General features: G+C 72.0%; 49 protein-coding genes, 1 tRNA gene and 1 pseudogene (2 of these 51 only partly in view). 15 read left to right on the top strand and 36 right to left on the bottom strand.

Annotated elements, in window-relative coordinates:
• From F6J85_RS03915 to F6J85_RS03900, 4 genes are all read right to left on the bottom strand, one after another.
• On the bottom strand, positions 1-178 hold the 5' end (the start) of the coding sequence (locus F6J85_RS03915) for a hypothetical protein (RefSeq protein WP_150923913.1). 635 nt of this gene lie to the left of the window's left edge; only the first 178 of its 813 coding nucleotides appear in the window; it begins with the start codon at positions 176-178; the stop codon falls past the left edge of the window.
• A 10-nt stretch (positions 179-188) separates the two neighbouring features.
• A complete protein-coding gene (locus F6J85_RS18140; protein WP_191906744.1) occupies positions 189-794 on the bottom strand; it encodes an FHA domain-containing protein in 606 nt (201 codons plus the stop codon).
• A gap of 101 nt (positions 795-895) precedes the next feature.
• On the bottom strand, positions 896-5,239 hold the full coding sequence (locus F6J85_RS03905) for an FtsK/SpoIIIE domain-containing protein (RefSeq protein WP_150923911.1): 4,344 nt from the start codon (positions 5,237-5,239) through the stop codon (positions 896-898).
• Positions 5,236-6,243, bottom strand: coding sequence for a hypothetical protein (locus tag F6J85_RS03900; RefSeq protein ID WP_150923910.1), 1,008 nt, complete (start codon positions 6,241-6,243; stop codon positions 5,236-5,238). Before F6J85_RS03900 ends, F6J85_RS03905 begins: the two co-directional genes overlap by 4 nt.
• A gap of 78 nt (positions 6,244-6,321) precedes the next feature.
• Between F6J85_RS03900 and F6J85_RS03895 the strand changes: the two genes are divergently transcribed.
• A complete protein-coding gene (locus tag F6J85_RS03895; protein ID WP_150923909.1) occupies positions 6,322-7,083 on the top strand; it encodes a hypothetical protein in 762 nt (253 codons plus the stop codon).
• The gene (locus tag F6J85_RS03890) at positions 7,076-7,774 is read left to right on the top strand and encodes a hypothetical protein (RefSeq protein ID WP_150923908.1); all 699 of its coding nucleotides are present in this window, start codon (positions 7,076-7,078) and stop codon (positions 7,772-7,774) included. The genes F6J85_RS03895 and F6J85_RS03890 overlap by 8 nt, the downstream gene beginning before the upstream one ends.
• A gap of 824 nt (positions 7,775-8,598) precedes the next feature.
• Here the strand turns inward: F6J85_RS03890 and F6J85_RS03885 are convergent.
• The 5 genes and pseudogenes from F6J85_RS03885 to F6J85_RS03865 form a co-directional block, all read right to left on the bottom strand.
• Positions 8,599-8,931, bottom strand: a complete 333-nt coding sequence (locus tag F6J85_RS03885; protein WP_150921711.1) for a hypothetical protein — start codon at positions 8,929-8,931, stop codon at positions 8,599-8,601.
• Between the two features lie 29 nt (positions 8,932-8,960).
• Positions 8,961-10,565: a bifunctional phosphoribosylaminoimidazolecarboxamide formyltransferase/IMP cyclohydrolase gene (gene purH, locus F6J85_RS03880; RefSeq protein ID WP_150923907.1), complete on the bottom strand. Its 1,605-nt coding sequence runs from the start codon at positions 10,563-10,565 to the stop codon at positions 8,961-8,963.
• Between the two features lie 220 nt (positions 10,566-10,785).
• A pseudogene (purN, locus tag F6J85_RS03875) lies at positions 10,786-11,370 on the bottom strand (phosphoribosylglycinamide formyltransferase); the annotation flags it as partial.
• A gap of 4 nt (positions 11,371-11,374) precedes the next feature.
• Entirely contained in the window at positions 11,375-12,892 is a 1,518-nt protein-coding gene (locus tag F6J85_RS03870; RefSeq protein ID WP_191906743.1) for a cell division protein PerM, read from the bottom strand.
• Between the two features lie 196 nt (positions 12,893-13,088).
• The gene (locus tag F6J85_RS03865; RefSeq protein ID WP_150923905.1) at positions 13,089-13,529 is read right to left on the bottom strand and encodes a nitroreductase family deazaflavin-dependent oxidoreductase; all 441 of its coding nucleotides are present in this window, start codon (positions 13,527-13,529) and stop codon (positions 13,089-13,091) included.
• A 55-nt stretch (positions 13,530-13,584) separates the two neighbouring features.
• Here F6J85_RS03865 and F6J85_RS03860 point away from each other — a divergent pair, with 55 nt between their 5' ends.
• On the top strand, positions 13,585-15,000 hold the full coding sequence (locus F6J85_RS03860) for an NCS2 family permease (protein WP_150923904.1): 1,416 nt from the start codon (positions 13,585-13,587) through the stop codon (positions 14,998-15,000).
• 177 nt (positions 15,001-15,177) lie between these two features.
• Here F6J85_RS03860 and sucD read toward each other — a convergent pair whose 3' ends face one another.
• From sucD to F6J85_RS03840, 4 genes are all read right to left on the bottom strand, one after another.
• Positions 15,178-16,077: a succinate--CoA ligase subunit alpha gene (sucD, locus tag F6J85_RS03855; RefSeq protein WP_150923903.1), complete on the bottom strand. Its 900-nt coding sequence runs from the start codon at positions 16,075-16,077 to the stop codon at positions 15,178-15,180.
• Positions 16,078-16,134: 57 nt separating this feature from the next.
• Positions 16,135-17,298 (bottom strand): ADP-forming succinate--CoA ligase subunit beta, encoded by a 1,164-nt coding sequence (gene sucC, locus F6J85_RS03850; protein WP_150923902.1) that lies wholly within the window; start codon positions 17,296-17,298, stop codon positions 16,135-16,137.
• A 113-nt stretch (positions 17,299-17,411) separates the two neighbouring features.
• The gene (locus tag F6J85_RS03845; RefSeq protein ID WP_150919979.1) at positions 17,412-18,014 is read right to left on the bottom strand and encodes a response regulator transcription factor; all 603 of its coding nucleotides are present in this window, start codon (positions 18,012-18,014) and stop codon (positions 17,412-17,414) included.
• Positions 18,011-19,231, bottom strand: a complete 1,221-nt coding sequence (locus tag F6J85_RS03840) for a sensor histidine kinase (RefSeq protein WP_150923901.1) — start codon at positions 19,229-19,231, stop codon at positions 18,011-18,013. The genes F6J85_RS03845 and F6J85_RS03840 overlap by 4 nt, the downstream gene beginning before the upstream one ends.
• A gap of 149 nt (positions 19,232-19,380) precedes the next feature.
• Here F6J85_RS03840 and F6J85_RS03835 point away from each other — a divergent pair, with 149 nt between their 5' ends.
• Entirely contained in the window at positions 19,381-19,884 is a 504-nt protein-coding gene (locus F6J85_RS03835) for a small multidrug efflux protein (protein ID WP_150923900.1), read from the top strand.
• 10 nt (positions 19,885-19,894) lie between these two features.
• Here the strand turns inward: F6J85_RS03835 and F6J85_RS03830 are convergent, their stop codons facing one another.
• Complete coding sequence (locus F6J85_RS03830) at positions 19,895-21,406, bottom strand: FAD-dependent oxidoreductase (protein ID WP_150923899.1); 1,512 nt, start codon at positions 21,404-21,406, stop codon at positions 19,895-19,897.
• Positions 21,407-21,497: 91 nt separating this feature from the next.
• On the opposite strand from F6J85_RS03830, the gene F6J85_RS03825 reads away from it, so the two are divergent.
• The 4 genes from F6J85_RS03825 to F6J85_RS03810 all read left to right on the top strand — a co-directional run bounded on the left by F6J85_RS03825 (position 21,498) and on the right by F6J85_RS03810 (position 26,306).
• Entirely contained in the window at positions 21,498-22,166 is a 669-nt protein-coding gene (locus tag F6J85_RS03825; protein ID WP_150923898.1) for a TetR family transcriptional regulator, read from the top strand.
• Positions 22,167-22,231: 65 nt separating this feature from the next.
• Positions 22,232-23,377: a carboxylate-amine ligase gene (locus tag F6J85_RS03820; RefSeq protein WP_150923897.1), complete on the top strand. Its 1,146-nt coding sequence runs from the start codon at positions 22,232-22,234 to the stop codon at positions 23,375-23,377.
• 498 nt (positions 23,378-23,875) lie between these two features.
• Positions 23,876-25,105 carry an acyl-CoA dehydrogenase family protein gene (locus tag F6J85_RS03815; RefSeq protein ID WP_150923896.1) on the top strand — a complete coding sequence of 410 codons (1,230 nt, stop codon included), beginning with the start codon at positions 23,876-23,878 and terminating at the stop codon, positions 25,103-25,105.
• A 49-nt stretch (positions 25,106-25,154) separates the two neighbouring features.
• Positions 25,155-26,306: an AI-2E family transporter gene (locus tag F6J85_RS03810; RefSeq protein ID WP_150923895.1), complete on the top strand. Its 1,152-nt coding sequence runs from the start codon at positions 25,155-25,157 to the stop codon at positions 26,304-26,306.
• A gap of 48 nt (positions 26,307-26,354) precedes the next feature.
• On the opposite strand, the gene F6J85_RS03805 is transcribed toward F6J85_RS03810, so the two are convergent.
• From F6J85_RS03805 to F6J85_RS03760, 10 genes are all read right to left on the bottom strand, one after another.
• Positions 26,355-26,792 carry a hypothetical protein gene (locus tag F6J85_RS03805; RefSeq protein ID WP_150923894.1) on the bottom strand — a complete coding sequence of 146 codons (438 nt, stop codon included), beginning with the start codon at positions 26,790-26,792 and terminating at the stop codon, positions 26,355-26,357.
• 124 nt (positions 26,793-26,916) lie between these two features.
• Positions 26,917-27,261: a TfoX/Sxy family protein gene (locus tag F6J85_RS03800; RefSeq protein ID WP_202980873.1), complete on the bottom strand. Its 345-nt coding sequence runs from the start codon at positions 27,259-27,261 to the stop codon at positions 26,917-26,919.
• Complete coding sequence (locus F6J85_RS03795; RefSeq protein ID WP_191906742.1) at positions 27,258-28,328, bottom strand: ATP-dependent DNA ligase; 1,071 nt, start codon at positions 28,326-28,328, stop codon at positions 27,258-27,260. The genes F6J85_RS03800 and F6J85_RS03795 overlap by 4 nt, the downstream gene beginning before the upstream one ends.
• 52 nt (positions 28,329-28,380) lie before the next feature.
• Positions 28,381-29,415: a non-homologous end-joining DNA ligase gene (ligD, locus tag F6J85_RS03790; RefSeq protein WP_150923893.1), complete on the bottom strand. Its 1,035-nt coding sequence runs from the start codon at positions 29,413-29,415 to the stop codon at positions 28,381-28,383.
• Between the two features lie 68 nt (positions 29,416-29,483).
• A complete protein-coding gene (locus F6J85_RS03785; RefSeq protein ID WP_150923892.1) occupies positions 29,484-30,647 on the bottom strand; it encodes an SseB family protein in 1,164 nt (387 codons plus the stop codon).
• A 33-nt stretch (positions 30,648-30,680) separates the two neighbouring features.
• The gene (locus tag F6J85_RS03780) at positions 30,681-33,116 is read right to left on the bottom strand and encodes an ATP-dependent helicase (RefSeq protein ID WP_150923891.1); all 2,436 of its coding nucleotides are present in this window, start codon (positions 33,114-33,116) and stop codon (positions 30,681-30,683) included.
• 80 nt (positions 33,117-33,196) lie between these two features.
• The gene (locus tag F6J85_RS03775; RefSeq protein WP_238707051.1) at positions 33,197-33,793 is read right to left on the bottom strand and encodes a general stress protein; all 597 of its coding nucleotides are present in this window, start codon (positions 33,791-33,793) and stop codon (positions 33,197-33,199) included.
• Positions 33,794-33,854: 61 nt separating this feature from the next.
• A complete protein-coding gene (locus F6J85_RS03770; protein ID WP_150923890.1) occupies positions 33,855-34,811 on the bottom strand; it encodes a hypothetical protein in 957 nt (318 codons plus the stop codon).
• Positions 34,812-34,874: 63 nt separating this feature from the next.
• Positions 34,875-35,663, bottom strand: a complete 789-nt coding sequence (locus tag F6J85_RS03765; protein WP_150923889.1) for an ABC transporter permease — start codon at positions 35,661-35,663, stop codon at positions 34,875-34,877.
• A complete protein-coding gene (locus F6J85_RS03760; protein ID WP_150923888.1) occupies positions 35,660-36,703 on the bottom strand; it encodes an ABC transporter ATP-binding protein in 1,044 nt (347 codons plus the stop codon). Before F6J85_RS03760 ends, F6J85_RS03765 begins: the two co-directional genes overlap by 4 nt.
• Positions 36,704-36,765: 62 nt before the next feature.
• Here F6J85_RS03760 and F6J85_RS03755 point away from each other — a divergent pair, with 62 nt between their 5' ends.
• Positions 36,766-37,755 carry a helix-turn-helix transcriptional regulator gene (locus F6J85_RS03755; RefSeq protein WP_150923887.1) on the top strand — a complete coding sequence of 330 codons (990 nt, stop codon included), beginning with the start codon at positions 36,766-36,768 and terminating at the stop codon, positions 37,753-37,755.
• A 78-nt stretch (positions 37,756-37,833) separates the two neighbouring features.
• A tRNA-Met gene (locus F6J85_RS03750) sits at positions 37,834-37,909 on the top strand.
• Positions 37,910-37,916: 7 nt separating this feature from the next.
• Here F6J85_RS03750 and F6J85_RS03745 read toward each other — a convergent pair.
• From F6J85_RS03745 to F6J85_RS03695, 11 genes are all read right to left on the bottom strand, one after another.
• A complete protein-coding gene (locus F6J85_RS03745; RefSeq protein ID WP_150923886.1) occupies positions 37,917-38,771 on the bottom strand; it encodes an HpcH/HpaI aldolase/citrate lyase family protein in 855 nt (284 codons plus the stop codon).
• Positions 38,768-39,955 carry a CaiB/BaiF CoA transferase family protein gene (locus F6J85_RS03740; protein WP_150923885.1) on the bottom strand — a complete coding sequence of 396 codons (1,188 nt, stop codon included), beginning with the start codon at positions 39,953-39,955 and terminating at the stop codon, positions 38,768-38,770. The genes F6J85_RS03745 and F6J85_RS03740 overlap by 4 nt, the downstream gene beginning before the upstream one ends.
• Positions 39,952-41,928 (bottom strand): SUMF1/EgtB/PvdO family nonheme iron enzyme, encoded by a 1,977-nt coding sequence (locus tag F6J85_RS03735; RefSeq protein ID WP_150923884.1) that lies wholly within the window; start codon positions 41,926-41,928, stop codon positions 39,952-39,954. The genes F6J85_RS03740 and F6J85_RS03735 overlap by 4 nt, the downstream gene beginning before the upstream one ends.
• On the bottom strand, positions 41,925-42,857 hold the full coding sequence (locus F6J85_RS03730; protein WP_238707050.1) for a PfkB family carbohydrate kinase: 933 nt from the start codon (positions 42,855-42,857) through the stop codon (positions 41,925-41,927). Before F6J85_RS03730 ends, F6J85_RS03735 begins: the two co-directional genes overlap by 4 nt.
• Entirely contained in the window at positions 42,854-44,221 is a 1,368-nt protein-coding gene (locus F6J85_RS03725; protein ID WP_150923883.1) for an ADP-ribosylglycohydrolase family protein, read from the bottom strand. The genes F6J85_RS03730 and F6J85_RS03725 overlap by 4 nt, the downstream gene beginning before the upstream one ends.
• Positions 44,218-45,387, bottom strand: a complete 1,170-nt coding sequence (locus tag F6J85_RS03720) for an ADP-ribosylglycohydrolase family protein (RefSeq protein WP_150923882.1) — start codon at positions 45,385-45,387, stop codon at positions 44,218-44,220. Before F6J85_RS03720 ends, F6J85_RS03725 begins: the two co-directional genes overlap by 4 nt.
• Positions 45,388-45,455: 68 nt before the next feature.
• Entirely contained in the window at positions 45,456-46,748 is a 1,293-nt protein-coding gene (locus F6J85_RS03715) for an ABC transporter substrate-binding protein (protein WP_150923881.1), read from the bottom strand.
• Positions 46,749-46,792: 44 nt separating this feature from the next.
• Positions 46,793-47,632 (bottom strand): carbohydrate ABC transporter permease, encoded by an 840-nt coding sequence (locus tag F6J85_RS03710; protein WP_150923880.1) that lies wholly within the window; start codon positions 47,630-47,632, stop codon positions 46,793-46,795.
• On the bottom strand, positions 47,629-48,570 hold the full coding sequence (locus F6J85_RS03705; protein ID WP_150923879.1) for a carbohydrate ABC transporter permease: 942 nt from the start codon (positions 48,568-48,570) through the stop codon (positions 47,629-47,631). The genes F6J85_RS03710 and F6J85_RS03705 overlap by 4 nt, the downstream gene beginning before the upstream one ends.
• On the bottom strand, positions 48,567-49,616 hold the full coding sequence (locus tag F6J85_RS03700) for a LacI family DNA-binding transcriptional regulator (RefSeq protein WP_150919778.1): 1,050 nt from the start codon (positions 49,614-49,616) through the stop codon (positions 48,567-48,569). Before F6J85_RS03700 ends, F6J85_RS03705 begins: the two co-directional genes overlap by 4 nt.
• A 90-nt stretch (positions 49,617-49,706) precedes the next feature.
• A complete protein-coding gene (locus F6J85_RS03695) occupies positions 49,707-50,300 on the bottom strand; it encodes a TetR/AcrR family transcriptional regulator (RefSeq protein WP_150923878.1) in 594 nt (197 codons plus the stop codon).
• A gap of 111 nt (positions 50,301-50,411) precedes the next feature.
• Between F6J85_RS03695 and F6J85_RS03690 the strand changes: the two genes are divergently transcribed.
• From F6J85_RS03690 to F6J85_RS03675, 4 genes are all read left to right on the top strand, one after another.
• Entirely contained in the window at positions 50,412-51,428 is a 1,017-nt protein-coding gene (locus tag F6J85_RS03690; RefSeq protein ID WP_150923877.1) for a zinc-dependent alcohol dehydrogenase, read from the top strand.
• Between the two features lie 179 nt (positions 51,429-51,607).
• A complete protein-coding gene (locus F6J85_RS03685; protein WP_202980872.1) occupies positions 51,608-51,868 on the top strand; it encodes a hypothetical protein in 261 nt (86 codons plus the stop codon).
• Positions 51,869-52,241: 373 nt separating this feature from the next.
• The gene (locus F6J85_RS03680; protein WP_150923876.1) at positions 52,242-53,336 is read left to right on the top strand and encodes a hypothetical protein; all 1,095 of its coding nucleotides are present in this window, start codon (positions 52,242-52,244) and stop codon (positions 53,334-53,336) included.
• A 142-nt stretch (positions 53,337-53,478) separates the two neighbouring features.
• A complete protein-coding gene (locus F6J85_RS03675; protein WP_150923875.1) occupies positions 53,479-54,945 on the top strand; it encodes an HNH endonuclease signature motif containing protein in 1,467 nt (488 codons plus the stop codon).
• A gap of 38 nt (positions 54,946-54,983) precedes the next feature.
• Here the strand turns inward: F6J85_RS03675 and F6J85_RS03670 are convergent, their stop codons facing one another.
• Entirely contained in the window at positions 54,984-55,559 is a 576-nt protein-coding gene (locus F6J85_RS03670) for a helix-turn-helix domain-containing protein (RefSeq protein WP_150923874.1), read from the bottom strand.
• 65 nt (positions 55,560-55,624) lie between these two features.
• On the opposite strand from F6J85_RS03670, the gene F6J85_RS03665 reads away from it, so the two are divergent.
• Positions 55,625-57,007, top strand: partial view of a bifunctional NAD(P)/FAD-dependent oxidoreductase/class I SAM-dependent methyltransferase gene (locus F6J85_RS03665; protein WP_150923873.1) — the 5' portion only. It continues 210 nt past the right edge of the window; the window shows 1,383 of its 1,593 coding nt (coding positions 1-1,383); the start codon lies at positions 55,625-55,627; its stop codon lies off the right edge, out of view.

The following is a 57,007-nucleotide window of genomic DNA, read 5'->3' as shown; positions in this document are numbered from 1 at the left end:
CGAGCCGCCCGAACTCAGTGACGGCGAGCGCGACGATGCCGGCCACCACGACCGCGGCAATCGCGAGGTACCCCGCGAGGTACCACGTGTTGCGACGCAAGGCGGCGTTCAGCTGCTCCCGGTCGGCGTCGAAGGCGACGGCTTCGGTCAGTCTCTCGGCGGGAGCGCTCTCCGTCATGGCGACGAACCTACCGCGCCGTCCCCACCTCGACCACGACGTCGCCGAGGATCAGGCGATCGCCGGCGTGGATCGCGACGGGGTCGCGCGGGCGCAGCGGATGCCGCGCACCGCCGCGCTCGAGGAGGGTTCCGTTACCCGATCCGGCGTCTTCTGCCGAGGCCTCGCCGGGGCCGGACGGCCGCACCACGAGGTGCACGCGCGACACCGAGCGCGTCGGGTCGGCCACCTCGATGGGCGCACCGCCGTGATCGGCCGCGCGGCCCGCGGGGTTGCGCCCCAGCACGAGCACCTGGTCGATCGCGACCTCGGCGCCCTGCGGCATCCGCAACGCCAGCGCGGCCGGTGCCACGGGTGCCGGCGGGGCCACCGAGGCCGGGCGGGCCGGCGGCTGCGCGAGGTCGGGCAGCGGGACGGGCGCCACCGGCTCGGGCGGCGCGACAGGTGCGGCGACGGCCTGCGGCTCGCGCGGGCCGCCCCCGGTCGTGCGGAACGGCGGTGGGAGGACGCTGGCGGCGACCGCGGGCGCATCCGCCACCACGATCTGACCGCACGACGGGCAGAACATCGTGTTCGGCCGGACAGCCGCACCACAGAACCGGCACTGCGTGCTCATGAAGCGCATCCTCGCATCGGAATGGTGCGGACCCCCGTCCGCACACAACCCCCCAGCTTACGCGCGAGCGGAGGAGCTTGCGGCCACCGGTCGCGACGTGCTCACGCGCGCAGATCGGGCACCTGCACCGCGCTGTATCCGCCCGCCGCGAAGAGCACGCCCGACCCGGGCGCTCCTCGACCGACGAACGGCCGCGGGATCTGCGTGCTGAACAGCTGCGTGCCGAGGATGGTCGACGTCGGGGAGAGCACCAGACCGGTGCGTCCGCGCTTCGCGTCGGTGACCACGCCGCTGATCGCGGTGCCGGCGGAGTCGGCGCCGAGGGAGATGATGAACCGCAGGCGGGTGCGCGCAGCCACGAGCGCACGCTCGAGCACCGAGTCGCGGATCGCTTCGGCGTCGTCGACGATCACGGTGACGACGCCCTCCCCCGCGATGGCCTGCTCGATCTGCTCTGCGGTGGCCGCCGAGGTCAGCACGGGCACGTTGTGGGCTGCGGCGACCTCCGCCAGCACGGAGCCGGCGGCGGCCACGACAGCCATCGGCGTGCCCGCCCAGCCGAGCTGGTGGGCGATGAGCGCCAGCGCGTCGGTCTTGCCGCTGCGGCGGTCACCCACGACGATGAACCCGCCCACCTCCGGCCAGTCGATCGTGAAGCGCGACAGCGTGTCGCCGCCGACGCCGACCACCGGGGTCTCCGCGGCATCCGGCTCGGCCAGCGGCAGCTTCGCGGCATCCGACAGCCCGATGTGCGAGGGCAGGGGGTCCACGCGCACCGCAGCGGGCAGCTCGGCCAGCTGCGGGAAGCGGGCGAAGTGCGCGGCGGCGTGCTCGACGGTGCCGCGCAGGTTCGCGGCCTGCGCCTCGCCGGAGGTGTCTGCCGACACGACGGCGATCTGGCCCTCCGCCCCGTCGGCGCCGAACAGGACGCGACCGGCCGGCATGTCGGGCGGAATCTCCCGCACCATGATGCCGGCGCCGCGGTAGTCGTTGACGTCGCGCATCGGCAGCGCGTACTGCGTGTCGATGAAGCTCGCGATGCGGTCGGACGGGATGCTGCGGTCGGCCGTGACGACCAGACGGATGCCGACGGCCGGGCCCTCACGCAGCAGCCGGAGCATCTGGTCGCGCACGCTCACCATCTCGTCGGGACTGAGGGAGGCCGACAGCCGCTCCCAGCCGTCGATCACGACGATCGCGTAGGCGAGCGCCTCGCGCGGATCGGCCGTGCGCCGCTGCTCGGCGATGCTGCCGACGGACGCCTGGGCGAGCACGCCCTGACGGCGCGACAGCTCGCCGGCGAGGCGTCCGAGCAGGCGCGGCAGCCGCTCGGCATCCTGCGGGGTGATGACCGCGCCGGTGTGCGGGGAACCCGCCAGCGGCAGGAGGGCACCGTTGCCCCAGTCCACGACGTACAGGTGCAGGTCGGCGGGAGTGAAGCGCAGCACGACCTGCGACAGCAGCGTGCGCAGCGCGGTCGTGCGGCCGGAGCGGCTGCCGCCGAACAGCAGCAGGTGGGAGTCGTCCAGGATGCTCCACACCAGCGGGCGCTGGGTCTGCTCGCTGGGGACGTCCTCCAGACCCAGAATCACCGCACCCTCGGGCACGGCTCCGTCGTCGAAGCGATCCAAGGGCAGCACGTCGGGCAGCGGCAAGAGCCACGGCGAGGGGCTCTTGGGCACGCCCAGCAGCTGCGCCGCCTGCCCGGCCAGCTGGACGAGGGCGCGCAGATCGGTGTCGTCCTGGTCGGGACGGTGCGTGGCCTGCTCGGTCGCGGAGGGGTAGCGCGGCGGGAGACCGAGCGTCTGCCATTCCACGCGCGCAGCGGGAGGGAGCACGCGCGCGGTGCGCTGGTGGCCCAGGCGCAGGGCGGCGACCCGTGCGGTCTGGAACGGGATGGGCGCGGCGTCCAGGCCCGCGCGCACATACCCGCGGCCCGGTGAGCCGGCGGGGATGAGCGCCGCATCCGGTGTTCCGATGACATCGCCGGAGTCGGCGCGGTCGGTCACGCGCAGCGCGACGCGCAGGTTGATGTTGGACTGCATCTCGGGCGTGATGACGCCGGAGGGGCGCTGCGTGGCCAGGACGAGGTTGACGCCCAGCGAGCGGCCCACGCGCGCGATGCGCACGAGGCCGTTGATGAAGTCGGGCAGCTCGGTCTTCAGCTCGGCGAACTCGTCGACCACGATCATGAGGCGTGCAAGGCCCAGCCGTGCCGCCGCGTCGGGGTCTTTCTCCCACGCCGCGTCGACGTCCTTCGCCCCGATGTCGTCGCGCAGGACGCGCTCGCGGCGCTTCAGCTCCGCGTCGAGGGAGGCGAGGGCCCGCTCGGTCTCGCGCGCGTCGAGGTTGGTCACCATGCCGACGGTGTGCGGCAGGCGGCTGCAGTCGGCGAAGGCCGACCCGCCCTTGTAGTCGATGAGCACGAAGTTCAGCGCATCCGGGCGGTTGGCCAGGGCGAGGGAGATCACGAGGGTCTGCAGGAACTCCGACTTGCCCGATCCCGTCGTCCCGGCCACGAGCGCGTGCGGGCCGTCGGAGGCGATGTCGATCGCGAACTCCCCCTCGGTGCCGGCGCCCACCACGACGTACGACTGCCGCGGGACCAGCTGCCACTGCTCGGCGATCGGACGCGGGTCGTCCAGGTCGATCCCCATGAGCTCGCTGTAGCGCACGCTCGAGGGCAGGGTGGCGTCGTCGCCGACGCCGCGCACGTGCTCGATGGGGCACAGGGCACGCGCGATGTCTTCGGCGTACGCGAGGCTGACCTGATCCAGCAGCACCGGGGCGTAGTACTCCTCCGCCGACTCCACGCGGCCCAGGAGCGGATCGACGCCGTCGACGGCCACGACGGATGCGGCCTCCTCGGGCAGGCGCGAGCGGTCGCTGTCGATCGCGAGCACGTGGATGCCGAACAGTGCGCCCTTCTCCAGGATCGTCACCATGCCCGGGAGCATGCGGTAGCGCCGCGCGCCGTCGATGACGAGCACGATCTGCGCGTCGGCAGAGGCGCCGCGCCGTTCGCCGGCGACCCGCATCCGGGCGTCCAGGAGCGCGCCGAGCTCGCGCAGACGCTCGCGGCGGGTGTGGTCGGTGTTGCCGATGAGGGCCACCGGGCCGGCGCCGGCGTTCAGGTGCGGGAGCCACTGCACCCACGACCACGTGGACTCCTGCTCGCGGTCGCACAGCACGATGAACTGCAGGTCGCGGGGCGAGCGGAGCGTGGCCAGCTCGGTGATCATCGCGCGGGCCAGGCCCGCGGTGACGTCGGCGGGGCCGCTCACGCCGACGGGGCCCGCGGCGAGGTCGACCGACACCGGCGCGGGCGAGACCCCCACGCGCCGCTCCAGCGTGCGCTCCTTCTGCGGTCCGCCCTCGAACCGCACCTCCAGCGGCGTCTCGGCGACGCCGACGCGCACCCGGAGGGCGTCGGTGTCGGTGCGCCGGCGCTCCCACAGGCGGGCCAGCGGCCGCGTCGCGATGTCGCGGATGACCACGGGATCCAGGTGCCGGTACCACAAGTCCAGCCGCTGGTCGCGGGCGAGTTCGGCGATGCGGGCACGGGCGTCGTGGATGTCCTGCACCCATTCGGCCTCGGTGCGCTGGCCCTTGCGCTCGGCGAGGCGCTTGTTCATGATGAACGACCCGACGACCATGATGGGCGAGGCGGCGGCCATCATGAGCATGATCGGGCGCTGGAACACGACGGCGAGGGTGACGCCCAGGACGATCGGGATGAGCGCCGACAGCCACGGCAGCGGCGAACCGTCGGCTTCGTCGGGCTTGTCGCTGGGGAGCGCGACGACGGGGACCTGTCGCGCCGGCCGGATGCGGGAGGGCCGGTTGAACGCCCGGGTGCCGACCTCGTCGACGGTCAGGTCGGCGTCGGGAGCGGGGGCCAGTCCGATGCGGACGATGCTGCTGCCCAGCTGCACCAGGTCGGCGGGCACGATCTGGACGGCGGCGGCCGTCTCGGCGCCGTTGACGACGAGGTGACCCTGCGGATCGGTCAGCGACACGGTCGCCGTCAGCGGCGCGAACGATCCGTCGGGCGACATGCCGCCCACCGCCGTGAGGGTCGCGTGGCGCCCGCCCAGGTGCGGATCGGCCACGCAGATGTGCGCGTCGTTGCCGCGTCCGATCGAGACCTCCTGACCGGGTTCGAGCGGCACGACCTCGCCGGCGAAGGGACCGGCGACGAACTCCAGCCGCAACCGGCCCGGAGAGATCACGACGGGCGAGGCGGCCGGGACGCGGACGCCGCTGTGCACGCCGGACTCGGCGAGGCTCTCCGCGGTGTCGGCTCCCGGCGCCAGCAGATCGGGATCGACCTTCAGCGATTCGGCCAGCTCCGACACGGTGGTCGCCGCATCCACCTTCACCACCCAGGACTCTGGGCGGCGGGCGGCGTCGGTGGGGCGATCGATCGTGAGCCGGAGCGTCATGACGCCGGTACCTCCTGCAGGATGCGGGCGAGGGGTGTGAGAAGCGAGGGTGCGGTGGAGTCCTCTTCGGGCGGCACCGGCACGACGATACCCAGGTCGGCGCTGTCGGCCCACAGCGGCGCCACCGGGGCGGCCGGCAGCTCGGGGCCGACGGTGATGCTCCCGAGCGACTGCCGGCCGTCGGCGTCGATCACGCGGAACGCGGCCTGCACCGCCGCATCCGACTCCCCGGCGAGGGTGAGCTCGCCGTCGGGGCCGCACGACAGGCGCGGGCTGAGGGCCAGGCAGGACACCGTGACGTCGTCGCCGGCGACCAGTTCCGCGACGGGGCGCAGCTCGGGTCCGCTCACGTGCACGGCGACCGGGCCGCCGTCGGTGGCGGCGACGGCGGCGAGGGTCAGTTCGGCGTCGACGGATTGGCCGGCATCGTCGGTGACCGTCATCTTCACCGTGATCGGACCCGCCTCGGCCGGCCGCACAGCCAGATGGGCGGGGCCCACCCCCACCAGCGCCGAGGCCGGCAGGACCTCGCCGATCTCCACGCGCGCGTCGGCGCACAGCACGCACGTCAGCTCGAGCAGGGTGAGCGGGATGAGACTCTGCCGCCCGACCGGCAGCGGCACGTCGATGTCGGATGCGCCGATCTCCGGCGCGGCGGGCGGCCCCAGCCGCACGCGGTAGCGCACCTCCGCGGCGGCGGACCCTGCCCGAAGCGGCACCACGAGCACCTGCTCGGGATGGTCGGGGGCGTAGGGGGCGGAGAGGGTGACGCCTTCGTCAGTGCACGCCACCTCGACGCCGTCGAGGCTGCCCACCCCCGCGCAGTCGAGCGTCCACCCGGCGCTGGGGCGCACGTCGACGGGCTCACCGTAGGGGATCTCGATCACCCCGCTGTCGGCGGCGGGATCCTCCGGCGCCGCCGCGGCGACCGAGGTCGCCCCGAGGCCCATGCACACCAGGAACGCCGCGGCGGCGCCGACGATGCGCAGGGGCGAGCGGGGCATAGCGCCTCCAAAGGATGGTCAGGATTCTGACTATGATAAGCGGGTGCCCGGCTCCGACCCGGGGTTCCGGAGCGTGGTATGAGCGAGAGCATCCCGACGCGCCGAGCGCAACGCGACGCGGCCGACGGTCCCGGCGTCGCGCGCTCGGGAGCGGCACTGGCCGACCCTGCCGACCGTGAGCCCGGTCACACCGATTGGCGACCCGCCCAGGGCATCCCCGCCGCCACCGTGGCCGCCCCTCGCCGTTCGGCGCCGCCGATCACCGGTGCGCCGGTGTTCGCCCCCACGCACTTCGAGCAGCCGCCGGCCGACGCCGCCCCTGCGCGCATCGGCTGGGATTCCGGCCGCTCGAGCCTGTCGGCGACGGCCGGCGAGATCCGACCCCTCGAAAGCGCCGCCGATGTCCTGCCCGAGCTCGAAGAGGCTCAGATCACGCCGCGCCCGATGTGGAAGCATCCGGCGTTCCTGGTCTCCGCGATCACGACCCTGCTGGCGCTCATCGCCCTGGCCGTCTTCGTCGTGCTGGGCCTGCTGAACCCGCGACCTGCCGCGACCGGCCTGACCCTGGACGCCGGCGACGACAACGTGCACGTGTCGTGGTCGGGCCCCGACGTCGCCTATCAGGTGATCGTCGTGGGCGGACCGGGCGGGGACGAGCTGGACGTGTCGCAGCTGGTCACCGGCACCGAGGCGTGGATCCCGACGGGCATGGGATTCATCGACGACCGCTCGTGCGTCGTGGTGCGCCCCGCCGAGGGCAACGAGACCGCCAAGGTGGCCCTGGACGCGGCGACGGTGGCCGATCAGGGCGGCGCGTCGGCCTGCGTGGCGGATGACTGACCGCCGCATCCGCGCCCTGGCCGTGCTCGCGGCGACCGCCGCGTTGCTGGCGGGATGCGCCGGGGCGCCCGCCGAGCCGGTGCCCACCCCGACCACGGCCGACCTGTCCACGTACGATCCCGCCGCCCACGGCAACGGCGTCGCGCTGCTGCCGGCGCCGGGCGCGCGGGACAGCGTGATCCGCGCGATGCGGGCGGCCGGCGGGGTGGAGGTCGCGGGCGGCTACCGGGATGCCGCATCCGGCCGCGAGCTGCGGGTGAGCCGTGTCGGCGACGAGCAGACGTGGACCGCCGAGGTCACCGTCGACGGCGCCGCGACCTCGATCGTCGTGGACGCGGGCGATGCGTGGGTGCGCCCCTCCCCCGCCGTCGCCGGGCAGCTCGCCCTGCCGGCCGGGCAGTGGTCGTGCGTGTCGCCGGAGGACCCGGCCGTGCAACGGTGGATGCCGCTCGTGCAGCCGGTCGACCTGGTCACGGAGTTGACCTCGGATGCGTCGGGCCTGACCGCGCCGGCCGACGGGTCGGTGGATCTACTGCTGGGCGAGGACGGCGCCGCCGGCGTGCTCACCGTGGCGACCTCGGGCCCGTCCCTGCCGTCGCGCCTCGTGCGGGCCGACGAGGTCGGCACCTTCGACGTGACGTTCACGAACTGGGGCGTCGAGGCCGACGTGACGCCCCCCGCCTCCTGCTGAGTCCGGACCTCGGCCCGGCGCATCCGCTCGCGAGGGAGGCGGGCGTGCGCGACCCCGGCTCCGCCGCTGCAGGTATCCCGGCTGGTCGGCGCGGCCACCCCGGCCCGAACTCCTCAAAACTGGCCCGGAGATGCCCCCCGAACGCACGTTCCAACCGGTTCCCGGGCGCAGTTTTGCGGAGTTAGGGCAGCAGGGGGCCGGTTCAGGTCGGGAGCGAGGTGAGCGCGGAGCCCCGTCCCGGACCATCCCCGAGACCCCACCCACTCTGGCCTCGGGTCTCCGGGTCGGCTCACCCGCTACCCCGACCTGAACTCCTTGAGCTCAGCCGGGCACTCCCGTGGGCGGCTTACACGGCCACCGCGGCCCGGACTCCTCAAGTTCGGCCCGGGGACGCCCCCGCACGCCCATCCCAACCGGTTCCAGGGTGCGGTCTTGCGGAGTTCGGGCGGCAGCGGCGGCGGCAGCGGGCAGTGGCGGCGGGCCAAATCGCGATCGGGAGCGAGGCCGGGTACGGGCCTATCCGTCCCGACACGCCCGATCACCGCCTCACGCCCACCCCAGATACCCCGACCGACCGACCCGCCCACCCGGCCCGAACTCCTCAAGATCGGCCTGGGGACGCCCCCGCACGCCCATCCCAACCGGTTCCAGGGTGCGGTCTTGCGGAGTTCGGGCGGCGGCGGGCCAGGAACGGCCGGCCACGAGAGCCGTAGCCGAATCGGCCCGAGGCAGCGCGAAGCAGCCCGCGGCCACCCGCGGGCTACCGGCGGGCCACCGGCGGGCTGGCTGCGCGGGCTACCTGCGCGGGCTGTCTGCGCGGGTGGTTACCAGCGGGGGTAGCCCTGGCACGCGGTGCCGACGCGGTGCAGACCCACCTGCGGGTCGGCGAACGCGGTCCAGACGCCCTTCGAGTCGCGGCGCTCCGCGGCCCGCTCCATCGCGGTGAGCACGGCAGGGGCGCCGGTGGCCCATGCGGAGTAGTCAGGCTGCGAGATGCCTTCGGCCCCCTGCTCGGCGACCGCCCGCACCTGTCCGGCCAGGGCGATCACCCGGTCGAAGGTCTCCGGGTTGCCGGTCTGGCATTCGATCGCCGCCGCCATGAGGTCGACAACCGGCTGGGCGAGCGCAGCACACCGCTCCGCAAGGACATCCGACATTGGAACCGCCTTTCATTTTCGTACGTGGGTCAGTGGAAGAAGTGACGTTCCCCCGTGAAGAACATCGTGACACCCGCCGCGCGTGCCGCGTCGACGACCTCCTGGTCGCGCACGGATCCGCCCGGCTGCACGATGGCCGAGACTCCGGCGTCGATGAGCACCTGGGGTCCGTCGGAGAACGGGAAGAAGGCATCGGATGCGGCCACCGAACCGGCGACGCGGTTCCCGGCGCGCTCGACGGCGAGCCGGCAGGAGTCGACGCGGTTGACCTGCCCCATGCCGATCCCGACGGTGGCCGAGCCCTTCGCCAGCACGATCGCGTTGGACTTCACGGCACGGCAGGCCTTCCACGCGAAGATGAAGTTCGTCATCTCCTCCGCGTCCGGGCGCTCGCCCGACACGAGCTCCCACCCGGCGGCGACCGATTCGATGTCGGCGGGGAAGCGGTCGGCGTCCTGCAGCAGCAGGCCGCCCGAGACCAGGCGCACATCCATGCGCTCCTGCTGCCAGTCGACGGGAAGGCGCAGCACGCGCAGGTTCTGCTTGAGCCGGAACACCTCCAGCGCCTCGGGCTCGAAATCGGGCGCGACGATGACCTCCGTGAAGATGTCGCGGAGGTTCTCGGCCATCTTCAGCGTGACCGTGCGGTTGGCCGCGATGACCCCGCCGAAGGCGGAGACCGGATCGCACTCGTGGGCACGCAGATGCGCGCTGGCGATCTCGTCCAGCGCATTGGGCGCCGACACGGCGATGCCGCACGGGTTGGCGTGCTTGATGATCGCAACGGCGGGCTTGACCATGTCGAAGGCTGCCCGCAGCGCGGCGTCGGCGTCGACGTAGTTGTTGTAGGACATCTCCTTGCCCTGCAGCTGCGTGGCCTGCGCGATGCCGTGACCGCCCACGCGCGTGTAGATCGCGGCGCGCTGGTGGGAGTTCTCGCCGTAGCGCAGCGTGCTGAGACGCTCGGCCTTGATCGTGAGGTGCTCGGGCAGGCCGTCTTCGACGAGCGTGCCCTCGGCGAACCAGGCCGCGACGGCGGCGTCGTACGCCGCGGTGTGCGAGAACGCGCGGGCGGCGAGCTCCTTGCGCTGGGTCAGCGTCGTGCCGCCCTCGCCGATCGCCTCGATAATGGCCGGGTAGCTCTCGGGCGAGACGACGATCGCGACGTTGGCGAAGTTCTTCGCCGACGCGCGGACCATCGCCGGTCCGCCGATGTCGATCTGCTCGACGACGTCGTCGCCGGCGGCCCCGGATGCCACGGTCTCGACGAACGGGTAGAGGTTGACCACGACCAGCTCGAACGGTGCGATGTGCAGCTCGTCGAGCTGGCGCTCGTGGTGCGGGAGGCGCAGGTCGGCCAGGAGCCCGGCGTGCACGCCGGGGTGCAGCGTCTTCACGCGCCCGTCGAGCGATTCGGGGAAGCCCGTGACGGATGCGACGTCGGTCACGGCGTGCCCGGCGTCACGGATCGTGGCGGCGGTGGACCCGGTGGAGACGATCTCCACGCCCCCGGCCACGAGGGCTTCGGCCAGGCGCAGCAGATCGGTCTTGTCGCTGACCGACACCAGCGCGCGGCGGATGGGGACGACATCGCGCTCGCGGTACAGCGCCGGGTCGTGACGGGGTCCAGCCATGGGATGTGTTCCTTCTGGGCGAGGGCGTTCAGGGAGCGGGGGCGGAGGGAGCGGATGGGGCGGGCGCCGACGCGGAGGGAGCGGACGGAGCGGGAGCGGAGGCAGCGGACGGCGCGGAGGGAGCGGACGCGGACGCGGAGGGCGTGGATGGGGCGGGGGCGGGAGTGGTGGGGGTGGGGGTGGAGGGCGCGGACGCGGCGCCGGCCGGATGCGGCGGGCCGGCGATGGCGGCGAGGTCGAGCTCGCCGGCGGCAACGGCGCGGATGACCTCGATCAGCAGGCGCCGCTCGACGGTCTTGATGCGCTCGTGCAGGGAGCGTTCGTCGTCGCCGGGAAGCACGGCGACGCGCTCCTGGGCGACGATGGGTCCGCTGTCGACGCCGGGGTCGACGACGATGACGCTCGCGCCGGTGCGCGTCGCGCCGGCCGCCAGAGCGTCGCGGACGCCGTGGGCGCCCGGGAATTCGGGCAGGTATGCGGGATGGGTGTTGAGGATGCGCGGCGACCAGGCGGCCACCAGGCTCGTCGGCAGGAGCCGCATGAACCCGCTCAGGACGACCAGGTCGGGCTGCCATGCCCGCAGCTGCGCGTCCAGCTCTTGCGCCCACGCCTCGCGGGAGTCGAACGCGCTCCACGGCACGAGGAAGGTGGGGATGTCGTATGCCTCGGCGTGCGCGAAGCCGTCGGCCTCCCGGTCTGCACCGACGACGATCACGCGCGCGGGGAAGTCGGGCGCCGCGGCGGCATCCAGCAGTGCGCGGAGATTGGAGCCCGATCCCGAGATGAGGACGGCGACCGTGAGCACCCGGTCAGTCTAGCGAGCCGTCCCGCCTCGGTTCGGACGCGTCGTCCTCCGCGTCTTCGCGCGGCGCCGACCCCAGGGGGCCGGTGCCGAAGGCTGAGGTCGGCAGGGTGGGCAGCGGCGCCGGGTCGGCCCGCGGTCCGGCGGGCGCGTCCGGCAGAGGGGGCGGCTCGGGCCATGGTTCGGGCGGCACGGCGCGCTCCCACCCCGAATGGGAGTTCCACCGGACGTCGTCGCGAGGCTCGCCGCCCCAGCGCACGTCGTCGCGAGCCTCGCCGAACACGGGCGCGGCCGTCGTCGTCGCGCCGAGCCCGGCCGATGACGAACCGCGGTGGGGGGCGAGCATCAGGATGGCGGCGCCCACCGCAACCTCCATGCCGACGGCCAGGGCGACCGGCCCCGGCTCCGGCCCCGCCTCGGCGAGACGGCCCGGACCGATGGCACCGCGCGCGCACACCGCCAGCAGCGCGAAGACGGCCCCGGTGAGCACACTCATACCCACCACCACCACGACGCGGGGGCCGAAGTGCTCGCGGCCGGGATGCTCCGCCACGAGGCGGGAGCGCAGCATCCACCCCGCCAGCGCCCCCGCGGCCACGGGCAGGAGCGCGAGCGTCAGCAGCCACGGCGACGTGGACTCGGGGATGACCCCGAGCACGGGAAGGCCCGGGACGACTCCGAGCTGCGTTCCCGACGGCGACACCGCCGTGCCCGTTCCCAGCGCGAAACCGGGTCCGGCGACGAACGACGCGCTCCAGATCACGAGCGTCGGCAGGTACGCCAGCTGGCCGAGCGCCAGCACGGTCGCGCCGATGGCGTCGACGTTGCCCGCCTCGAACAGCGCCACCACCTGCCCGGCGCGCGCGAGTACGGCGACGGCGAAGAGGAGGGCGCCGACGGCCACGACCCCCAGTGCGGCGATCGCAGCGCCCCGCACGATGAGGCCGGGCACGGCGCCCCATCCGCCCCCGGCCCGCTCGACGCGATCACGCAGCCGGCCGGCGGCTCCTTCGCCGCCCGCCCAGGCGCCCACCGCGGCGCCCAGGGCGCACGGCACGGCGTAGACGAGGGCGGGGAAGAGCAGCGCCTGCCACAGCGTAGTCTCGGCGAACGGCGTCGCACCCGTCAGCGCCACCAGCGCCGTGAGCGCGGCGAAGACCAGCGATCCCGACACGGCGCCGGTGAGCGGCTCGCCGGCTCGGGCGGCCCGGCCACCCGAGCGCGCAGCGAACAGGGCGGTGAAGACGGCGAAGCCCAGCGGGGCCAGCGAGAGGGCGAAGTCGGCCGCCGACGGATCGATGCCCGCCGCGGCCAGGTACGTCCCGGGCAGGTGGATCGTCAGCGGGACGAGGTGACCGAGCTGCCACACCGCAGCGCTCGCGGGCCACAACGCGGCCCAGTCGGCCCCGCCGCCGAGCGCGAACACCCACAGCAGGGCCAGTGGTGCCAGAGCGATGGCGAGGCCGCCCGCGGCCGCCACGAGGGCGTCGAAGGCGGCCAGGAGGGCGACGAGCAGGCGATTCATGCGCTGACGACCCTACCCGCGCCGCGGTGCCTCGACGGGACGGCACCCCGGGGCGACGCCACCTCCGCCCCGGCCGGGGTCAGCGGACGCGGGCCCGCACGTGCGTCCGCGGAGGCGGGCCCGCACGTGCGTCAGCCGCGAGTCGGCACGTGCGTCAGCGGACGCGGGTCGGCCCGCATCCGCCGCATCCGGGGATTCAGTCCTCGACGGGCTCCAGCACGAACAGCGCGATGCGGCGCTCGGTCTTCTTCTGGTACTCGTCGTAATCGGGCCACGCCTGCACCGCGCGCGCCCACCACTCCTCGCGTTCAGCGCCCTCCGCCTCGTGCGCCGTGTAGTCGCGCAGGGTGTCGCCGTCCTGCAGCTGCACATGCGGGTTCTTCACGATGTTCCAGTACCAGGCGGGCGGCTCCGGCGCCCCGCCCTTGGATGCGACGACCGCGTAACGTCCGTCATGCTCGACGCGCATGAGGGCGGTCTTGCGCAGGCCCCCGGTCTTCGCCCCGACGGTCGTCAACACGATGATCGGCTTCCCGCGCAGCTCGTTCGCCTCGGCTCCGGCGGATGCTTCGAACGCCTCCGCCTGGCGGCGTGCCCATTCGCTGGTCCCTGGCAGATACTCTCCTGTGAGCGGCATGCGCCAAGACTACGTCCTCGCTCCGCGCCTTCCCACTCTCCCAACCCGAGGTCCCATGAGCACCAACGCGACCAGAACGCCCGCCGCCGCATCCGCGCCGAAGAACCGGATCGACCGCTTCTTCGAGATATCCCGGCGCGGATCCACGATCGGCACGGAGGTGCGCGGCGGGGTCGTGACCTTCGTGACGATGGCGTACATCGTCATCCTCAACCCGATCATCCTCAGCACGCCCGACGTGGCAGGCAACACCCTCAGCGCGAGCGCGGTGGCCGCCTCCACCGCGCTGACGGCGGGTGTCATGACGATCCTGTTCGGTCTCGTCACGCGCCTGCCGTTCGCGTTCGCCGCGGGTCTGGGCATCAACGCGTTCCTCGCCTTCTCGGTCGTCGGCGAGGTGACGTGGCCCGAGGCGATGGCCCTCGTGATGATCAACGGTTTCGTCATCGTGCTGCTGGCGGCGACCGGGCTGCGCAAGCTCATCTTCGACGCCGTGCCGGTGCAGCTGAAGCTCGCGATCACGGTCGGCATCGGTCTGTTCATCGCGTTCATCGGGTTCGTCAACGCCGGCTTCGTCACCTCGACCGGCAACCCCTCCCCGCCGCTGGACCTCGGTGTCGGCGGCTCGGTCGCCACCGTGCAGACCGTGATGTTCGTCGTGACGCTGTTCCTGGCCGGCATCCTCATCTCCCTGAAGGTCAAGGGCGGACTCCTGCTGGGCCTGGTCGGCGGCACGCTGCTCGCGCACATCGTGAACCTCATCTGGCCGTACGGTCTCTCGGTCTCCGGTGAGGGCGGCATCATCGCGGTCCCCGATCTGAGCCTTCTCGGTCAGGTGGACTTCGGCTTCGACCTGGGCAAGGTCGGGTTCATCGCGCTCGTGATGATCGTCTTCACGCTCGTGTTCTCGAACTTCTTCGACGCGATGGGCACCATGACGGGGCTCGCGAAGGAGGCCGACCTCGCCGACGCGAAGGGCGACTTCCCGCGTATCAAGTCGGCCCTCATCGTCGAGGGTCTGGGCGCGGTCGTCGGCGGTGGCACGTCGTCGTCGTCGGCGACGGTGTTCGTCGAGTCGGGCTCGGGCATCGGCGAGGGCGCGCGCACGGGACTTGCGAACGTCGTGACGGGTGTGCTGTTCCTGCTGGCGATGTTCTTCACGCCGCTCACCGCGATCGTGCCGGGCGAGGTCGCCGCCGCCGCGCTCGTGCTCGTCGGTGCCATGATGCTCGCGCAGATCAAGCACATCGACTTCAGCGACTTCCGCGTGCTGCTGCCGGTTTTCCTCACCGCGACGGTCATGCCGCTGACCTACTCGATCGCGAACGGCATCGGCGCGGGCTTCATCAGCTGGGTCGTCGTCAACGCGCTGTCCGGACGCGCCAAGCAGGTGCATCCGCTGCTGTGGGTCGTCGCCGCCGGATTCGTCGTGTTCTTCGCCCGCGGCCCCATCCAAGCCCTCATCGGCTGACCCCGCCGCTCGCCCGTCCGCGAGACTTCACGCCACCGGCGAGACCGCCGCATTATGTCGCGGTCTCGCCGGTGCGCTGCAGTCTCGCGGATGGCGCGCAGCGCGGGCGGCGCGGGACGGCGGCGCGGGACGACGAAGGGCGGATGCGTCAGCATCCGCCCTTCGTGAGAACCCGGGTTACAGGGACTCGATGATCTCGCGCATCAGGGCGGCGGTCTCGGACGGCGTCTTGCCGACCTTCACGCCCGCGGCCTCGAGGGCCTCCTTCTTCGCCTGGGCGGTGCCGGCCGAGCCGGACACGATGGCGCCGGCGTGGCCCATCGTCTTGCCCTCGGGGGCGGTGAAGCCCGCGACGTAGCCGACGACCGGCTTGGTCACGTTGGCCCGGATGAAGTCGGCCGCGCGCTCCTCGGCGTCGCCGCCGATCTCGCCGATCATGACGATCGCCTTGGTCTCGGGGTCGGCCTCGAACGCCTCGAGGGCGTCGATGTGCGTCGTGCCGATGACCGGGTCGCCGCCGATGCCGATGGCGGTGGAGAAGCCCAGGTCGCGCAGCTCGAACATCATCTGGTACGTCAGCGTCCCCGACTTCGACACGAGGCCGATCGGGCCCTTGCCGGTGATGTTGGCCGGCGTGATGCCCACGAGCGACTCACCGGGGGTGATGATGCCGGGGCAGTTCGGTCCGATGATGCGGGTGGTGCCCTTGGACTTCGCGTACGCCCACGCTTCGGCGGTGTCGCCGACGGGCACGCCCTCGGTGATCACGACGAGCAGCGGGATCTCGGCGTCGATGGCCTCGATCATGGCGTCCTTCGTGAACGCCGGCGGCACGAACGCGATCGACACGTCGGCGCCGGTCTTCGCCATGGCTTCGGCCACGGAGGCGAAGACGGGCAGCTCGACGGGGTTGCCGTCGGCGTCCTGGTGCGAGACGGTCGTGCCGGCCTTGCGGGCGTTGACGCCACCGACGACCTGCGTGCCGGCCTTCAGCATCAGCGCGGTGTGCTTGGTGCCCTCGCCGCCCGTGATGCCCTGGACGATGACCTTGGAGTCCTTGTTGAGGTAGATCGACATCTTCTGTCCTTTCGATCGCGGCCCGCCGACAAGCTCAGGGACCGCGGAAAAAGTGGGTCAGGCGTTGGCCAGTTCGGCTGCCTTGTCGGCGCCGTCGTCCATGCTGGCCGCGAGGGTCACGAGGGGGTGGTTGGCGCCGGCGAGGATCGCGCGGCCCTCCTCCACCTGGTTGCCGTCGAGGCGGACCACGAGCGGCTTGGAGGCGGTGTCGCCGAGGATCTCGAGCGCCTTGACGATGCCCTCGGCCACGGCCACGCACGACGTGATGCCGCCGAAGACGTTGACGAACACGCTCTTGACCTGCTCGTCGCCGAGGATGACGTCCAGGCCCGCGGCCATGACGGTGGCGGATGCGCCGCCGCCGATGTCGAGGAAGTTGGCGGGCTTGACGCCCCCGTGCTTCTCACCGGCGTAGGCCACGACGTCGAGCGTGGACATGACCAGCCCCGCGCCGTTGCCGATGACGCCGACCTGGCCGTCGAGCTTGACGTAGTTCAGGTCGTGCGACTTGGCCTGGGCCTCGAGCGGGTCGGCGGCGGCCTGGTCTTCGAGGGCCTCGTGGTCGGGGTGACGGAACGCGGCGTTCTCGTCGAGCGAGACCTTGCCGTCGAGGGCGATGATGTCGCCGTCCTCCGACTGGATGAGGGGGTTCACCTCGACGAGGGTCGCGTCTTCACCCTTGTAGACGTTGTAGAGCTTGACGAAGACGTCGGCGACCTTGGGGGCCAGCTCGTTGTCGAAGCCGCCGGCCTTGGCGATCTCGAGCGCCTTCTCCGGGGTGATGCCCTCGAGCGGGTCGACCTCGACGCGAGCGAGCGCCTCGGGCTTCTCCACCGCGAGCTGCTCGATCTCCATGCCGCCTTCGACGCTGGCAAGGCTCAGGTAGGAGCGGTTGGCGCGGTCCAGCAGCACCGAGAAGTAGAACTCCTTGGCGATGCGGGCGCCGGCGGCGACCATGACGCGCTGGACGACGTGACCCTTGATGTCGAGGCCGAGGATCGCCTGCGCGGCCTCGTACGCCTCATCCGGGTTCTTGGCGACCTTGACGCCGCCCGCCTTCCCGCGGCCGCCGGTCTTCACCTGGGCCTTCACGACGACGACGCCGCCGAGCTTCTCGGCTGCGGCCCTCGCTTCCTCGGGGGTGTCGGCGATGATGCCGGCGAGCACCGGCACCTCGTACTTCTCGAACAGATCGCGTGCCTGGTACTCGTACAGATCCACAGGGAATCCTCCGCTGGACGGTCAGTGGGTGGGGGTCGGATGTCTTGATATCAAGAGATCGACCAGTCCCCCACCCTACTACTCGGCCCTGACCATCCCGGACGTCGGATCCGTCAGATCCACCCGCGCTCACGCGCCAGGATGGCCGCCTGCTGCCGCGTCGAGACCCCGAGTTTGCCCAGCACCGACGAGACGTGGTTGCGCACCGTACCCGCCGACAGGTGCAGCGCGGCGGCGATCTGCGCGATCGTCTCGCCGCGCTGGCCCGCCCGCAGCACGTCGAGCTCGCGGTCGGTCAGGGGGCTGCGCACATCCGTGAGCGCGTCGGCGGCGACCTCGGGGTCGACGTACCGGCGGCCGGCGGCGACCTCGCGGATGACCGCGGCGACGTCTTCGGCGCGGCGGGACTTCGGCAGGAAGCCGTCGACGCCGACGCTGAGGGCTCGGCGCAGCACGCCCGGCCGCGCGTGGCGGGTGACGACGATGCACCGCGCCGGCACCTGGCGGAGGATGCGCGCGGCGGTGTCCACCCCGTCGAGCCCGGGCATCTCCAGATCCAGCAGGCACACGTCCGGGCGCAGCCGCACGGCCTCGGCGAGCGCGGTCTCCCCGTCGGGGCATTCGGCGACGACGTCGAGGTCGTCCTCCAGGCGGAGGAGCGACGCCAGTGCCGAGCGGATCATGTCCTCGTCGTCGGCGATGAGCACGCGGATCATCGGGGCACCCCGCTCGGCGGATCCGCGGGCGGGCCACCGGGAATGGTCACGACGACGCGGAAGACGTCCTGCGCGATGGGGGTGTCGACGTGTCCGCCGACCATCCCGACGCGCTCGGCGATGCCCGCAAGCCCCGACCCGGGACGGGCCGTATCGACCGCACCGGAGCGCGTGTCGTTGGCGAACTCCAGCCGCCACGTCGATCCGCCGCTCAGCAGCGCGACATGCGCCCACGCGCCGCCGCCGTGCTTGAGGATGTTCGTCGTGCACTCGCGGACGACCGGGCCCAGGACCTCCGCGCTGGCGTCGGCCGCGTCGGCGGCGATCTCCAGGTCGACGCGGAGGCCTGCCGCGCGCAGGAGATCGGCGGCGTTGGCGAGTTCGTCCGGGAGCGGGACGCCGCGGAATCGCGCCGCCAGCTCGCGCGTGCCACGGCGGGCGTCGTCGACGCTGCGGTGCGCGGCGCGCACGTGCTCGGCGGCGGTGACGGGGTCGCGCTCCATCGTGCGTTCGGCGAGCTCGAGCTGCAGCGCGATCACCTGCAGGTGGTGGCCCTGCAGGTCGTGCAGATCCCCGGCCAGGCGCAACCGCTCCTGCACCGCGGCGAGCCGGCTCTCCACGGCGCGGGCGTGGTCCAGGGCCAGGACGATGTCCCACCACCACAACGACAGGACCGTCGCCGGTGCGAGCATCAGGGCGAACAGTGCGGACACCGCGAAGAGACCGGGTTCCGCGGGCGAAACCCGGGAGGCGTCGAAGACCCAGGCCGCGACGACCAGGAGGACGAGGGCGATCACGAGGCGGATGCGGACACCTGGCCGCCACGGGCGCACACCCAGCACGAACGCCACCAGCCCGGCGATCAGCACGACCGAATCGGCGAGCAGCCCCACCGCGACGGCGGACAGGAGCGCAACGGTCAGGGCGATGGCGCTCCACCGCGACATGCGCCACCACGGCTCGTCCGCCTCCTGCGCGCGGCGCTCGCGCCGGTACTCGGCGAGGAGCACCGATACGGCCGCGACCGACAGCAGGGCGCACGCGAGGAAGCCGACGGGGGCGACTCCACGGAAGGCCTCGACGCGGAGCGCCGCATCCAGCCCCCACAGCGCGAGCGTGGTGACCTGGAAGAAGATGGCGGAGGCTGCCGTGTACCACCAGGTCGCCGTGACACCGCGGGCCAGAGCCGAAGCGGGGGACGGGTCGGGTCGACTCACATCCGCCAGCGTACGGCCATGACATTTGTCACCCCATCGCCGGCGGATCTTCCCGGCCGCCGGTGACACTCGACACTCACGCGCGCCCGCCGCATCCGCTGGGATGGAATCACCGCGGAAGCACCGCGCCCATCCCATCAGGAGCAGCCATGACCAGCCCCCTTTCCGACCTCGTCCTCGGCTTCCAGGATCTCGTCGCACGTGTGCCCGAAGTGATGCAGCCTGTGATCGTCGCCCTGGCCGGAGCCGTGCCGTTCATCGAGGGCGAGGGGGCAGCCACGATCGGCATCGTCGGGGGGATCCACCCGCTCGTCGCGGCGCTCGCCGGCGCGATCGGCAACCTGGTGTGCGTCGTGCTGGTCGTGCTCGTCAGCGCGCGCATCCGCACCGCCGTGACCACCCGGCGCGGTGGATCGGGCGGGGAGGCGCCGTCACCGCGCCACGAGAAGTTCCAGCGCGCCTACCACCGGTACGGCACGCCCGGGGTGAGCCTGCTGGGCCCGCTGCTGCTGCCCACGCAGTTCACCGCGGCCGCGCTGACGGCCACCGGCGTATCGCCGGCCCGCGTGATCGCGTGGCAGGCCGCGGCCATCGTGCTGTGGACGACGATCCTGACGCTGCTCGCGACGGGGCTCGTGCGCCTGGTCGCCTGAGCGGCCCGGCTCAGCTCAGCGGCTTGAGGTCGGAGCACGCGGGCCCTTCGATGCGGGCGCCGTTCGCCTCGAACCGGCTGGCGTGCAGGGGGCAGTCCCACGTGCACTCCTCGTCGTTCCACGAGAGCACCCCGCCCAGGTGCGGGCACACCGCATCCACCGCCCGCGTGACCCCGTCCACCGTCGAGATGCCGACCGGGCGCCCGCCGCGCTGCGCGACCACCCCGGCGCCTTCGGCGGGCTGGGGCACGGGCACGGGCGTGCGCTCGGCCTCGACCCAGCCCTGCGCGGCGGCCCGGCCGACCTTCGCGTTCTCCGCGACGCCGCGGGCGAGGTCGGACGGCATGGTCATGCGCGTGCCCAGCGCGGTCATCCACCGCGGCTTGTCACCGTCGCCGAGGATCTCCGCCACGATGCGCTGTGCGGCGGCGGGACCGTTGGTGAGCCCCCATTTGCCGTAGCCGGTCGCGAAGCGCACACGACCGAGGGATCGCGGCATCGCCCCGATGAACGGGATCAGGTTGTGCGACTGGTAATCCTGCGCGCTCCACCGGTGCGTCTCCTCGGTCACGGGCAGGTGCTGCCGCGCCCACGCGACGAGTTGGTCCACCCGCTCGCGCTCGGACCCGCCGCGGCCGACGGGATGCCCCGCACCGCCCACGATGATCCCGCTGTAGCCGGCCGGTCCGTCGCCCGCCGAGACCGCCCGCACCGACCGCGTCGGAGAGTCGGCCGAGAGGTACATGCCCTCGGGGATCGGACCGTCGGCGGCGAACGCGACGCAGTACGACCGCGTGCCGTGGACCTTGGCGAAGTAACCGCCGCGGTCGAGGACCGGGATGCCCGTGGCCAGGACGATGCTGTCGGCGTACAGCGGACCGTCGTCGGTCTGCACGTGCGCGCGCGGCAGCACCTTGGCCCCGCGCACCGTCACCCCGGTGTGCAGCACGGCGCCGGCGTCGACGGCGGCGCGGGCGAGCGCCGTGGCGAAGGTCATCGGATCGATCGAGACCTGGTCATCCAGCGCCACGGCTGACGCGAGCGGGAAGGGCACCGCATCCAGTTCGTCCCTCGTCGCACGCCGCACCGGAACGCCCGCCTCGCGGGCGGCGTCCTTCTCCGCCTCGACGGAGGAGAGTGCGTCGTCGGTCTGGGCGTAGGTGAACGCGGTGCGCCGGACGTAGGGGACGGACAGTTCGTCGGCGGTGGCGGCGAGCCACTCCTGCCCCGAGCGGTTGGCCTCCACGTAGGCGCGGACGAGGCCTGCGGGATGGCCGCTGCGCAGCGTGGAGAGAACGGTGCCCTGCAGGAGGGATGCCTTGCCCGTGTTGCCGCCGGTGGCCAGGTGGCCCACCTCGCCGGCTTCCACGATGGCGACGCCCATCCCGGCACGGGCGAGCAGGTACGCGGTCGCCAGGCCCGTGATCCCGGCCCCCACGACCACGACGTCGTAGGACCGACCCGGCTCGAACTGTGCGCCGGGAACGGGGGTCGCATCCTGTTTCCACAGTGGTGTCGTCATCCCGGCAGTCAAACCGGTCGCCGCCGGATCGACCCAGCGGTTGACATCGGGCCTCGGCCGGTGCAGGTCGCCGCCCGCTAGGCTTCCGGCCATGACCGACGCGCCCCCGCCGAGCACCAGCACGCGCGTGGTCGCCGCCGCGATCGAGCTGTTCGCCGAGCACGGGTTCGACGCCACGTCCGTCGAGCAGATCGCACGCGCGGCGGGCGTGTCGCGCTCGACGTTCTTCCGCCAGTTCGGTGGCAAGGAAGACGTCGTCTTCGCCGATCACGAGGAGCTGCTGCACTCCCTCCAGGCCTACCTCGATGAGCCCCACGACAACCCGTGGACCGCCGTCTGCGACGCATCCCTGCAGGTCTTCCGCCACTTCGCGGCCGACCCCGACCTCGCCCGCCGGCGGTACACGATCGTGCGCGAGGTGCCGGTGCTGCGCAATCGGGAGATCGTCACCGTCTTCCGTTACGAACGGCTCTTCGACGAGTACCTCCGCCGCGCGCTGCCGGGGCTCGATCCCCTCGACGCCGTCGGGTTCGCAGCGCTCGTGACCGCCGTGCACAACCACGTGCTGCGACGGCTGCTGCGCGGCGAGCGCGTGCCGCAGACGACGCTGCGCCGCGCCCTGGACGATGTGCTCCGTCGCTTCGGGGTGCACCCCGACGCGCCGCCGCCGTCGGACGACGACCTCACCATCGCCGCCTTCCCTCGGGGGATGCCGGTCGCCGAGGTCGCGCGCCGCCTGCAAGGGATCCTCCCCCGGTGATGTCAAGCCCCTGGGGCGGATGACCCCACGGCGGGACCCTCTTCTGGACGGCAGGAGGTGGGTCCATGCGACAGCGCCCGAAGATCCCTCTGCGCACGTTCGGCGTGGAGGAGGAGATGCTCCTCGTGGATGCCGACACAGGCGTGCCCGTCCCCGCCGCGGCGGCCGTCATCGCGGGCACGGCGTTCGAGAACGTCCGCTCGGCGGTGGTGCCCGAGATGCATCAGGAGATGATCGAGATCGTCGGCGCTCCGCACCGGTCGCTGGCCGGCCTGCAGGCAGACGCCGCGCACGCGCGCGCGACCGTCGACCGCGTCGCCCGGACGCTCGGTACGCGCGTGGTGCCGCTGGCCGTCTCCCCGCTCCCGGCCGCACCCCACCCCTCCCCCGGCAGCCGGTACGAGCTGATCGCCCAGCGGTACGGCATCACCCCGACCCAGTGCATGACGTGCGGGCTGCACGTGCACGTGTCGATCGCCGACCCCGCCGAGGGCGTCGCGATCCTTGACCGGATCCGCGGCTGGCTGCCCGCGTTGCGCGTGCTGTCGGCGAACTCTCCGTTCAGCGCGGGCGTCGACACCGGCTATGACAGCTACCGCTACGAGCTGTGGAACCTGTGGCCCTCGAGCGGACCGGCCGAGGTCTTCGGCGACCTCGAGGCCTACCACGGTGCGACGCGAGAACTGCTGGCGACCGGCGCGCTCCTGGACGAGGGGATGCTGTACTCCGACGCGCGCCTGTCCGCCCGCTTCCCCACCGTCGAGGTGCGCGTGTGCGACGTGCCGCTGACCGCGGCGACGACGGCGCTGCTCGCCGGGCTGGTGCGCGGCATGGTGGCAGCGTCCGCCGACGCCGCACGTCGCGGCGAGCCCCCCGCCGCCATCTCGGTCAACGCGCTGCGCCTGGCGACGTGGGATGCGGCGCTGCGCGGGCTGGGCGGCACGCTGCTGGATCCGCGCACGCGACGGCCCGCACCGGCGGCCGAGGTGGTGCGGGCGATGGTCGAGTTCGCCTCCCCCGGGTTGGAGGCCCACGGAGACCTCGGATTCGTCGGCGAAGGCGTCGAGCGGATCCTCTCCGAGGGCAATGCCGCAGCCTGGCAGCGAGGCATGGCGCGGGGCGACCTCCGCGGGCTCGTCCTGGCCGCGGCGGATCTGGGCGCGGCACCGGTGCACGACGCGACGCCGGCCGCCATGGCCGGCTCCCGCTGACCCTCCGCGGCATCCGCCCGCCTCCGGGCGCCCGCCCGCCGTCCTCCGCCCGCCCGCCGTCCGCCCGCCCGCCGCGTCGGCGGCCGCGGGTTCGCGCCACAAAAGTGCGTTCGCTGCGTTTTGATGAGGCGCGGTTACGCGGAAGTGGGGCGGAAGTGGGGCGGTGGCGCGGACGCGCCGCGGAAGTGGGGCGGATGCGGATGGACCACCTGACGCCGCGCGGGCGCGGGTTCGCGCCGACCGGCCGCAGGTTCGCGCCACAAAGGTGCGTTCGCTGCGTTTTGATGTGGCGCGGTTACGCGGAACTGGCGCGGAAGTGGCGCGGGTGCGCGGAAGTGGCGGGGTGCGCGGAAGAGGGGCGGGGTGCGCGGGTGCGGCGCGGTTGCGCGGGAGTGGGCGGATGCGGCGCGCCGACCCGCCCGCCGCACACAGGTCCGCGATTCCGGCCAGCGCACCCGGAGTCTGGAACTGAGTTCCCTCTTGCGCGATACTCAGTACATGAGTACCGCACCCCTGCCGGGCGAGCGCGTCGCCCGCTACGACGTCACCGCCCGCCGCGACACCGACTACTACGCCGTGTTCGCCGACATCCCCGACGCCGACCGGGCGGTGTGGGAGCGCGCGCAGGCGTTCATCGACGAGGTGGGCCCGCGGATGCAGCACGAATGGGATGCCGCGACCTATCCGCTCGACCTCGCGCGGCGCATGGGCGAGCTCGAGCTGTACACCGACGGACTCGACCACCCGGATCTTCCGGCCTCCTCCCCGCTGGCGGCGGGCCTGGTGAACATGGAGATCTCCCGCGGCGACGGATCGCTCGGCACCGTGCTGGCCGTCCAGGGTGGACTCGCCCTGCGCACGCTCGCGCTCTTCGGCAGCCCCGAGCAGCAGGCGCGCTGGCTGCAGCCCATCGCGCGCGGCGAGGTGCTCGGGTCCTTCGCGCTCACCGAGCCCGACCACGGCTCCGACTCCGTGTCGCTGGAGACCACCGCGACCCGAGACGGCGCGGGCTGGGTGCTGCGTGGTGCGAAGAAGTGGATCGGCAACGGCGCCTCCGGCGGCGTGACCTTCGTGTGGGCGCGCGTCCAGGACGAGGGCGCGGACGACCACGGCGCTGTGCGCTGCTTCCTCGTCGAGCAGGACACCCCCGGGTACACCGGCACCGTGATCACCGGCAAGGCGTCGCTGCGCGGCATCCATCAGGCCCACATCGCCCTCGACGACGTGCGGGTGCCCGCCGACGCGGTGCTGCCGGGCACGAAGAGCTTCAAGGATGCCTCGATCGTGCTGTACTCCACGCGTTCGGGCGTCGCGTGGTCGGCGCTCGGGCACGCGACGGCCTGCTACGAGGCGGCGCTGTCGTACGCCACGCAGCGGATGCAGTTCGGCAAGCCGCTGGCGAAGTTCCAGATGGTGCAGGAGCGGCTCACGCAGATGCTCGCCGACCTCACCGCGATGCAGCTGTACTGCCGTCGCCTGGCCGATCTCGAATCCGCCGGAGGCCTCCGTCCCACGCAGGCCTCGCTCGCGAAATACCACAACACGCGCACCGCCCGGCGGATCGCGGCGACCGCGCGGGACCTGCTCGGGGGCAACGGCATCCTGCTGGAGCACGGCGTCATGCAGCACATGGCCGACATCGAGGCGATCCACACGTACGAGGGCACCGAGAGCGTGCAGGCGCTGCTGCTCGGACGTGACATCACCGGCATGAGCGCGTTCGCGTAAACGTCCCGGGTTCACCGCCGCATCCGGCGAGGGGCGTTAGCCTCATCCCATGGGATGGTTCCGCAACGACCCGCAGCGCGTGCAGCTGGAGTCGAACGACGTCGAGTTGAAAGCCACCGCGGCTCCGTGGAGCCTGTGGGCCGACGCCTTCGGCAAGCTCGGCACCCGCTCGATCCAGATCATCGTCGTGGTGGTCGTCGCCGGCGCGATCATCTTCGCGATCCAGGCGCTGACGCTCGTGACGATTCCGCTGGTCATCGCCCTGATCCTCGCGTGCGCGTTCAACCCGGTGATGAGCTGGATGCGGCGGCGCGGCGTGCCCTCGCTGCTGGCGACGATCGCGACCCTGCTGACGATCGTGGTGATCCTCTCCGGGCTCGGCTTGCTGATCGTGTGGGCCGTGCGCGACCAGTGGAGCGACCTGTACGCGCAGGCCGAGGACGGTTTCCGCAGGCTCGTGGCGTGGGTCCAGGACCTCCCCTTCGACTTCGTGCAGCCCGACCAGCTCGACGAACTGGCCAACACCGTCACCGACTTCGTCACGAGCGCCCAGTTCGGCTCGGGCGCCCTGGCCGGCGTCGGAGCCGTGGCCAACTTCGTGACCGGCTTCGTCCTGCTCGTCACGATCCTGTTCTTCTTCCTCCTGGACGGACCCCAGATGTGGGAGTTCCTCCTGCGCCCCTTCCGCGGTGAGAACTACATCCGCGCCCGCCGCATCGGCGACAAGACGGTCACGGTGCTCGGTGCCTACGTGCGCGGCACGGCGACGGTGGCCGCAGTGGATGCCATCGGCATCCTGATCGGCCTGCTGATCCTGCAGGTGCCCCTCGCCATCCCGCTCGCGGTGCTGGTGTTCCTGCTCGCCTTCATCCCGATCGTCGGCGCGACCGTGGCCGGCATCCTCGCCGCCCTGGTGGCGCTCGTGGCCAACGGCCCGTTCATCGCCCTCATCGTCGTGGGAATCGTGGTGCTCGTCAACCAGCTTGAGGGCAACTTCCTGCAGCCGGTGCTGATGGGCCGGTCGATGAAGCTGCACGCCTTCGTCATCCTGGTCGCCTTGACCGTCGGCACGGTCGTCGGCGGGATCGTCGGCGCGGTCCTCGCCGTCCCCATCACCGCTGCCGCGTGGGGCGTCATCCAGGTATGGGACGGCCCGGACCGTCCGGCCCGCTGGGCGCGCCCCAAGACCCTCGAGGCCTGACCGCCCTACCGACCCGGTGCGGCCGGCGCGTGGCGCGGCCCGTTCCGGTCAGTCGCCGAACCGGTCCACCAGGCCGGCGACGGTGCGCAGGCCGCGGGAGGTCGCGGGCATCCCGGTGAGATGCTCCACGAGTGGTGTCGCGTTGCTCTCCCGGTCGCGTTCGTTCTCGGTGACCACCCAGCCCTCGCCCGCGCCGAGGAACCGGCAACGCCAGCGCGCCGCCTCCGCCGAAACAGTGGCATCCTCGATCTCCCGCACGCTGCCCGCGTGCAGCGTCAGTTCGCGGCGAGGCTCCTCCGGGCCGCCGCCGAACGCGTCGATGATGCGGGCGAGCTCGGCCACCGGCATCCGGAAAGCTTCGCGTTCCGCCCCGCTGCGCGCCGCGAGCGCCGCCACCACGTCGGCCACGCCCGCATCGTCGATTGCGCCGCCGCCACCGAACGCGTCGATGATGCGGTAGGTCGCCGCATCCGGGGTACCCCGCATCGGCGAAGGCGGACAGGATGTCGGCGGTGGACGGATGCCTGCGCTGCCCCTGATTCACGTTGCGAAGGAAGACGACCTCCCGCATTCCCCGCACGCTACTCGCGGGATCGGACACGCGCGCCGCTCAGGGCCGGCCGTCGCCGGAGTGGATGCCCACGTCGATCCACTGCGCGAGCTCGTCGTCCTCGTCGACGCGCTCGGAGGGCACGCTGAGCCACCCCGGACCCATCGGCCGATCCTTGCCCATGTAGGCGGGAACGCCGCCGCGGTCGAGCAGGGCATCGTAATCGGCGGGGTTCACGCGCACGAGCAGGTCTCCGACGCGGCCGGCGGCGACGGCCATCCGATCGTCGACCATGAACGACAGACCACCGAACATGCGCACCTCACGCACGTCGGGGTAGGCGCTCAGGAGCCCGCGGATCCTCTCCGCGAGCACCTGCTGGGATCGCGGGACGGGCGTGGTCACGATGCACCTCCGGGGAAGATGTCCGAGAACCGGAAGTCCACGGCCTCTTCGAGCTGGTCGAACGTGCAGGACCGCGGGTCCCGATCGGGGCGCCAGCGGCGGAAGCTGGGGATGTGGCGGAAACGATCCCCCTCCATGTGGTCGTACGCGACCTCCACCACGAGCTCCGGGCGCAGCGGCTCGAACGACAGGCTCTTGCCGGCGTTCCACCTGCTGCCCGCGCCCGGCAGGTTGGGCTGATCGGCCGAGCCCTGCGCCGCCCATCCGCCCCACGGGTGCGCCTCCAGCTCGACGTCGCGGTAGGGCGCGAGTTCGTCCAGCAGGCTCTTGCGCCGGGCCATGGAGAAGGATGCGGTGACTCCGACGTGCTGCAGCTGCCCGTCGTCGCTGTAGAGGCCCAGGAGCAGGGAGCCCACGACGTCGCCGGTCTTGTGCCAGCGGAACCCGGCGACGACGCAGTCGGCGGTGCGCTCGTGCTTGATCTTGAACATCGTCCGCTTGTTCGGTTGGTAGGTGCCCGCCAGCGGCTTGGCGACGACGCCGTCGAGGCCCGCGCCCTCGAATGTGTCGAACCATTCGCGCGCCCGGGTCAGGTCGCCCGTCGCGGGGGTGACGAAGATCGGGTCGGCAGCATCCGCCATCACCTCGACGAGCCGTGCCCGACGCTCGGCGAACGGCCGGTCCATGAGGTCGGCATCGCCGAGGGCGAGCAGGTCGAAGGCGATGAAGGAGGCGGGGGTCTGCTCCGCCAGCATGCGGACGCGGCTGTCGGCGGGGTGGACCCGCTGCTGCAGCGCCTCGAAGTCCAGGCGGTCGGCCGAGACCACGACGATCTCGCCGTCGATGACGCACCGCGGCGGCGTGTTGGCCTTGATCGCCTCGATCAGCTCGGGGAAGTAGCGGGTCATCGGACGCTCGTTGCGGCTGCCCAGGACCACCTCGTCGCCGTCGCGGAAGACGATCGTGCGGAATCCGTCCCACTTCGGCTCCGTGTGCCCGAGGTCGGGGATGTCCGAGACGGACTTCGCGAGCATCGGGGCGACCGGCGGCATGACGGGGAGGTGCACGTGCTCAGTCTCGCGCGCGGGGAGGGCGATGCGCCAGATCCGGATGCTGCGGCTACTCCTTCGGCCAGTTGTCGGGGTTGCGCCGACTCGGCTGCACACGCGGCGGCTCCCCCGGCATCTTCGGGAAGTCCGGCGGGAACGGCAGCTCGCCGAGCCCGTCGTCGAGGTCGCGCTGCCACCACTCCAGGAGCGTGTCGATGCGGCCGGGTCGATCCAGCAGGCCCGCCCACGGGTCGCCGACCGCCGCGAGGCGCTCGGGCACGGTGCGGACGGTGAACGCCGCGGGATCCACCGCATCCAGCTCGTCCCACGACACCGGCGTCGACACGGTCGCCGACGGCAGCTGCCGCGGCGAGTACGCCCCGGCCATCGTGCGGTCGCGATTGGCCTGGTTGAAGTCGAGGAAGATGCGTTCGCCGCGCTCCTCCTTCCACCACGCCGTCGTCACGCGGTCGGGCATGCGCCGTTCGAGTTCGCGCGACGCGGCGATGACCGCGTGCCGCACGTCGAGGAACTCGTGCGTGGGCTCGATGGGGCAGAACACGTGCAGGCCGCGGTTGCCGCTGGTCTTGATCCACGGCTCCAGCTGCGCCTCGCGCAGCACCTCCCGGAGGGCATGGGCGGCGGTCACCGCCTCGGCGAACCCCGTGCCCGGCTGCGGGTCGAGGTCGATGCGCAGCTCCACCGGGTTGTCGGGGTCGGCCGCGAGCGAAGCCCACGGGTGGAAGACGACCGTGTTCATCTGCGCCGCCCACACCGCCGATGCGATCTCGGTGAGCACGAGCTGCGGATGCTTCCGCCCGCTGTTGTACGTGACAGTCACCGCTTCGACGTAATCGGGTGCGCCCTTGGGCGGGTTCTTGGAGAAGAAGCTCTCCCCGTCGACGCCGTCGGGGAAGCGTTCCAGCGACACCGGGCGGCCTCCATTGGCGGCCAGGAACGGCTCCGCGACGGCGATGAAGTACTCGGCGAGCTCGCGTTTGGTGATGCCCTGCTCGGGCCACAGCACGCGGTCGGGGTTGGAGATGCCGACCTCGCGGTCTCCGTGCGGCCCGGGGACGGTCAGCGTGATGCGCGGTGACGCCATGCTCCGACGCTAGCGGCGCCCGCCGCATCCGTCACCCTCCGGGGTCGCGCGTCCGGCAGGGAGGGCGGCTACTCGGCGAGGGCGAGGAGCGGGGCGAGGTCGGCGCGGCTGAGGCGGATCCAGGGACCTGCGGGGTTGACCAGCACCCCGGTCAGCTGCGGATCACGGGCCAGAGCCGTCGCCAGACGGGCGGGCGGGATGGGCGCGGCCGCGTCGCCCCGGTCCAGGGCCACGGACTCCAGCGGGTGGGAGAACACCTCGAGGTAGCGCTCGCCCTCGGCCGTGCGGGTCTCGGCGACGCCGAACGGGCCGCCCTCCTGGGTGCGCTGCACGGCGATCCACAGCGGCGCCTCCGTCATGGCGAGGGCGACCTCGCCGGCGGTGGCATCGGTGCGCGGCTCGGTCAGCAGCGTCTTGATCCGCAGCGTCTCGTCGGCATCGTCGATCGCACGCTGCAGCACCGCGGCAGGCAGCACCGCCCGGGCGGGCGCGGAGTTGTTGTCGAGGATGAGCCCGGCGAACTCGCCGGAGAGCACATGGCGCAGCACGGCGAGGACGGGCTGACCCATCGCGGAGGTCTTCACGTCGCCGTCGGCACGCACGCTCGCCTGGAGCGCCGCCCCGCCGCTGTAGGCCAGCACGTAACGGTCGTCTCCGACCGCGGCGACCGACAGCGGCAACGACTTGCCCGCCGACAGCAGCTCGCGCGCGTCGCCCTGCACGCGCAGGAACAGATGGCCCTGCAGCAGCTGCCGCACGACGTTCATCAACTCCGGTCCGGTGGGCTTGGGCGACAGCCCCGCGAGAGCCTGGACCAGCAGCGTGTTGTCGCGCAACCCGGGCACCGTCGAGGTGGGGGCGGGCGCCTCGGCCGGCACCGGCCGACGGGGAGGAAGTCGGCGCGGCGCGTCCGAGGGTGCGGCGGCCGGGGCGTCGGAGGCGGATGCGGCGGCCGCTGCGTGCGCGTCTTCGGGCGCAGATCCGCCGCCGACGGGAGCCTCCCCCGGGGCAGACGCAGAGTCGCCGGGCGCGGGAGCCCCGGCGGGAGCGGGCGCGCCGGCGCCCATGCCACGGAACGAGGACACGGAGATCCCCACCGCCGGCGCGGAGGCCGCAGCACCGCCCTCCCGCTCCGGATCGACCGGCTGCTCGCCGGGTTCGATCCCCTCGGCGGGCGCCTCGACGGGCGCGTCGGCGGGCGGGGAGTTCTTTCGGCGGGAGAAGAGAGCCATCACCGCCAGCCTAACGACCGCGGCGCGTCGGCGTCACAGCTTCGTGATCGGGGCGATCTTCACGAGCAGCTTCTTGGCGCCCACCTTCTCGAACCGCACGTGCGCGACGCGCTTGGCCCCCTCGCCGGTGATGGCGTCGACGTGACCCTCGCCGAAGTCGTCGTGGCGGATGCGGTCGCCCGCGGCCAGCTCCATGTCGCCGTTGTCGCGCACCTTCGCCGGGATGCGGTTGGGGAACTTGTCGATCGCCGACGACTTCGGCACGAGGTCATCGCCATAGCGGCCCTGTCCGGGGCGCCGGGGCCGCGCGTTGAGCGCCCGCGACTGCATGCCGCCGCGGGAATTCACGTCGCCCGGCGACTGCCGCCAGTCCACCAGATCGGCGGGGATCTCCTGCAGGAAGCGGCTGGGCATCGCCACCGAGACCTCGCCGAACTGCGCCCGCGTCATCGCGAGGGAGAGGTACAGGCGCTTGCGGGCGCGCGTGATGCCGACGTAGAAGAGGCGACGCTCCTCCTGCGGACCACCCGGCTCCCCCGCCGAGATCCGGTGCGGGAGGAGGTCTTCCTCGACGCCGGTGACGAACACCGCGTCGTACTCCAGGCCCTTCGCCGTGTGCAGCGTCATGAGCGACACCGAGCCCGACGCATCCTCGAGGTCGTCGGCGTCGGAGACGAGGGCGACCTCGGTGAGGAAGTCGACGACGGTGCCCTCGGGGTTGTTGCGGGCGAACTCGCGGGCCACCGCGATGAGCTCGTCGAGGTTCTCCAGACGCGCCTCGTCCTGCGGGTCGCGGCTGGCGCGCAGCGCGTCGAAGTAGCCGCTCTTGTTCAGCAGCAGCGTGAGCCCGTCGGCCACGGCTGTGGGCGGCGCGAGTTCTCCCGACGCCGGCAGCATGATCTCCCGCGCTTCGGCCAGGACGGCGTCCAGGTGCGCGATCGCCTGCTGGAGCTTGGGCCCCACGCCCAGCGCCGACGCGTTGGCCAGCGCGTCGCGGAACGTGATCTGCTCGTCGGCGGCGTACCGCGCGATGGCCGTCTCGGTCACGTCGCCGATTCCGCGGCGCGGTCGGTTCAGGATGCGGCGCACCGCCATCTCATCGGCGGGATTGGCCACGGCGACGAGGTAGGCCATGGCGTCTTTGATCTCGGCCCGCTCGTAGAACTTCGTGCCGCCCATGATCTTGTACGGGATCGCGGAGCGGATGAAGATCTCCTCCAGCGCACGCGACTGCGAGTTCGTCCGGTAGAACACCGCCATCTGGCTGTAGTCGACGCCGCCCTTGCGCAGCGCCTCGACCTCGTCGGCGACGAACTGCGCCTCGTCGTGCTGCGAGTACCCGGTGAACCCGATGATCGGGTCCCCCGCCCCCACGTCGGTCCACAGCCGCTTCTCCTTGCGGTCGAAGTTGTTGCTGATGACGGCGTTGGCGGCGGAGAGGATGTTCTGCGTCGAGCGGTAGTTCTGCTCGAGCAGCACGACCTTCGCGCCGGGATAGTCGCGCTCGAACTCGCTGATGTTGCGGATGTCGGCGCCGCGGAACGCGTAGATCGACTGGTCGGAGTCGCCGACGACCGTGAGCGAGGCCGGGGCCTTGGACGGATCGTCGGCCGGGTCGGCGTCGAAGATCATCATCCCGCCGCTGGAGGCGATGGGGCCGGCGTCGGAGCCGATCGGCCGGGTCAGCTCGTGGATCAGCGCGTACTGGGCGTGGTTGGTGTCCTGGTATTCGTCGACGAGGATGTGGCGGAACCGGCGACGGTACACGTCGGCGACGTGCGGGAAGGCCCGGAACAGGTACACCGTCTGGCCGATGAGGTCGTCGAAGTCGAACGCGTTCGCCCGTTGCAGGGCCCGCTGGTACGCGGAGAAGATCTCCACGAACACCCGCTCGACGGGGTCGCTCATGTTCGCCTGCCGCGCGTACGACTCGGCGTCGGCGAGCTCGTTCTTGAGTTTGGAGATGCGGCTCTGCGTGCCGGCGGGGGTGAGGCCGAACGCATCCCCCTCGTGCTCCTTGACCAATCGCTTGATGAGCGCGCGGGAGTCGCCCGAGTCGTAGATCGTGAACGCCTTGGTGAAGCCGAACTGCTGCGCCTCACGGCGCAGGATGCGCACGCACGCGGAGTGGAACGTGGAGATCCACATGCCCTCGGCCCGGTCGCCGATCAGCTGCCGGACGCGCTCGCGCATCTCGCCGGCGGCCTTGTTGGTGAACGTGATCGCGAGGATCTGGCTGGGCCAGGCCTCACCGCCGCGCAGAAGCGAGGCGATGCGGCGCGTGAGCACGCTGGTCTTTCCGGAGCCGGCGCCCGCGACGATGAGCAGCGCCGGGCCGCGATAGGTCACGGCCTCACGCTGGGGCGGGTTGAGCCCGGCGAGCAGATCGTCGTCCGCGCGCGGTGCGTCCGCACCGGACTGCGGACCGCGATCGCCGCCGACGATGAGGGGCGTGGATGCGTCGGTCATGGCCCGTTCAGTCTAGGCGCGGGCCCTGACAGCCAGCCCGGCGCCCGCGACCGGACGGCGACGAACCCGGCCGCGCGGACTCAGGAAGCCGGCGGGCCGGCCGGCGGCGGGGTCCGCGGCGCAGCGGCGGAAGAAGGCGAGGACGGCGCGGCAGGCGCCGCGGGGCCAGCGGGTGCGGCGGCAGGCGCCGGCGGCACGGATGCGGCGGGGGCGGCGGCGGGCGGGGCGCCGAGCGTGGACTGCGCTTTGAGCAGCTGGTCGGCGTCGACCATGACGTCCCAGCGCTCCGCCTCGAGCTTCTGCACGGAGTTGAAGTCGCGGCGGCCGCGCGTGACCCAGTGTCCGATGAATCCGAACACCGCTCCCCAGATGGCACCGAGCACGAGGCCCCACAACAGCAGCCACAGCCATGTCTCCGGCGTAGCGAGGAGTCCGAACAGCAGGCCGATCAGCAGGCCGAACCACGCGCCGGTGGCGGCGCCGTAGCCGGCGGCGCGTCCGTTGGTCATGCGGCCGGTGACCTGCTCGACGATGCGCACGTTGTGGCCCACGATCGAGACCCGCTCGACGGGGAATCCCGCGTCGGACAGCCGGTCGACGGTGGCCTGCGCGTCGGAGTACTCGGTGAAGCTGGACAGCAGTCGCCGTTCGGGCACCGCGGTGGTGGCGTCGCTCATGACATCCCCTTCCGGGATCGCATACCTCACTGTGGCGTCAGTGTATGCCCGGCGCGGCACCTCAGCGCCAGGGACTGGCCGGATCAGTGTCGCGCGCCCGCACGAGCCTCAGGGCGAGCCCGACGGCGAGCATCAGCACACCCACCGCAACGGCCCACCAGGCGCCGGATGCATCGCCCAGCACGGCGGCGACGTCGGGGCGGATGCCGGGCAGCTGCCCGCTCCACGCGTCGGCGACGGCGCGCATCCCCGCGATCCCGATGAACGCAGACGGAACGGCGAGCCCGGCGCCGAGCCCGGCGAGCACCATGCCCCACGCCTGGCGGCGACCGAACTGCGCCACGAGCGACCAGATCGCGGCCACGAACGCCCACGCCGCCAGCGCGACCGAGGGGACGAGGTACGCCCAGCGCACGGCGGCGTCGGTCCAGAACTCCGACCAGAACGGGGCGGGACCGGCGATCGACACCGCCATGAGCGCCAGCACGCAGCGCAGCACGACGACACCGCCCACCGCCGCGATCACCGGCCACGGCGACCTCTGCCGGATGAGCAGTCGCACGACGGTCGCGAAGACGAGCCATCCGCCCAGCGCCACCACGAGGTCCACCCAGCCCAGCAGCGCCGTCTGCACCGCCCGGGTGGCCACCAGCAGCGCCCCCGGGACCAGGATCATGAGCCAGCGGTCCAGCGGCAGCATCCCGAGCGTCGACTCGCGCGCACGCCACGGTCGCGTCGAGGCCAGCCATGCGGCGCGCGCCCCGGCGGCACCGGGACGGCGCACCAGGCGCGTGCGCGCGGCGACCATGCCGATCACGACCCACGCCACGGCGAGCACGAGCAGCGCGCGCGCCACCCACACCAGGGTCGGGTCGGCGAGACCGGGGGTGGGGACCGCGTCGGGTGTCCCATTGGCGGCGAGCGAGGTGTCCACGCCGAGCGCGACGGCGACACCGCTCAGCAGCAGCAGGACGGCGACGACCACCGCCAGAACCCCGTTCCGCGTCGCCGTCGCCATCCCCTAACGCTAGTGCCCTCCGACCCCTGCTTCTGCCCGCCCGGGACGGGGGTTCGGGAGGGGTCAGTGCGAGCGTCGCATCGCCCGGATCCCGACGATCAGCCCGACCGCGGCGAGCGCCAGCGCCGACACCCATCCCCACGCCACCGGAGCGGCGCCGAGCTCGCCCGCGAACAGCGCCCGCTCCCCCTGCACGACCCAGTTGATCGGGTTGACCGCGGCCACCACGCGCATCCACGAGGGCGCCGCATCCAGGGGCAGCAGCATCCCCGAGAGGATCAGCAGGGGGAAGATGAGCGTCTGCTGCACACCCCAGAACAGCCACTCGCGATCCTTCGTCGCCAGCGCCAGGGCGTACGACAGCGACCCGAGGCCGACCCCGAAGACCGCCAGCAGCGCGAGCCCGATGACGAGCCCCGCGGGGTTGATCGAGAATCCGAACGGCCACGCGATCAGCACGATCAGCAGTGCCTGCACGAGGATCGGCACGATCTCCTTGAGCGCGCGGCCGACCAGGAGCGACGAGCGCACGAGCGGGGCGACCAGGGTGCGCTCGTGGGATCCGGTCATCATCTCGTACTGCAGGTTCGACCCGGTCGCACCGGTGCCGAAGAGCACGATCATGACGAGCACGCCGGGCACGAACCACTGCAGCGTCTCCGATGCGGGGGCGCCGGAGCTGCCGATGAGCAGCGGGGCGAAGAGCCCCAGGAACACCAGCGGCTGCACGAGGCTGAAGATGAGGGTGAACGGATCGCGCACGACGGGTTTGAGCTCGCGCGTGAGCACGTGCCACGTGTCGCGTGCGGCGTTGCCGCGCACGGCGGTCTGGTGAGCTGTGGAGGCGGTCATCGGGATGCTCCTGTCGGCTGAGCGGATGCGGCCGGCGCATCCGCGGATTCGGTCTCGGCGGCGTCTTCGCCCTCCCCTGCTTCGCGCAGGGTGCGCCCGGTGAGAGCGAGGAAGACGTCGTCGAGGGTGGGCGGAACGCCCGTGGCCCGCGTGACCGCCAGGCCCGCCGCATCCAGCGCCCGGATGGCCGCCGGCAGCAGCGTGTCGCCCTCGGGGGCGGTGAGGGTGAGGGATGCCTCACCCTCGCGCCGCACCTCGCGATCGGTCAACCGCCCCACGACGGCGAGCGCGGCCTCGGCGTCGGCCGCGGAGCCGAACCCGAGCGTCATGAGGTCGCCCGCGAGCTCGGCCTTCAGGTGCGCGGCGGTGTCGTCGGCGATGACGCGTCCGCGGTCCATGACCATGACGCGTTCGGCGTAGCGGTCGGCCTCCTCGAGGTAGTGCGTCGTGAGGAAGACCGTCGTGCCGTGCGACCTGCGCAGGTCGAGGATGTGCTGCCAGAGGTTCGCGCGGCTCTGGGGATCCAGTCCGGTCGACGGCTCGTCGAGGAACAGCAGCGGCGGGGCGTGCATGAGGCCGAGGGCGATGTCGAGCCGCCGCTTCTGCCCGCCGGAGAGCTGCTGCACCGCGCGGGTCGCGAACGGCGTCAGGTCGAGTGAGGCGATGAGCTCGTCCGCCCGCGACACGGATGCCGCCCTCGACATGCCGTAGAACGCGCCCTGGCTGAGCAGTTCGTCGCGCACGCGCTGGGAGAAGCTTCCGCTGGTGAGCTGGCCGACGTAGCCGATGCGCGCGCGCACCCCTGCCGGATCGCGCAGGATGTCGCGGCCGACCACGCGCGCCGTGCCGGCGGTGGGCGGAAGGAGGGTCGTGAGCATGCGCAGGCTCGTGGACTTCCCCGCGCCGTTGGGCCCGAGGAAGGCGACCAGTTCGCCGGCGGCGACCTGGAAGGTGAGGTCGGTGACCGCCTCGACGGTCTTCTTCTTGACGGTGAAGCGCTTGGTCAGTCCCTGCGCTTCGAGGATGGGTTCGTTCGCCATGCCGAGAGGTTAGAAACAAATGCGGACGCATCACGTCCGCAATCAGTGGCAAAGTTTGCGTCATGTCCGACACCACCAGTCGCGCGCTGTCGCTGCTCAACCTCCTCCAGACGCATCGGCACTGGCCGGGCCCGGAGCTGGCCGCGCGCCTGGGCGTGACCGAGCGCACGGTGCGGCGCGACGTCGACCGGCTGCGGGAACTGGGCTATCGCATCGAGTCCACGCCGGGGGCGGCGGGCGGGTACCGGCTCGAGGCCGGCAGCGCCGTGCCGCCGCTGTTGTTGACGGATGAGGAGGCCGTCGCGATGGCGATCGGCCTGCGGGTCGCCGCATCCCAGCGCCTGGTCGGCGGTGCCGAGACGGCGCTGACCGCGCTCGCCAAGCTCGACCAGGTGCTCCCGCCCGCCGTCCGCCGGCGGGTGGCGGCCCTCGCCGATGCGGTGCGGCCGGTGGGCGTCGGCGGAGGCGAGGCCGCGTCCACCGAAGTGCTCGGCGAGCTCGCCCTCGCGTGCCGCGACTCCGAGCGCGTGCGCTTCACGTACACGTCGGCGGCGGGCGAGACCACCCACCGCCGGGTGGAGCCGCACTCCCTCTCCCCCGCCGACCGGCACTGGTACCTGCTGTGCTGGGACCTCGATCGCGACGACTGGCGGACGTTCCGCGTCGACCGACTGTCGGGGATCGAGCACACCCGGGTGCTGTTCCCGCCGCGCGAGCTGACACCGGAAGAGGTGGATGCCTTCATCGTGGTCGCCCGCTCGTGGGTGCGTCAGCCGGTCGAGACCGACATCGTGATGGATCTTCCCCTCGACCGCATGCGAGAGCAGTTCGGGCAGTGGGGCCAGGGCGCGACCGCGGAAGGCGCCGAACGCACGCGCTGGCCGGTGGGCGGATCGGACTGGCGCGAGACGATGTACGGCATGTCGTGGGTGCCCGCCGGGGTGCCGTATACGACCGACCTTCCCGAGCCGCATCGCTCCGAGATGCGCGAGGCGGCGATCCGGATGCTGCAGGCCCTGGACAGTCCCCCGCCTCCGCGCGCCCGCTCCTGACGGGGCCGGTGAACGGTGGGTGCAACGGGGCGTCACATGGTCGACGAGACCATCACGCCTGGCTACCGTGGAGGACATCGCGGCGGTCCGGGCGGTCCCGGGCATCGGTTCATACCCGAGTGCGTTGCGGGTTCGACTCCCGCCGTCGCGTCCACGCCCTCTCAGCCCGCAGGGTGATCGGATGCGGCGAGCACGCGTTCGGCCGCCTTCACCATCGCGACATCGATGAACGTGCCGTCCTCGAGCACGAATGCGCCGGTGCCGTCGGCGGCGGCCGCTGCCACGCGGTCGACGATGCGCTGGGCGCGGGCGACCTCGTCGGCATCCGGCGTGAAGACCCGGCGGATGACCTCGATCTGACGGGGGTGGACGGCGGTGCGCCCGGCGTACCCGAGCGCGCGCCCGGCGCGGCAGCTCTGCTCGAGGCCCTCGAGGTCGGCGACGTCGGCCCACACGGCCATGAGGGGCAGCTGCAGACCGGCCGCGGCGGCGGCGTTGACGATGCGCGCCCGCGACCAGGCCAGGCCCGGCTCCCCCGCCGGCCCGGCGGGAACACCGAGCTCGGCGCGGAGGTCGGCCTCCCCCGCCGCGATCGAGGCCACCCCGGCCGTCGCGATCTCGAACGCGCGCTCGATCGACAGCGCGGATTCCAGCAGTGCGTGCACTTCACGGCCGGGCAGCGCGGAACGGATCGCGGCGACGTCGTCGGCCGACTCGGTCTTGGGGAGCCGGATGCCGAAGGATGCGGGGAGGTCCGCGACGGCGGCGAGATCCTCGTCGTGCGCGGCGGCGCCCCGCGCGTTGATCCGCACCTGCACGGCGGGGGCGTGCTCCCCGCGCTCGGTCCACGCGGCCGCGAAGTCGGTGAGCGCCTCGCGGGCCTGCGCCTTGCGCGAGAGCGTCACCGCGTCTTCGAGGTCGACGATGACCGCATCCGCCCCCGCATCCAGTGCCTTCCCGAAGCGCTCCGGACGGTCGGCGGGCGCATACAGGGCGACGAGGGTGCGGCGGGTCATGCGATCGATCCTTCCGCACGCATGCGCGCGATGTCGTCCGAGGTGTAGCCGAGCGACGCCAGCACCTCGTCGGTGTCGGCGGCGTGCGCGCGTCCGGAGAACGCGATGGACGCCTCGTCGCGCGACAGCCGGAACAGCGGCCCCTGCATGGCCATGTCGCCGAGCTCGGGATCGTGGATGCGGTGGATCGTCCCGAGCGCCTGGAACTGCGGATCGGCGACGATGTCGGACGGGTCGTAGACGGGCGCGACGGCGGCCTGCGCCTGTTCGAACGCGGCCACCACCTCGTCGCGCGTGTGCTGCGCGATCCAGCCCCCGACCGCGTCGTCGAGCTCGTCGGCATGCTCGGCCCGGCTCGCCCCGCTGGCGAACCACGGCTCGTCCGCGAGCTCGGGGCGGCCCACGAGCGCCATCACGCGTTCGGCGATGGACTGCGCGCTGGTGGACACGGCGACCCAGGAGCCGTCGGCCGTCCGGTAGGTGTTGCGCGGCGCGTTGTTCGTGGAGCGGTTGCCGGTGCGCGGCTGAACAGAGCCGAGCTGATCCCATCGCGTGATCTGCGGGCCGAGCATCGCGAGGATCGGCTCGATGATCGCCACGTCGACCACCTGCCCGCGGCCGTCGCGCCCGCGCGCGTGCAGCGCGGTCATGATCGCGTAGGCGGTCGCCAGCGACGCGATGCCGTCGGCGAGCCCGAACGGCGGGAGGGTGGGCGGACCGTCGGGCTCGCCCGTGGCGGCGGCGAACCCGCTCATCGCCTCGGCGAGCGTTCCGAAGCCCGGCCGGCTGCGGTACGGCCCGATCTGCCCGAACCCGGTCACGCGGGCCAGCACCAGACCGGGGTTCTCGGCCGACAGCTCCTCGTAGCCGAGGCCCCACCGCTCGAGCGTGCCGGGGCGGAAGTTCTCGATGACGACGTCGGCGGTACGGGCGAGGCGGAGGAACGCGTCACGGCCGTCGTCGGTGTGCAGGTCGATCGCGACGGTGCGCTTGTTGCGCCCCAGCGTCTTCCACCAGAGATTCTGACCGTCCTTGCTCGGGCCGTGCCCGCGGGCCGGGTCGGGGCGGGTCGGATGCTCCACCTTGATGACCTCGGCGCCCATGTCGCCGAGGTGCATCGCCGCCATCGGACCGGCGAACAGGGTGGATGCGTCGATGACGCGGAGCCCGTCGAGGGGGGTCATGCGCGGTCCTCCCAGCACACCCGGAACCCGATCGACGGCGACGCATCCTGTCCCAGCCCCGGCAGCAGCAGCTTCGCGGCGAACTCCGGCGCCTGCACCCCGCCGTCGAAGTACCAGTCGGACCCGTCACTGCGGTGCGCGCTGCCGCCCTTGAGCATGACGAAGCGGGTGCGTCCGTCGGAGTGCTCCGACTCGGTCCAGTTCCACACCTCGGGTTCGCGCCGCCGGAACGTCGGGTCGGATGCGGCGAGCTGCCACTCGTCCTCGGTGGGAAGTCGCCCGCCGGCCCACGCCGCGTACTCGCGGGCGCGGGCGAAGGTCATGCCGGTCGCGGGGAGCTCGGGATCGCGCGCGTCGGTGTGCTCGCCGAGCGCGACGAGGAAGCGGGCGTACTCCGCCTCGCTGACCTCGCCGGCGGCCACCCGGACCGGATGCGGCAGATCGGCGACGCGCTCGAGCGTGCGCTGGTCGTGCAGGCGCGGGGGCAGCGGCTTCCACTCGTCGACGTACGGTGCGCCCTCGTACATGCCGGTCTCACGGGCGCGGAAGCGGACCGTGAGGACGTGCGTGCCGGCGGCGACCGTCACGGTGGGGGCATCCTCGGCCTCGCCCGGTACCGGTCCCGTCCATGCGGGCGCGGGCAATCGCCGCGTCCGCCGGTGCGGGAAGGATGCGTCCGCCATCGGGGGCTCGGCGAGGAGCGCGGCGCGCACCTCGCCGACGAGCGGCGGGACCGCCGCATCCGCCGGCACGGTCGCATCCGCCGGGACCGCGGCATCCGCCGGCAGTCCCACGACGGCCGCGATGCCGCCGGCCGGGACCGTCACCGACGAGACCCCGTCGCCGGGTTCGTGCAGCGGGACGTACCGTCCGTCGCGGGGAAGCTCGTGCACGACGTCGGCGTCGGAGGTGTTCACGAGGCACAGCAGGGTCACGCCGTCGAGCTCGAAGGCCGAGCCGAAGACGGGGGCGTCGTGCACCGCGAGCGGCGTCCACTCCCCCTCGACGAGCCAGCGGTGAAAGCCCCGCTGCACCGGCAGCATTCGGCGGAGCGTCGCCGAATCGCGGTCGTTCCACCCGACCCACACGCCGAAGACGACCTCCCACACCATGACGCCCACGCCGTTCAGCCACGCCGAGCGCAGCTCCTCGGCGTGGTCGCGGTGCCAGCGGCGGATGTGGTGCTGCATGTGGCGGCGCTCGAACCAGCGGGCCCGGAGGACGCCCGGAACCTCGGAATCGGCGAACCACTGCGCCCACGACAGCGTGTGGTCGGCGATCCGCTCGGTCGCGAGTTTCGACTCCCCCTCCAGCCCGATGCCCGGGCGCGCGGCGTCGAGGGCGGCGACGAGGTCGGGGTCGGCCTTCTTGAGCGTGTCGAGGAAGACGCCGTCGGCCCCCAGCCGCCGGACGGTCGCGGCGAGCTCGGTGGCGTCGTCGCCGGCCCTCCGCGTGCCGACGTCCCACGGGTTGTAGTCCACGAACACGGCCACTCCTGCGGCGTGCAGCGCGTCGGCGGCTTCGGCAAGTCCCGGCACGGCGTAGAAGTCCCACTGGTTGCGGTCGTCGATGCCGATGACGGGATAGGCGTGCCACAGCACGATGCCGTCCAGGCCCCCGAACCGGCGCCGCGCGTCGTCGAGGAAGCGGTCGGGGGTGAAGCGCTGCGCCTGGAAGTCGAAGAAGAGCTCGTCCCACAGCCACACCTGCGCCACCGTGAAGCAGCGGCTCGCCCACGCCGATGCCGGGTCGTCGTAGCGGGTCGGCGCGCCGTGGCGGGCGCGGGCACCCTCGCGCCACGCGGTCAGCTGCGCGCGCCACGCGCCGAGGTCGACCGGATCGGCCGGGGCGATGAAGATCTTCGCGTCGTCGAGCGTGGTGGCAGCATCACCCGCGGTGACGTCGACGCCGAGCGGCACCGGCGTCGGCCGGTCGATCTCGCGCGGGACGAGGGGGTCGAATCCACCGCTCACGGCTGGCTCTCCTTCAGGAAGGCGGCGACCTCGCCGGTTGTCGGCACCGCGTCCTGCGCACCGGGGCGCGTGACGGCGAGGGCGGATGCCGCGGCCCCGGCACGCGCGGCATCCACGAGCAGGGCGACGTCGACGGTGTCGGGGCGGCGCCCGGATGCGGCGAGAGTCGCGGCCAGGACCCCGCAGAAGGTGTCGCCGGCGCCGGTGGTGTCCACGGCCGTGACGACGTGGGCGGGCACTTCGGCCCGCTCGTCGCCGCAGACGACGAGGCATCCGCGTCGGCCGAGGGTGACCACGAGTGCGCGCACGGTGGGTGCGAGTGCGGCGATGGCGGCGTCCAGGTCGTCGGCGCCGGCCACCTCGAGGGCTTCGTGCTCGTTCACCACGAGCACGTCGGTCGCGGCCAGCAGGGAGTCACGGGCTGACGCGAAGGGTGCCGAGGGCGCGGCGTTGAGCACGTGCCACGCTCCCGCGGCACGGGAGGCGGCTGCATCCTGGACGAGCGCGACGGGGATCTCGAGCTGGGTGAGCACCACCGTGGCCCCCGCGACGACGGCGCGCTGCGCGTCGGTCAGCGTCTCGCGGGCCGCGTTGGCGCCGGCGGCGACGACGATGGCGTTCTCGCCGTGGGCGTCGACGGAGATGAGCGCGGTGCCGGTCACGTCCTCGACCCGGACCAGGCCGGAGACGTCGATGCCGTCGGCGGCGAGCGCGGCGCGCAGGGTCTCGCCCTCGGCATCCGCCCCCACTGCTCCGACGAACGCGACCGCGGCCCCGCCGGCTCGACGGGCGCCGACGGCCTGATTCGCGCCCTTGCCGCCGCCGGTGCGCATGAGGGAGGAGGCCAGCAGCGTCTCGCCGGGGGCGGGGATGCGGTCGACGCGGGCGACGACGTCCTGGTTGATGCTGCCGACGACGACGACGCTCACGACGATGCCTCCCACAGCCGGCACGTGCGCTCGGCGAGCTCGCGGATGGAGCGGTGCGCGCCGCCCGGCATCGATGTGGCGATCCGGTCCTGGAGGGGTGAGGTCCACTCGGCGCCGATGCCGTCCGCGCCGACGAGGCCGCCGACGACCGAGCCGACGGTCGCGCCGACGGAATCGGTGTCCCAGCCGCCGGCGACGGCGAGCGCGACGGCGGCGCCGAAGTCGCGGCCGTGGGCCTGCAGTGCGCACGCGGCGAGCGCGGCGTTGTTGAGGGTGTGCACCCAGTGCATGCCCGCGTACTCGGCGTGCAGAGCATCGAGCGCGGCCGCCGTGCTCAAGCGGCCGTCGGCGAGTGCGCGACCGGTCTCGCGCCCCAACCGCACGGCGCGCGCGAGGCGCGACGCGGGCGGGACCACGGCGTCCGCGGCATCCAGGGCGGCGTCGGCGGTGTCTGCGACGAGGGATGCGGCGCACAGGGCGGCGGCCCACATCTCGCCGTAGAGGCCGTTGCGCGTGTGGCTCAGCCGTGCGTCGATCCACGCCGAGCGGGCAGCGGCCCGCACGTCGCCGGGGTGGGCCCACCCGTGCACGTCGGCGCGGATGAGCGCGCCGATCCACTCCCGGAACGGGTTGAGGTGGGTCGCGGTCTCGGGCACGGGGCGGGCGTCGAGGATGTTGCGGTACGCGGCCCGCTCGGCCGTGAACACGCGGCCCGCAGGGAGGGCGGCGAGCCACGCCTCGGCGACGTGGTCGGTGGTCAGCCCCGCGCCGTGCTGCTCGAGCAGGTCGAGCGCGAGGATGGGGAAGTTCAGGTCGTCATCCTCGGGCATCCCGGCGATGTTCTCGACGAGGGAGGTCGGCGCCGAGCGCCGGTTCCACGGCCAGCGCTCGGCGGTCTCGGCCGGCAGACCCCGGGCGGTGAAGTACCGGCGGATCGGCCAGTTGCCCGTCGCGCGGGCGATCTCCTCGATCCCCTCGCGCGGGATCTTCTCGACGGGCTTGCCCAGCAGGCACCCCGCCGCCCGTCCCAGCCACGCCCCGTGCACGCGCTCGAAGGCGGCACCGCCGGCGCCCGCGTCCGGCGCAGGCGGCAGCAGCGCCTCGATCTCGTCCCACTCGTCGGGTTCGTCCGCGCTCGGGCGCTGCAGATCCTGCAGGTCGTCGAGGACCGTCCGGGCCAGTGCGCGCAGCGCCGCGGGCGCCGGTGTGAGGCTCGCACCCGAGGGCGCCAGCTGCGTGGCGCCACCGGCGTCCGCCCACCGGCGCTCGATCGGCAGCAACTCGTCCTCGGGCACGCCCTGTTCCCGGAGCGCCGCGAGCTCGGCGGGGACGAGGTCCTCCGGCTGGGCCCACGTCAGTCTCACGCCACGGCCTCCGGCGCGAGCAGCGTCGACAGCGCGGCGGCACGTGCGGCCGCCCGCTCTGCGTCGGCGCGTGCGACGTCGCGGACCACGTCGACCATCGCCGTCACGACGCCGTCAAGGTCGAGGCGGCTCGCGGTGGCGACGTCGCTCACCCACTCGCCCGGGACGCCGGCTGTGCCGCGCAGGCCCCCGCAGATGGCGCCGGCCATCGTGGCGATCGAGTCGGCGTCGCGGCCGTAGTTGACCGCATCCAGCACCGCGGCCCGGAAGTCGCCGTCGTGGGCCACGACGAAGCCGAGGGCGACGGGAAGCTCCTCGATCGCCTTCGTGCGGGAGGGGAGCCGCGCATCCATCGCCGGCGAGCGGTACTGCTCCCCCACGGTGTCGAACGGTGCGACGGCCTGGCGGATGATGCGGCCGAGCTCGCGCGGGTCGTCGGATCCACCGGCGGCGAGGAAGGCGTCGACGGCGTCGAACACGGCGCGGATGGCGGCGGCGGTGCCGTCGTGGGCCACCTCCAGCACCGCGCGGCGCACGTCGGCGACGGTGGCGCCGGGGGCGGCGGATGCGGCGACCGCTGCGGCGAACACGCCGGCCGCCTCCCGGCCGTACGACCACTGGTGGGCGCCGGCGATGTCGATCGCTTCGGCGTACGCGCCACGCGGGTCGCCGATGTGGACGAGTCCGACGGGGGCCATGTACATGGTCGCGCCGCAGTTCACGACGTTGCCGACGCCCGCTTCGCGCGGGTCGGCGTGGCCGTAGTGCAGCTTCATGACGAGCCACTTCTCGGCCAGGAACACGCGCTGCAGGATGAGCGCCTCGTCCTCCAGCTCGGGGATCCAGCGGCGTTCGCCGATCATGAGGGGAACCAGGTCGCTCGCGACGTCGTACGCGTCGAGGTGGCGCCGCTGCTTGGCGTACACCTCGATCAGCGCGTGGGTCATGAGGGTGTCATCCGTCACGTGCCCATCGCCCTTGTGGTACGGCGCGATGGGCCGCGCCGTGCGCCAGTCGGGCAGGAACGGACCGACGATCCCCTCGACCCGTCCGCCGTGCCGCTCCTCGATCTGTTCGGGCGTCCAGCCCTCGGTCGCTCCGCCGAGCGCATCGCCCACGGCGGCCCCCGCCAGTACTGCCGCCACCCGATCGTGCAACACGTCCATGCATTCCCTCATTTCGTTCAAGCGTCGGTGTCGCGGGGGCGGATCGAGCGACCCGCCCCCGCGCGTCATCAACCGGCGACGTCGGCCCAGCCGTCGGTGAGCTGCGTCGCGAGCTGGTCCCGATCGATCTGGTTCGCCAGGTACTGCTGGAAGGCCGGCGTGGCGATGGTGTCCTTCCATTCGGTGTACTTCGACACCTTCAGGAAGGGCGGGCCCACCAGGCCCTCACCGGAGGCGAGCACCTGCTGCCAGGCGGCATCGTCACCGGCGAGCTCCTCGACCTCGGCGCGCGCGGCCTCCGACGACGGGATCAGGGCGTCGGCGTAGGCGATCTTCGCGAGGTTCTCACCGCCCATGAAGAAGTTGAGGAACTCCGCCGACTCCTCCACGTACTCCGAGTCGACGTTCACCGAGTAGGTCTGCGGGTTCGCGGCCTGGAAAGCACCGGCGGTGCCCTCCAGCGGCGGCAGGGCCACCCAGTTGAAGCCCTCAGGGGCGTCGTTGGCGATGTTCGTCGCCTGGAAGGAGCCCTGCACTGTCATCGCGACCTTTCCGCCGTAGAACGACGGCAGCACGTCCGATCCCGACTGCGTGAGCGAGGTCGGCTCGATCGACTTGTCGGTGTAGGCCATCTCGTGGATGCGCTCGGCCGCGGCCAGTTCGTCATCGCCCACCTCGATGGTGACGTCTTCGCCCTCGCCCTCGAAGAACCCGCCGTCGTTGCCGAGCGAGAGGCTCATCATGGTTGCGGTGGGAGAACCGAGGCCCCAGCCCAGGCCGAACTGGTCACCGGTGGTGGTGGCCTTGGCGATCTCCTGCAGCTCCTCCCATGTCATCGTCTCGCCCGTGGGGATCTCCACGCCCGCCGCGTCGAGCAGGTCGGCGTTGGCGAACGCCATGTACGACTGCAGCGTCGAGGGGTACGCGACGATCTGGTCGTCGTGGGTCACCGACTCCCAGATGCCCTCGGAGATGTCGGACTTCAGCTCGGGATCGATGAGGTCGGTCAGATCCGCGAGGTACCCGTCGGCCGCGAACGAGACGATCGAGCTGGCCTCGAAGTGGATGATGTCCGGCGCCGTGCCGCCGGTGAACTGGGTGATGAGCTTGTCGTACGTGCCATCCCACCCGGCCTGGACGATCTTGACCTGAACGTCGTCGTTCTCGGCGTTCCAGGCGTCGACGATCTCCTCGATCGCCGCCTGCGTCGTCGGCTGGTCCGACAGCGACTGGAACTGCAGGGTGACGGCGTCGCCGTCTCCCCCGCCGTCGCTGTTGGCGCTGCCCTGCTGGCAGCCGGCCAGTGCGATGGCTGCGACGCCCGCGAATGCGACGGCGCCGATGCCCCGGATTCTTCTCATGATGATCGCCTTTCTCTTTCTCTTGGTTCGTCGTCTCGGGAGGGTCAGCCCTTGACGGCACCGGCGAGCATGCCGCCGGTGAGTTTCTTCTGCAGGATCCCGAAGATGATGAGCGACGGGATGGTCGCGAGGATCGCGCCGGCCGCGAGGGGCCCGAGCTGCGTCTGCCCCTCGGCACCGAGGAACGAGCGCAGCGCGATCGGCAGCGTGTACAGCTCGGGGCTCTGGATGAGCACGAGCGCGAGGAAGAACTCGTTCCACGCCGACACGAACGTGAACATCGCGGTGGCCACCAGGCCCGGGGCCAGCAGCGGGAGCACGACGGTGCGGAGGATCGTGAACCGCCCCGCGCCATCCATCTCGGCGGCTTCCTCCAGCTCCGGCGGGATCGCGGCGACGTAGCCCTGCAGCATCCACAGCGTGAACGGCAGCGTGAAGGTGACGTACACGAGGATGAGGCCGAACAGGGTGTCGTTCAGCTGCAGGCTCCGCAGCACCAGGAACAGCGGGATGATGATGAGGATCGTCGGGAACACCTGGCTGACGAGGATCCACACCGTGCCGGCCGCGCGCAGCTTCCCCTTCAGCCGCGCGAGGGCGTAGGCCATCGGCATCGACAGCACCACCGAGATGATCATCGTCACGACCGCGACGAAGATCGAGTTGCCGGCGGCGGTGAGCAGGTTCTGTCGCTCGAGCGCCGAGGCGTAGTTGCTGAAGTCCCACTGCTGCGGGATGAGGTTCACCGCGAGGGAGTTCAGCTCCTGCGTCGACTTGAACGACGCCGACAGCAGCCACAGCAGCGGGAAGCCGAGGAAGATCAGGTACCCCGCCAGCGCGAGGTACATCAGGATCGTGGCGTGCAGGGGCCGTTTCGTGGTCATTTGCTGACCGCCTTGTTCTGCCGGAACTGATTGATCAGGTAGAGCGAGAGGATCACCAGGATCGCCACGACCAGGACGTTGCCCATCGCCGAGGCGTACCCGATCTCGCGGTTGCGGAACGCCTCGAGGTAGGTGAACAGCGGCGGGATCATCGTGCGGCCACCGGGGCCGCCCTCGGTGAGCACATAGATGAGGCCGAAGGAGTTGAACTGCCAGATGAAGTCGAGCGCCGTGACCGCGATGATCACGGGCCGCAGGGCCGGCAGGGTCACGTGCCAGAAGCGGCGCACGGCACCGGCGCCGTCCACGGCTGCGGCCTCGTGCTGCTCGGGCGCGATGGACTGCATCCCGGCCAGGAGCAGCACGGTGGTCTGCGGGATGCCGGCCCACACGCCCACGACGATGACCGCGGGCAGTGCGGTCGAGAAGTCGCCGAGCCAGTTGACCCCGGGGATGCCGAACCAGCTGAGCGTGCCGTTGAGGGGCCCGGAGTTGGGGTTGTAAATCATGCGCCAGACGATCGCGATGACCACCGGCGGCATGGCCCACGGGATGAGGGCGAGCACCCGGGTGAGGCCCTTCAGCCGCAGGTCGCTGTTGAGCAGCAGGGCCAGCCCCATGGCGCTGACCAGGGTGAGGAGCGCGACGGACCCTGCCCACACGATGCCGATGCCGAACGACTCCCAGAAGCGCCGGTTGCCCGCCAGGTCGATGAAGTTGCCCAGGCCGATGAAGTTGATCTCGGCGTTGCGCGCGAGCGTCGCATCCGTGAATCCGAGGGCGACACCACTGACGAGCGGGATCACCGAGAAGATGATGATCGGCAGGAGCGCCGGCCCGACCAGGGCGATGGCCTCTCTGCGCTGGGCGCGGGCGCGTGGTCCGATCTGGCGGACGCGCGGCGGCGAGGACTTCTTCGTCTTCTCTAGCGTGGTCATCCGTGGGCCTTCTCTTCATCGATGAGCTCAGGTCGGCGTAGGGCGGAGGGTGCGGACGCCGAGGACGAACCGCGCACGACCAGCGACGGGGGAACGGTGACCGTGTGCGCCGGCCGACCCGGTTCGGCGATGCGCGCGAGCAGCATCTCGGCGGCGGCGCGCCCGCGCTCCTTCGCCCCCAGGTCGACGCTCGTGAGACCCGGGCGCACGACCTCGGCCAGTTCGGTGTCGTCCACCCCGGTCACGGCGAGGTCGGCCGGGACGCTCAGGCCGAGGTCTTCGGCTGCCCGGAGGACGCCGACGCCGATGAGGTCGTTCGCAGCGACCACCGCCGACGGGCGGTCGGAGCGGTCCAGGAGCGGAAACGCCGCGTCGTATCCGGCGGCGATGGTGAAGTCGGATGCGTCGATGTGCTGGGTGCGCAGGTCGCGGTGGTTCGCCGCCGCCGCGATGAAACCCTCCCGGCGCATCCCACCGGGCGTCGTGTCGGCCGGGCCGTTGACGAACGCGATGTCGCGCCGGCCTGCCGCGACGAGGTGGTCGACGACCAGGCGCATCGCCGTGAGGGAGTCGGCACGCACGGTGTCGAATTCGGCGGAGTCGGGAAGGCGCCCGAGCACCACGAGCGGGATGGGAGCCGCCGCGAGTGCCGCGAGCAGCTCGTCGGTCACGCGCAGGGGCGAGAGGATCAGGCCGTCGACGTAGCCGCGGCCGAGGTCGCGCACGACGTCGACCGACGACGACGCGGTGCCGGTCGACGACAGCAGCAGGCGGTAGCCGGATGCCGACACGACCCGTTCGATCGCGGCCATCATCTCGACGTACACGGGGTTGCCGATGTCGGCGACGGCGTAGCCCAGCTGCAGCGTGCGTCCGCGCTTGAGCGACTGCGCGGTCGCGTCGGCGACGTAGCCCAGCTCGCGCGCCGCATCCCGCACCTTGGCGACCGTCTCGGCGCTCGCGATCAATCCGTTCAGGGCGCGCGACGCGCTCGCGACCGAGACGCCCGCGCGGGCGGCGACCTGCGTGATCGTGACGCGAGCCATGGCTCTCCTTCGAGCGGTGTAAACGATTCCACCTGGGTTGTGTAAACGTTCTCACCCGTCGGGGAGCTTGTCAAGCGTCCGGGCGGCTGCTCAGTCGAGGAGCGGGCGCAGCGCGTCGACGAACGGCTGCAGCCGCGTCGCCAGATGGGTGTCGAGCGCCTCGGTCGCTTGCGGCAGGTGCGCCCAGTCGGCGGTGCCGCGCTCGCCGACGGCCATCAGGGCGTGAACGACGTCGCCGACCCGCTCCGGGTCGGCATCCGGCGCGCGCCGCCGCACCTGCTCGACCACCACCTCGCTCAGCTCGTCGGCGCGCAGGGCCGCCGCCGCGCGCAATCCGTCGTCGGAATAGACGATCCGTCGGCGTTCGACGAAGGAGGCATGATCGGCGGGACCGTAGTGCGCCACCGCGAGCAGGGCCGCGACGATCGCATCCATCACCGGCAGGTCGCGGGATGCGTCCAGAGTCCGCCGCATCCGCTCGGCACCGGCGTCGAACTCCTCCCACATGAGGTCGCGCTTGGCGGGGAAGTAGGCGAACAGCGTGGTGCGGCTCACGCCGCTGGCGCGGGCGATCTCGGCCAGTGAGGTGCGCGCGTACCCCTTCTCGGCGAACAGTGCGAAGGCGACGGCGCGGATGTCGTCGTGCGTCGTCTGGCGCGGGCGCCCTGGGCTCTTCGCACTCATGCGTTCATCATTACGCACGGCCCTGTCCTCACGTTTCCGAACAGTGCTCGGATATTATTCAGGTGGCCGCGCAGCTCCTGCCGACCACCACCGAAGGTTGAGGAGGCCCTCATGAAATCCGTTCACGTCACTGGTGTGAATCAGATCGACTGGGTCGAGGTCGATGAGCCCGAGGTCGGCCCGCGGGATGTCCTGCTGCGTATGCGCGCGTGCGGCATCTGCGGCTCCGACGCGATGTACGCGAGCTACGGCGGAATCCCGCCTCGCCAGGGCGCCACTCCCCTGGGCCACGAGCCCGCGGCCGAGATCGTCGAGGTCGGCGCCGAGGTCGAGGGCTTCTCCGTCGGCGACCACGTCGTCATCGACACGATGCGCTTCACCGACGGTCTGCTCGGCTCCGGTGGCGCGCAGGGCGGGTTCACCCCCTTCGTCGTCGTGCGCGACGCCGCCCCGGGCGTACAGCTCAAGGTGATCCCCGATCACGTGCCGTGGGATGTCGCCGCGCTGAACGAGCCCATGGCCGTCGCTCTTCACGCCGTCAACCGCACCGGCGTGAAGGAGGGCGACAAGGTCGTCATCTTCGGCGCCGGCCCCATCGGGCTGGGCGCGCTGCTCGGCTACCGCCGCAAGGGTGCGAGCCACATCGTCGTCGTCGACGTCATCCCTTCGCGCCTCGAGAAGGCCCTGGAGATCGGCGCGGATGCGGTCATCGACTCCTCCAAGGAAGACGTGGGCGCGCGCCTGGTCGAACTGCAGGGCGACGGCGCGACCCCGTGGGTGCGGGGTGTCCGTCCCGCCACCGACATCTACCTGGATGCGGCGGGTGTCGCGGTCGTGCCCCAGACCGTCACGAGCATCGCCAAGCACGGCGCCACGCTCGGCATCGTCGCGGTGCACAAGAAGCCGGTCGAACTCGACTTCGGGGGCATCCTCCAGAGCGAGATGAACATCGTGTGGGCGATGGGCTACCCCACCGAGATCTTCGAGGTGACCGACGACATCGTCGAGAACTGGGAGAAGTACGCCAAGATCATCAGCCACCGCTTCCCGTTCGACCAGACGCTGGAGGCGCTGAATCTCGCCGCGACGCCGGGGGCTGCGGACAAGGTGACCGTCGTCTTCGACTGACATCAACGAGTGCACCCCCGGATCGCGCCCCCGCCCGCCGCACTCACGGCGGGCGGGGCCTGTCGCGATTCGGGCCGCGTTCGTACGCTCATCGAGTGAATGAGTCCCACCGGGTCGACGTCGTTCAGCGGTTCATGCGGGCGTTTCAGTAGCAGGATCGCGCGACGGCGGATCTGCTGATGGCCGACGACTTCGGGTTCACCAGCCCTCAGGACGATCACCTCGACAAGGCCGCCTGGTTCGAGAAGTGCTTCCCGAGCGCGGGCCACTTCGACGCGCCGCCGGAGACGTTGGAGATCCTGGAGATCGACGGGATTGTGCTGCACCGGTATGAGTACGGCGCCAGCGGCAAGCGGTGGCGGAACGTCGAGGCGCTTCGGGTCAGGAACGGCAGGGTGACGGAGGTCGAGGTCTACTTCGGCGGCGCTGTCGACGCGTGAACCGGTGCTCGACCGCAGCGGATCAACCCGGCGGATGACGCTGGAGGCGCTTGCACCCGCCGCGACGCCCGGCTGTGCGGGCAACCTGACGTTCGTCTTCGGTTGACACGCGAGCGGATCCGCGGCGTGCAAGCCCCGCCGTGCCGAATACCCGGCCGGTGACGCAGGCGGCATCCGCCATCGCTTGCTGCTCATCAGATGAGCCAGGCCGCGGGTTCGAGAGAACCTCTGGCGCCGATACGCCCAGAGGAGGATCTTGTTAGTAGGGGCACCGGACGAAGTTGCGACATCCCGCACGCATTTTGGTTGTCCTGGGACAGCTGCCGTGGGTTGTGTCGCCCAATGACGTGCGCACTCCGCAGAGGTGGCTGCTATGGCGAGGAAAACGTATACGCCAGGGCTGCGCACGCGTGCCATGAAGCTCGTGGCGGAGGCGCGCAGGAAAGACCCGCAGCTGTCACTCAACGCTGCAGTGAATAGGATCGGCGCACAGCTCGACGTGAACCCGTCCACACTGCGGCGTTGGTGCGAGAAGAGCACGACTGATGCGACCGGGGACGGCGACCCGAAGAAACTGGATGAACAAGAGTTCACGGCCGCCCGGAAGCTTCTGGAGTCCCTTGGCGCGTCGTCTGCGCTCTGGCAGGCGGAGGACCAGATCAGGTTCGCCCGGCGTCGATCAATAACCTGGGGGCTGACTTCCAGGGTCATCTGGTGGGCCGTCTGGGCCACCATCGCCGCCGTCTGCGTCTGGCTAGTGTTGTCGTGGGTGTTCTCCCCGTTCGACGGCAACCGGCCGACCACCAATAGCAAGACGTCGGTAGAAGCAGACGTGCCGTTTTGGCAGGGCTGGCTAGGCCTTGTCGTCTTCAGCGGGGTGGTCGGGCTCACTCTCGCGGCCATGCTCTCGATCTCGTCATGGGTGGCGACTCGGGTTGCCCTGCTTCCGATTCCGTTCGAGTCCGCATACGCGCAGCTGGACTCCGTCCGGCACACCATCAGGAGTCAGGACGTCGACCGGTGGACCAACATCGCCGAACCGTTCCTCGGGTTCTGGCACCGCTGGAGGTTGAAACTCTCGAAGTCAAGGTTGAAACCCTTGGGGGCAGCGGAGCGCGTATTGCTTTCCTCGGCCCGTGGCCGCCGTTACCGAACCGCAGGGGCGAGGGACGCAGAACGCCGCGACCGCGCGCGCGCCGCCGCCACGCTGAGTTGGATCGAGCTCCGGCTGACCCGCGAGGGAGAATCCTTCAAGGCTGAAGCAATCACGTGGATCGCCGCAATCCAACAGATGACCATAATGCGCGACTGGTCCATGAGACCTCTCCCCGGTGACGATCTGGTGGCCAAACGAAAATCCGTAACTCGCATCCTGGGGCGGTTTCTGGTGGCCGCACTGTCCCTCGCGCTCGCCGCGATCCCTGTCATGGCTCTCATCGCACCCCACCTGGTCCCGCGCTGGCGTTAGCCCCCTCGGATGCCAGCATGATCGCGCGAGCGGTGATGTGAGCCGATCCTCCCCAGGACGGTGCGGATACGACTTATCCACCGGTTCTGCCGGTGCTCGGTACGGCAAGTTCAATGTCGGTGGCCCTCGCTAGTTTGAGGGTATGGAATTCAGCTCCTGGCCTGGTGAAACCACCACGGCGGACGTCTCCCGCATGCGGGCCGGTCTCGCCGGGCTGCAGGACGCCGACGCTGCCGTCGCGAAGGCGCAGGCAGAGCGAATCCGTCACCTTTCCGCCCTCGCCGAGGTGGCCACCGGGCAGGTCGCAAGGCTCACGTCGCGGGACTCCCGGGAGCGGGAGATGCCGATGCGGTCCGTCGCTGCGGAGGTCGCGTTCGCCACGCACGTGCACGACATGACCGCGCAGCGAGAACTCGGCGACGCGCACACCCTCGTCACCAAGTTCGCCGCGACCGTCACCGCGTTGGAGGCCGGCCGGATCTCCAAGCGACACGTCGACGTCATCCTCGAAACCGGGCTACCGATCACCGACGACCAGGTCCGGGCCGCATGGGAGGAAACTGTCCTGGACTACGCCGCACGGCAGGCACCGGGGCGGACGAAGGCGTACGCCCGGCAGCTGGCCGAAGCGGTCAACCCGGAGGGGATGACCATCCGGCACGCGCGAGCTGTCGAGACCCGCGGCGTGTCGGTCCTCGACCTGGATGACGGGATGGCGCTGCTGCAACTGCGGCTGCCCGCGGCCGTGGCGTACGGGATCCGCGACCGGATCCGCCGGCAGGCGCGCGCTATCCGGGATGCGGCGAACATCGAACGCGCCCGCCGCGCCCACGAAGCCGCCGCCGCTGAAGCAGCAGCCGCCGAAGGTGCTGACGAGTCAGCCGAAGGTACGCAGGCGCCGACCGAAGCGTCCGAGTTCCGCCCGGGTGAGGCGCTCGACATCACGGTCGAGGGCACTGCACCCGCCGAGGACGAAGATCAGCCGGTCGTTGACGACACGCGCACCCTGGTCCAGATCGGCGCCGACGTCGCAGCCGACATGCTCCTTACCGGCAGCCCCGCGATCGACCCCACCACCGGAGAACACCTCCCCGGCGGGCTGGGCGCCATCCACGCCCACGTGCAGGTCGTGGTCCCCGTACTCACTCTGCTCGGCAAGACCGATGCCGGTGCCAGCCTGCACGGACAGATCCCCATCGACCCCGACACCGCCCGACACCTCGCCGGCACCGCGCCCGGATGGGACCGGATCCTCTGCCACCCGATCACCGGGACAGTCCTCGAAGTCGACCGGTACACGCCGGGCACCGACCAACGCCGCTACCTGCAAGCCCGCGACCAGCACTGCCGCGGATTCGGATGCCGACAACCCGCCCACCGGTGCCAGATCGACCACAACCACGAACACCACGACGGCGGACCGACCGCGCTCACCAACCTCGCCCACTTCTGCACCCGACACCACACCCTGAAGACCGAGACGGAATGGACCGTCCGGCAACTGCCGGATGGCACGGTCGAGTTCACCAGCCCGCTGGGCAAGACCTACACCGACGAACCACCCCCACGGGTCATGTTCATCCCCGACGGAGACCCGCCACCGTTCTGAACCACCCCTCTTCGCCGTCGCGGCGAAGAGGCACGACCTCAGCTCCCGCCGTCCGGCTGCGCCTCGACACCGCGCGTGTGGATCCGCTCCCCCGACGCGCTGAAGATGCTGACCACCTCGACCGGCCCCTCGGCCGTCGCGCTCACGCTGTGCGGCGTGCGGGTGTCGAACTCGGCCGCCTCGCCCCGCTCGATGATGTGCTCGTGACCGTCGAGAGCCAGACGCAGCCGACCGCTCAGCACGAACACCCACTCGTAGCCGTCGTGCACGCGCGGCGCGGGCGCCTCCTCCGCCGGCGGAAACGTCACCTTGTACGTCTTGATCGGTGAGTGCTCCAGCGTCAGGGGCGCGATCACCATGCCGTCGCGACGCTCGACCGGGCGACGGATGCGGGGATCCGCCGGCGTCGCGGGCAGCAGGTCGTCGATGCGCAGACCGAGCTGCCGAGTGAGCGGGAGCAGCAGCGCCAGCGACGCCTGACGCTTGCCCGACTCCAGCCGCGACAGCGTGCTCGGCGACATCCCGACGCGCGTCGCGAGGTCTTCGAGCGTCCATCCGCGGTCACGGCGTGCGGCGCGCAGGCGCGGTCCGATCTGGTCCAGGGCGGTATCCATGCCCAGAGCTTGCCATATCCGCAAGAACGTTTGCCATCGGCATCATCTGCGACGACGCTGAGGGCATGACGAACGAATGGGATGCCGTGATCATCGGCGGGAGCGTCGCGGGACTGAGCGCCGCGCAGATGCTCGGACGCTCGCGGCGGCGCACCCTCGTGATCGACGGCGGACGACCGCGGAACCGGTTCGCCGCGCACATGCACGGGGTGCTCGGTCACGACGGACTCGACCCCGCCGCGCTGCTCGAGAAGGGACGCGCCGAGGCTCGCGCTTACGGCGTGGAGATCGTCGAGGGCACCGTGACCGCGCTGACAGAAGATGGCGACACCCTCCGCGTGACGCGCGCCGACGGATCGCACGAGAGCGCCCGCACGGTCGTGATCGCCACCGGCATCCGCGACGCGCTGCCGGACGTGCCCGGGCTGGGCGAAGAGTGGGGCCGGAGCGTGCTGCACTGCCCGTACTGCCACGGGTGGGAGGTCGCCGGCGGGCGTCTCGGCGTGCTCGCGGGCTCGCCGGCGAGCCTGCACCAGATCGAGCTCGTGCGGCAGCTGTCCGACGACGTCGTCGCCTTCACCGCCGCGGCCGAGCCCCTCGGCGAGGAGACCGCCGCACGGCTCGCCGCCCGCGGCATCCGCATCGTCCCCTCGCCGGTGCGGGAGGTCGTCCCCGGCGCCGACGGGCTGACGGTCGTGACACAGGACGGCGAGGCGCACGTCGTCGACGCGGTGTTCACCGGCGGTGACCCGGTCATCGACCTCGCGTTCGCCGACAGCCTCACGCTCGCCCGGGCCGACGAGCCCGGCGCTCCCCTGGCGGTCGACCTGCGCGGCGCGACGAGCCATCCGCGGGTCTTCGCGGCCGGCAACGTCACCGCACCGTACGCCAACGTGCCGGTGTCGATGGGCGCCGGCTCGATGGCGGGAGCGGGGGCGAACGCGATGCTCGTGGCGGAGGACTTCGACCGCGCCGCCGCCGAGCGCACCGCGCGGCGCAACGCGGAGTGGGAGGACCGCTACGCCGCGCACGACCGCTTCTGGTCGGGCCGCGTCAACGCGACCGTCGCTGCGATCGTGAAATCCCTCGAGCCGGGGACGGCGCTGGACGTCGGCTCGGGCGAGGGCGGCGACGTCGTGTGGCTCGCCGAACACGGCTGGCAGGCCACCGGCGTGGACGTGTCGGCGACAGCCGTGCGCCGCGCGACGGAGTTCGCCGCCACCCGCGGCACGGAGGCCCGATTCGTCCACGGCGACGGCGCGGCGGCGGTCGAGGGTGAATTCGACCTCGTACTGGCGAGCTTCCTCCACTCCCGGGAGGCGGACTTCCCCCGCATCCGGATGCTGCGAGACGCCGCCGAGCGCGTCGCCCCGGGTGGGCACCTCCTCGTCGTCTCGCACGCGGCGCCGCCGCCGTGGGCGGTGCACGAGTCGACCGAGCACCACCCG

Source organism: Microbacterium lushaniae, from assembly GCF_008727775.1.
Classification (GTDB): domain Bacteria; phylum Actinomycetota; class Actinomycetes; order Actinomycetales; family Microbacteriaceae; genus Microbacterium; species Microbacterium lushaniae.
This window is presented reverse-complemented; position numbering and strand designations above follow the sequence as displayed.

Bases quoted from the DNA above. Each gene is read 5' to 3' on its own strand.
- F6J85_RS18140 (WP_191906744.1), bottom strand. From the start codon at position 794: ATGAGCACGCAGTGCCGGTTCTGTGGTGCGGCTGTCCGGCCGAACACG.
- F6J85_RS03905 (WP_150923911.1), bottom strand. From the start codon at position 5,239: ATGACGCTCCGGCTCACGATCGATCGCCCCACCGACGCCGCCCGCCGC.
- F6J85_RS03900 (WP_150923910.1), bottom strand. From the start codon at position 6,243: ATGCCCCGCTCGCCCCTGCGCATCGTCGGCGCCGCCGCGGCGTTCCTG.
- F6J85_RS03895 (WP_150923909.1), top strand. From the start codon at position 6,322: ATGAGCGAGAGCATCCCGACGCGCCGAGCGCAACGCGACGCGGCCGAC.
- F6J85_RS03890 (WP_150923908.1), top strand. From the start codon at position 7,076: ATGACTGACCGCCGCATCCGCGCCCTGGCCGTGCTCGCGGCGACCGCC.
- F6J85_RS03885 (WP_150921711.1), bottom strand. From the start codon at position 8,931: ATGTCGGATGTCCTTGCGGAGCGGTGTGCTGCGCTCGCCCAGCCGGTT.
- purH (WP_150923907.1), bottom strand. From the start codon at position 10,565: ATGGCTGGACCCCGTCACGACCCGGCGCTGTACCGCGAGCGCGATGTC.
- F6J85_RS03870 (WP_191906743.1), bottom strand. From the start codon at position 12,892: ATGAATCGCCTGCTCGTCGCCCTCCTGGCCGCCTTCGACGCCCTCGTG.
- F6J85_RS03865 (WP_150923905.1), bottom strand. From the start codon at position 13,529: ATGCCGCTCACAGGAGAGTATCTGCCAGGGACCAGCGAATGGGCACGC.
- F6J85_RS03860 (WP_150923904.1), top strand. From the start codon at position 13,585: ATGAGCACCAACGCGACCAGAACGCCCGCCGCCGCATCCGCGCCGAAG.
- sucD (WP_150923903.1), bottom strand. From the start codon at position 16,077: ATGTCGATCTACCTCAACAAGGACTCCAAGGTCATCGTCCAGGGCATC.
- F6J85_RS03845 (WP_150919979.1), bottom strand. From the start codon at position 18,014: ATGATCCGCGTGCTCATCGCCGACGACGAGGACATGATCCGCTCGGCA.
- F6J85_RS03835 (WP_150923900.1), top strand. From the start codon at position 19,381: ATGACCAGCCCCCTTTCCGACCTCGTCCTCGGCTTCCAGGATCTCGTC.
- F6J85_RS03830 (WP_150923899.1), bottom strand. From the start codon at position 21,406: ATGACGACACCACTGTGGAAACAGGATGCGACCCCCGTTCCCGGCGCA.
- F6J85_RS03825 (WP_150923898.1), top strand. From the start codon at position 21,498: ATGACCGACGCGCCCCCGCCGAGCACCAGCACGCGCGTGGTCGCCGCC.
- F6J85_RS03820 (WP_150923897.1), top strand. From the start codon at position 22,232: ATGCGACAGCGCCCGAAGATCCCTCTGCGCACGTTCGGCGTGGAGGAG.
- F6J85_RS03815 (WP_150923896.1), top strand. From the start codon at position 23,876: ATGAGTACCGCACCCCTGCCGGGCGAGCGCGTCGCCCGCTACGACGTC.
- F6J85_RS03810 (WP_150923895.1), top strand. From the start codon at position 25,155: ATGGGATGGTTCCGCAACGACCCGCAGCGCGTGCAGCTGGAGTCGAAC.
- F6J85_RS03805 (WP_150923894.1), bottom strand. From the start codon at position 26,792: ATGCGGGGTACCCCGGATGCGGCGACCTACCGCATCATCGACGCGTTC.
- ligD (WP_150923893.1), bottom strand. From the start codon at position 29,415: ATGGCGTCACCGCGCATCACGCTGACCGTCCCCGGGCCGCACGGAGAC.
- F6J85_RS03785 (WP_150923892.1), bottom strand. From the start codon at position 30,647: ATGGCTCTCTTCTCCCGCCGAAAGAACTCCCCGCCCGCCGACGCGCCC.
- F6J85_RS03780 (WP_150923891.1), bottom strand. From the start codon at position 33,116: ATGACCGACGCATCCACGCCCCTCATCGTCGGCGGCGATCGCGGTCCG.
- F6J85_RS03775 (WP_238707051.1), bottom strand. From the start codon at position 33,793: ATGAGCGACGCCACCACCGCGGTGCCCGAACGGCGACTGCTGTCCAGC.
- F6J85_RS03770 (WP_150923890.1), bottom strand. From the start codon at position 34,811: ATGGCGACGGCGACGCGGAACGGGGTTCTGGCGGTGGTCGTCGCCGTC.
- F6J85_RS03765 (WP_150923889.1), bottom strand. From the start codon at position 35,663: ATGACCGCCTCCACAGCTCACCAGACCGCCGTGCGCGGCAACGCCGCA.
- F6J85_RS03760 (WP_150923888.1), bottom strand. From the start codon at position 36,703: ATGGCGAACGAACCCATCCTCGAAGCGCAGGGACTGACCAAGCGCTTC.
- F6J85_RS03755 (WP_150923887.1), top strand. From the start codon at position 36,766: ATGTCCGACACCACCAGTCGCGCGCTGTCGCTGCTCAACCTCCTCCAG.
- F6J85_RS03745 (WP_150923886.1), bottom strand. From the start codon at position 38,771: ATGACCCGCCGCACCCTCGTCGCCCTGTATGCGCCCGCCGACCGTCCG.
- F6J85_RS03740 (WP_150923885.1), bottom strand. From the start codon at position 39,955: ATGACCCCCCTCGACGGGCTCCGCGTCATCGACGCATCCACCCTGTTC.
- F6J85_RS03720 (WP_150923882.1), bottom strand. From the start codon at position 45,387: ATGGACGTGTTGCACGATCGGGTGGCGGCAGTACTGGCGGGGGCCGCC.
- F6J85_RS03715 (WP_150923881.1), bottom strand. From the start codon at position 46,748: ATGAGAAGAATCCGGGGCATCGGCGCCGTCGCATTCGCGGGCGTCGCA.
- F6J85_RS03710 (WP_150923880.1), bottom strand. From the start codon at position 47,632: ATGACCACGAAACGGCCCCTGCACGCCACGATCCTGATGTACCTCGCG.
- F6J85_RS03705 (WP_150923879.1), bottom strand. From the start codon at position 48,570: ATGACCACGCTAGAGAAGACGAAGAAGTCCTCGCCGCCGCGCGTCCGC.
- F6J85_RS03700 (WP_150919778.1), bottom strand. From the start codon at position 49,616: ATGGCTCGCGTCACGATCACGCAGGTCGCCGCCCGCGCGGGCGTCTCG.
- F6J85_RS03695 (WP_150923878.1), bottom strand. From the start codon at position 50,300: ATGAGTGCGAAGAGCCCAGGGCGCCCGCGCCAGACGACGCACGACGAC.
- F6J85_RS03690 (WP_150923877.1), top strand. From the start codon at position 50,412: ATGAAATCCGTTCACGTCACTGGTGTGAATCAGATCGACTGGGTCGAG.
- F6J85_RS03685 (WP_202980872.1), top strand. From the start codon at position 51,608: ATGGCCGACGACTTCGGGTTCACCAGCCCTCAGGACGATCACCTCGAC.
- F6J85_RS03680 (WP_150923876.1), top strand. From the start codon at position 52,242: ATGGCGAGGAAAACGTATACGCCAGGGCTGCGCACGCGTGCCATGAAG.
- F6J85_RS03675 (WP_150923875.1), top strand. From the start codon at position 53,479: ATGGAATTCAGCTCCTGGCCTGGTGAAACCACCACGGCGGACGTCTCC.
- F6J85_RS03670 (WP_150923874.1), bottom strand. From the start codon at position 55,559: ATGGATACCGCCCTGGACCAGATCGGACCGCGCCTGCGCGCCGCACGC.